Source organism: Fructobacillus sp. EFB-N1 (genome assembly GCF_001038455.1).
GTDB classification, from domain to species: domain Bacteria; phylum Bacillota; class Bacilli; order Lactobacillales; family Lactobacillaceae; genus Fructobacillus; species Fructobacillus cardui.
On the sequence record NZ_LDUY01000005.1, the window covers coordinates 1 to 57,671 of the forward strand.

Consider the following 57,671-nt stretch of genomic DNA (forward strand, 5'->3'; position numbering starts at 1 on the left):
CAACAATCGACCCATGAAGTTACATAACTACCAGACGCCACTAGAAGTTTTTCGGGGTTGTTCGAATTAAACTTGTAATCTGCCAAATATTAAAAATAAACAGGTATCTGGGCCTTTTTTTTACGAATATCTCGCTTATTTTCGCATCTCAATTCTAAAGAAAAATTATAATTTAGTATAAAAGCCCCAACGCAAGCTGCGCTGGGGCTGATTTTTAATTATTTTAGTGAAAGTAAGGCATTAAAAACGGCTTGCGGTAATTCAATATCAGACTGAGCCGCCTGACGCTTGTTCGCACTTTGACGGCGGAGCAGCGCCTGCTTCTTGGAGATACTTTTAGCCTGACCATTGACCGCAGCATTTTTACGCAGAGGTGGCACATCAACCCGGGCAACTACCCGCCCCTCCACCAACGCCTGAACCGGCATCGGATAAAGGCGCCTTGGAATCGTCATTTTCAATTCGTGGACCAATTGTTGCGTTTGTTCGGCCACCCGTGAGCGATGGGTCACAAAAGCCAATGCATCGACCTGGACATAGTTAACCTGCAAGTCGACCTTGACCAAATCAGCTTCCTGATAACCAATGGCTTCCGTACTAAACGAAGCGTAGCCGTGCGACAATGATTTTAATTGGTTAAAGAAATCGTAGGCAATTTCGGATAAAGGCATTTGATAGACCAAGCGGACATAATCACCCTGGTTGCCCATATCCATAAACACACCACGATAATCATCCGCTAATTTCATTAACTGGTTAACCGAATCACTTGGCGTCATGATGGTCGCCTTGACCACCAGCTCCTCGACCGCTAAAATTTGATCAAAATCAGGAAACTTGGTTGGATTGGTCACTGTCACCGTCTGAATGTCCTGGCCCTTTTGTGCCACCTGTACCCGGTAAGAAACGTTTGGGGCTGTCACCACAACCTGGATTCCAAACTCGGTTTCAAGGCGTTCTTTAATGATTTGCAGGTGAAAAATCCCCAAGAAACCTGCTCGAAAGCCTGGTCCCATCGCTTCGGATTGCTCATTCGTTAATACAAGGGAGGTATCATTCAAAGCTAATTTTTGCAATGCTTCCTGCAAAACATTGTAGTCGTCGACTGGGTAAATGCCGGCATAAACAACCGGCTGACTCTGCTGGTAACCAGGCAAAGCCGTTTCAGTTGGCTGGCTTTGGCTCGTCAACGTATCCCCAACTGTTACCTGCTTGGGATTTTTAATCCCGGTCACGACATAGCCGACTTCACCAACGGTCAATTCGTTGACAGGCACTCGGTTTGGTTGGTAAATACCAACTTCTTTGGTTAGCAGTTTTTGCCCATTAGCCATTAATTGAAGTGCGGTGCCCTTTTTTAGGGTGCCATCGATTACCCGAATTTGGGCAATCACCCCTTGAAAGGCATCATATTCAGAATCAAAGACGAGGGCCTTGAGAGGACTGCTTTCATCACCGACCGGGGCCGGCAATTCATGAACAATCGCCTCCAAAAGGTCCGCTATTCCCAAGCCAGTCTTGGCTGAAATGTGATAAATCTGACGATTAGCCAAGGTCGGGTCCAGTTGTCTAATTTGTTCTTCTCTCTCGTCAATCTGAGCACTCGCGGCATCAATTTTATTTAAAACCGGTAAAATCGGCAGCCCCAATTCATGGGCTAACCGCCAATTCGCAACCGTTTGTGCTTGCACACCCTGGGTCGCATCAACCAAAAGGATGACGCCATCGGTTGCTGAAAGGCTTTTCGTAACTTCATAGTTAAAGTCAACGTGACCCGGTGTATCAATCAGATTTAACTGATAGTCTTGGCCGTCATTTGCCCGATAAGTATTTTGCACCGTCCGTGACTTGACTGTCACGCCGTGTGCTTGCTCCACCCCCATGCTGTCTAACAACTGGGGTGTCATTTCCCGGTCAGAAACCGTCTTGGTTTCCTCCATGAGTCGGTCTGATAGTGTTGACTTACCATGATCAATGTGGGAAATAATTGCAAAATTACGAATTGATTTAAGGTTCATTGTTCAGTTTCTCCATTCGAATGCAGTGCGCGTTGAATGGGGCTGAAAAAGACTTCAATCCCATTCTGTTATCAGAATGAGAAGCCAACAAGTTGAATTGTCATAGTGCTTTTCTCCTTTTACTTTGATTAATAGCTATTCATTAGCCAAACGGTAATAAACATTCATATCGTGATATGTGCCCGCCCGATATGAGTAATCCGGATGAGATATCAGATAAGTAAAGCCAGCAGCACGAATCACACCGTTTGATCCAGGATTCTCAACGTCGGCCAAAACAATAATTTGGTGCAGACCCGCCACCCGAAAAGCATAGTCGCAAAGCGCTTTAGCTGCCGCCGTCATAATTCCCTGCTTTGTATAAGCCTTGGTCAGCCAATAGCCCATCTCAGCCCGCCGGTCCATTGCTGAATAGTGATGCAACTCAATCATTCCAATGATTTTACCATCTTTTTGAATAGTAAAAATCAGCTCCTTACCCGGTTCGCTGATTTTTAATTGTGACTCAAGATAGGTCAGCGTATCTTGGACAGCCTCCGTTTGATCAACAAAAGGTAAAAACTGGCCAATATGCTCGCGGTCTTGGTCCACAACCGTATAAATTTCTTCCGCCATCTCAACTCGAGCGGAAACCAATGTCACCCCAGGGTGTTTTTGCAGCTGAATCTCTGTCATGGTGCCCCCCCTTTCAGTTAAGTTAAGATAGAAGGCATTTTTCTTATTGGTATTTTAACACAGTCACGCTGCCTTTGTCGGGATTGACTGGAGGAAAATCGTTGAAAGAACAAACAGGCCGCCAAGAACTTGAATAGCCGTCAAGCTCGTCCCCAAGAAAGCAACTGCTAAGAACGTCGCTGTCAGGGGCTCAAAGGAACTTAACATCCCGGTTGTGGCTGGCTGAAGGTCCTGAAGGCTATTAATATAGAACAAATAAGCCAACATAGTTCCAAAAATAACGATAAAAGTAATCTGCCCACCACCGACTAGCGAAATTGACTTCAACGAATGGCTGAACAAAATTGGAAAAAATGGAATCGAGCCGAGCGTCATCGCCCAGCCAACGACCAGACGACCATCAAAGTTTACTAAGAGTTCTTTGGGCAACAGTGTGTAAGAAGCCTGACTCAAGCCAGCTGCCAAACCCCAAAATAGGGCTAGCGGTGCCAGTGAAAGTTTAATCAGGTTACCACTCGTTACTAGTAAGAAGGTTCCAACCAAGGCAACGATGACCGAAATCAAATCCAACCGCCGTGGCAAGGCATGGCTACAAACCGTGAGATACAAAATAATAAAAATTGGCCCCAAAAATTGTAAGACTGTCGCCGTTGGTGCATTGCCATAATGAATAGCCATAAAATAAGACAATTGCGATGGCAACATTCCTAAGAAGGCAAAGAGCAAAAGAAAGGTCGCTGATCGCTGATTTTTCCAAATGGAAAACAAAGATTGCTTACTTGCCAAGCCATACCACGCTAGCAATAAAAGGCCAGCCAACAACAAACGAACACCTACTAACCATAATGGCGAAATTTGGCTGTTAGCAAAGAGGGCTTGTGCCGCCGTGCCGGACGCTCCCCAGAAAACACTACCGGTAACCGCATACAAAATTCCCCGTCCTGCTTTCTTCTCCGCCATGGCAAACCCTTCTCTTTCTAAATTAGTAAAATTAGTTTGATTATACATGAAAAAAGGTAAATCAAACAGATTTACCTTCTACCAAGATTAATTAAGCGTTTTTGTTAAGTGCACTTATAAGTGAACATTATTTGTAATTAATTGATAAAAATACTTTTATCTATCACCTTCTTTCTGATGACCAGCATCAATACTCACTCATCCAGGCACGGCCACCCCAGTTAAATTGATGAAAATTTTGGTGCCAAGCATGGATTGATTGCGAAAATAGATACTTTTTCCAGTTTTTCCAACCTCTGTTTTGGTTAAAATTACCCCAGCCCATCTTTGGTCCAAAGCCATCCCAACAATGGTGGCTCATACCACCAGAAGAAAAATAAGGTGAATGGTGGCTCCGATAATGATTTCGTTGGTCTTGGAACCTGTGGCGGATAGAGGCCGGCCACGAAACTTTATTAATTAGCCTTGACGGTTGATGACTGGCAACCGCTATTTGTTCCTTTTGAGCTGGTGAAAACTCATGCACAGCCACTGTCACCACCTGCGACTGATTCCCATACGCATCGACCGTTTTGAACTGAACCGTTTTATTTTCTCGAATTGACAGATCACCCTGATATTTTTGCCATTGCTGACCTTGATTCAAAGAATACATAACCGTCAATTCGTTATCGCTCGGGTTGTCCGCCGGCAGATTCGCTTTTGCTGTTAGTAACAGTGGAAAGCGCTGAATAACGCCGCTACCATCTTTTGTAACGGTTAGTGCTGGCAAATTTGTTTGATAATAGCGGACATTTAATTTCTTTTTAGTCTGATTACCAACAGCATCACGAATAACTAAAATCGACCGATTATCCCCTTTAGTTAGGTAAAGAGGCACCGAAAACTTCGTCAACCCACCCGTAGTTTTTTGGTTAAAAATCAGACTAAACGGCTTAGTGGCAACCATATCGCCATTAATCGTTAGTTGATAACCATCATAGTTATCGCCTGCTTGCCCGCTAAGTTGGTAGGTCTCCTGATTGGTTTTAACCTGGTAAGTCCCATCATCTAGTCGCGCCAGCGTGCTTTCGTTAAAAAGATTTAACTCCGGTAAACTGGTATCAACGTAGAATTTCAAGCCACCATCAACTAAGGTCCGCCCACCAGCATTAATTTGAATTGGAACTGCCGTCTTCGCATTGGCTTTGGCCTCGACAACAGTTGAAAAAGCCAACGTCTTTGGATTGACCTTCACCGCTAGGCGCTTTCCCTGCTTTTCACCAATCAAAAGCTGGTCAACCGGTTTTCGCAAGTGCCCGCTAATCGTGAGCTTTTGTGCCTGCTGGTCATAATACCGTGTTTGCGCCGTCACCATATTGAACTCAAAATTTACGTCATGATCGAAAGTGATGATTGGCTTCTTAACGCCATCCAGTAATCCTTCTGCGGCAGATTCCTTTTTACCTGTCCCAGTCAGCGCTTGACCAACTGGACTAAGACCAACCTCGCCCACTTCCGGCTGACCCGCTGTTGTTCCCTTTGCTTGATAATTCAATTGAGACGAAGATTTGTTTGTTGTAGCAGCCGCATCCAAACCAGCCAACGTAAAGGATTGACTCGTCAGGTTTCCAGCATTATCATCCGCATGGAACGCCTGGATTTGGTCAGATCTTAATGGCAGTGATAGGCGTTGATAAACTTGGTGATTTTCTTGCAATGGCTGATTAACAATCGTCAACATACCATTAATAACGAGGCCAACACGGCCGAAAGTGTCAATCCCGCTTAATTCATCCGTCAAATCAGCTGCCAAAACCATTCCTTTTTCTGCTTTCGCTGACTGATTTTTTATTTGGAAATGGGGATTGGCAACCAGCGGGCCATGGCCATCGACTTTAAGCGGCAAGACTAAGCGTTGGCGAACAACTTGACCATCAATTCCATCATTCAGTCGACCACTAGCCGCCTCTGCTGATAGCTGGTAATAATATTGACCATCCAAAACCGCCTCGTTGCGCCCCATTTTGGTATTCCAAATATCACCACGCCAGCCTTGCCCACCGGCGTCATAGGACGTAAATTGGTCCTTGCCCCGTTGATAATAGGACTTCAATATGTCTTTATCAATGCTAACCGTTCGTAGTGGCTGTTGATTTGCCCACCGAGAATCAGTCGGATTGTGCTGATAAATTTCACCGACAACGTGATGGGCATTGCGCCAAAGGTTAACCAATGGCTGCGCTTGCTTATTAATAGCATCCTGACTCGATGAAATGGCAATATTTTCTGGAATAATCGTCCCTGCTTTGTTCAGGCCCAACGGCACTTTGCTGGGGTCTACAAGGGTCGATTGGCCAAAGTAAGAATCGGGATTCCAGGCTGGCCGGTCAAAAATTTTCTGATTTTGCCAATCACCATAGTAGCCAAGGTATGGCATGACTAACTGCTGACCACCCTTTTTCAGTAAGTGGCCAGCAGAATCGACCGCCTTAAATTGCAAATAGCCTTCAACAAAGCCATTCTTAGCCCGGTCGGGTAAGGTCAAGCCAAAGCGCACGGCCACCCGCTGATGAGCTGGCACCTTAACCACCGTCTTTTCACCATTTGGCGCTTGATCTACTGTATCTGACCCCAATATTGACAAATCAGCGCCTAAAATCCGCTTATCCGCCGCTGGCTTTCCCGGTACCGAACCATCCGTCCAGACTCGGTGGTCAGCCTGGTAACGAAAAGTCTGCTCTTGGTCAGTCTGATTTTCTAAGAAAACCTGCAAGGATTGTTTTGATTCGCCAAAGGAACCTAGCGACAAAGATGCAACGCCTCGAGAAGTCGTTAGAGACGTCCGGCTGTTAATCGCATCTTCAACCTGTGCCAACCCCGCTCCCTGAACACGGGGCGAAACAATCGCTAATGTCTTTTCATCCACTAACGGCCGAGCGGTATTCATTAAAGCCGTCTTCATGTGTTGACTGATTTTTTCAGCCGGTACCCGGCCACCCAATGACTGGGCAAACAGAGCAGCAGAACCAGCCATCACGGGCGTCGCCATCGAAGTGCCCGACTTATAGTCGTACCGGTTACCGTTCAAGCTTGATAATAATCGACCACCAGGAGCTGTGATATCAGGCTTTAGCTGCAAATCGGACGTTGGACCATAGGATGAAAAAGAAGACAGATGACTCAATTTCGCCGGACCGTCGGCTGGAATATCATAGGCCAAGTTGTCTGATGAAGCGACGGTCAACACAGAAGGCGATACACCGGGTGAGTCAATCGTTCCGGTATCGTTTGTTTTGCGTGTATTGATAACGTTGAGACCGGTATTGGAGGTGGACAGACCGGAGTTTCCCGCTGCAACGACCGGGATAGTCCCCTTCTGCGCCGCCAAATTCACGGCCCGCTGTTCCGGACTATCTGGGTCAACGTCCCCACTGATAGAACCCAGAGAAAGGTTAATTACATCGGCCTTGAGCAAAACGGCATCCTCAATTGCTGCAATAATATCATCACTGCTGGCACCGCCACCATTATTCGAAAAAACCTTCATATTTAGCAGCTGCGCATTGGGTGCCGTTCCGATGGCATAAGCCTTTTGATTAAAGCCAGCAAAATTTGGTAAAGACGAATAGCCAGCAGCTAACCCGGCAACATGCATGCCATGCATCGAATTTTTATTTAAATCAAAAACCGTATTGGCCGTCCCATCGGCATAATTATAAGAATATGGAATCTTAGCCGATGAGTAACGGCCATGACCAAGGTGGCTGATAGCTTCTTTTGCCTCTTTTTGGCTAATTTTCTTCTTGGCATTTTTGCCTAGCCGCATAATTTCATGATTAGTATCAATACCGGTATCAACAATCGCGATAACCGTTTTATCTCCCTTCAGACGATGCTGACGCCATACAGTTAAAGCCTGCACAATTTGATCAGCAGCCAAATCTTGGGGTTGATAAATATTGGCGGCCGTCACGCGTTTCACTCCGGCAACGGCCTGAACAGCCTTCAAATCCTTGACCTTCGTCACAATCGACATCGTATTCGTTAGGTAACCAAATTCGTGTTGGGCCTTTTTCTTAGCAATTTTTTCAACCGCTTGCCGGGCAGGACGCTGTTCAGCGAGTACCTGTCGGCTGGCAGCCCGCACTTCCTCGACTTTATTCTCTCCCGCTGCTCGTCGAGAGCGTGAGTGTTGGCTAACTGTCGAACCCGTGGCAATGTTGGCGGCTTGCTCAGCTGCGCCCTCCACCCTCAAGGCTGCTGGTGGTTGATCGAACTCAACCATCAAAGTTACCGGACTTTCGGCCAATGCTTTTTCTGATTTAGGCACTGGTAAACCCTTGGCTTTAAGCTGTTCCTTCACTCGTTTCTTAAAATTCTGGTCAGCTTGCTGACGAATCCGCTCATGGTCCGCTTTCATTTGTTCCTCAGGACTTTTGGTGTCCAAGGAAGTCGCCCGCACAATAGCCGGATCCTTGTTCGCTTTTTTCACGGCTTGCTTTGCGGGCTGGTTTTCTGCTGCCACGGCAGGAAGACCACTTTCAAGTACAGTAGGTGCTAACAAGAATGCCAGCAATACCAAACCCAACCGTTTCTGATGATACATAAGACAACCTTCCTCTCTACCTCTGATGGAGGTGTTGATTTCACTTGTCTTTTTCCTATTTCTGCCGTCATTATAAAAAGAATCAATTTTTGGCACAAATTTTTTGGTTAACGAGGACAAAATCAGGCCGATTATGCCAAATCGCCATCTTGAGTATTCAAGAGACTGTCCAATAGCCAAAAGAATCGCGACGACCCTTGCGCAAATCAAAAAAAAAAGAGTAATGAACTACCCTCAATAGCTCGTTACTCTTAGGACAAAAAGAAATTATAGATGGCCATCCCCGAATGCTACGAGAATGGCCGTCTATATCAGCAATCACGATTGCATATGATTACTGAACTAATGATTATCCGTTTTATTTTTACCTCCACTTACCTTTAGTTGACCAAATTTTAATCCAACTCCAGTCAAACCAATCGAGAGGCTAGCCATCGTTACAGCCAAAAATGTTAACGGCTGGTCTAAGTGTTCGACTTCCCAAGTATCGGGTAGAGCAATTTTTGCAGGGAACAAATTATCCATTAATGTTGCTGGGTTTGTAGTATTCTCAACAGGATTACTCTGTGTCTCCCTTGGTTGAGCGCTCTCTTGTTGGATTTGCTGGTTAATTTGCTTGAGAGAATCCAAGAACTGCTGATAGGCGGTCTGAACATCCCCCACCGTCCGTGCTTGTTGCAAGGCAGCTATGAACTGTCGCTCGGCTGGTTGAATTTTGTTAATCAATTGAGGCTGTTCATCTGCTGGCAATTGCTTTTTTGCATCGTTGATTGCCTGATCTGCCTCTTTCTTAGCTTGCTGTTCGACCTGGTCTTGGGCCTTTGCCTGTTGCTGAACGTTTGTCAATTTCTTATTGAAATCAGTTACGGCAACATCAACGGCCTTTTGGTCATTTGCTTGTTCAACTTCATCCATTGCCTTTTTCTTGGCTTGGTCAATAGCTGGTTCAAATTGTGGGCCCTGACCCTCTGGCAACGCCTGCTGAGCACTATCAGCAGCATGTTCGATTTGCGCTACCGCTTGGTTTTTGGTTGCTGCCAATTCAGCCGCAGCATGGGCCTTCCCCACCGCCTGTTCCTGAAGACTAGCAACTGTCTGCTTAAACTTCTCTAGGGCTTGCTGAATCTCATCTGCATTCTGGGCCCGATCAAGGTCCTTTTCAGCCGTCTGGCGTGCAGCATCAATAGCCGCCGAAGCAAAGCTGGCTTGCTTACCGGCCGGCAACTTTTGTTTGGCAGCTGTCGTGTTATCATCCACTGTTTGCAGGGTCACTTGTTCTTGGTCTTTCAATGCTTGACCCGGTTGGTGAACATCGTTAATTCCTGGCAAACCATTCTGAAGCGCTTGCTCAGCTGTCCTTGGATCGGCTGCTTTCTCAATAATCGCCTTCAAAGCGTCTGCCTTTTGATTGGCAGTAGCAATTTGCTGTTGCTTATCTTGAGTCGAAAGGGTTGGATCCTGGTTGATTGCCTCAACAACCTGTTTTTTAGCAGCATCAATTTGCTGGTTAAGCGCAGGTAGCTGTCCATTTAAATCAGGCTTTGCCTGATGGGTATCCTGAATCTTTGCCTGACCAGTTGCCAAAGCATCAGCTACTACTGCCTCAGTCTGAGCCGCGGCAATCGCAGCCAGCGCCTGATTGTGCACAGCCTGTGCAGTCTCTATCTGATTTTGCACATCCAAGTCTGATAAAGTACGGTCAGACTGAATTGATGCTAACGTTGCATTCAATAATTGTTGCAATTGCTGGCGAGCATCCGCTTGACTTGCTTGAAGAGCAATTGTTGGTAAGGTAGCCACAAACTGCTGCAAGCTAGTCACAACCTGATTTCCATCAGTAGCCGAAGCAACATCGGCATTGGTCTGTTGTGTCAATTGACTCAACTGCGTCATCAAGCCTGCTTTCTCGTCATCAGTTAAATGCTGATAACCGTCAACGGCCTGAACAGCCGATTGCAAAGTTTGATACAACTTTTTGACCCAATCGGCCTTCATTTGTGCAATTGACGTCTGCTTTGCTTGACCAAAGGTCAAAGCCGTCACATCGTCTTGAACCATCGTTTCGGCCGCTACAACTGTTTGAGCAGACTTCAGTTCATTGACAAACCAGTCTTGCATGCCATCAATTACTCGGACAATAATCTGTTGACCAGCAACCGAAAGGTTTGCCTGCTGCTTTGTTTTAGCAGCCAAAGCCGTTGCAACGGCAACAATCTGCTGGTTAAAGTCAGATAATCGGTCAGCCACGGATTGACCACCATGATAAACGCCATTAATAATTTGCACAGCCGTTTCACTAGTACCAGTCACCTGGGCAGCATTTTGGCTGTCATTGATTGACTTAGTCCAGGTATCCACGACTTCTCGCAAACTCGTTTGTTCGGCAGTCTTCTCTTGCTGACTCAAAGTGCCATCAGCAGTGATAGCCGCATCATCTTGAGACTGTGCAACTCCCAATTGGTGGAAGGCAATGTCCTTAGCCAAAGCTGTTTGACTTTGAGCCAAGGTAGCTTGCCAAGCCGCACTTGCCGTCTGAATTTGATCAGCATTCTCAGCCTGGTTGGCTGCAGACTGTGCCTGAATGTTGGCTGCCTGAAGAGCAGCTGTCAGGGCATCTTTTTGCTCGGTTGTGATCAGACCATTTGTCGTCGCCTGATCAATTTGATCTTGTTCTTGCTGACTGGCAGTCGAAACCTGATTCTTCAACTGGGCTGCTTGTCCTGTTGCACCACTCATGGCCAAACCAGGTTGGTGAACCCCATTTAGGCTGACCAGACCTTGTTGCAGGTCTTCAACATCTTCGCGCAAATCAGCTGCATTGGCCATTGTCTTTTTCAGATCTGACGCCTTCTGGTTAAGCGCCTCAATCTGCTGTTGCTTTTCAGTGGCAGTCAACGTTTGATCTTGATTAATCGTAGTCGTTGCTGTCTTGACGGTATCATCAACCTGCTGGTTCAGCTTTGGTAATTGTTCAATCAAAACAGCTTGTTCTTGATAACTAGCTTCAACGGCTTCCTGGCCCGCCGTTAAGGCACTCGCTACTGCCTGCAAATCACCTGCTTGTTGCACTTGCTTGGTCATAAGCGGCTTGAGCCGTCCGAATCTGATCTTGCACCTCTTGATGAGATAATGATCGGTCAGCCGTAATATCCACCTTGGTTGTTTCGAAGACCGATTGCAACCGATTAACAGCATTCGTTTTGCTTGCGTGCAAGTTCAACTTAGTCAAATCCAGCATCAAATCTTGCAACGATTGCTCCGTTTGATCCAGCGTCTGGCCTTGGCTAATTTGACTGTTGGTTGTTGTCACCAGTGACTGCATTGTTTGCAGTAAGGCTGATTTTTCATCAGCGGACAAAGCTAAATAGCCATTAATCGACTGGTCCGTTGCCTTCAACTCGTTATAAATACGAGCAAACCATTCGCCCTTCCCTTGACCAACTAGACTAGTAGCATTCTGGCCAAAGGCCATCGCATTCAAATCGTCTTGGACCATTGTTTCGGCCTCAACGACGCTTTTAGCGCCCTGCAATTCATGCAAGTACCAGTCCCGATTATTTTGAACCGCTTCCACAATCACTGCCTGACCGGTTGGAGAAAGACTTTTATCCTGGTTGATTTGGGCAACAGCTTGAGATGCGGATGCCTGAATTTTAGCAGTGTAACTCTGCATTCGTTCATCAACCGGCTGACCGCCATGGTGGACCTGGTTGATTGCTGCTACTGTGTCGCTGGTAAATTGGTCCACTTCGTCAACTGTTTTTGCAGCTACCAAACTTTGCTGACCAGTATTCCAACGAACATTAACGATTTCTGCCTGCTCGGCTTTTTCTTGATTACTTAACGTTGGGTCATCATTAATTGCTTGATCAGCACCGTTATAAGCAACTAATAGTTGATAGCTAGCGATATTAATTGCCAAGTTGTATTGGACACTGGTCAAATCATTCGTCAACTTTTGATTAGCTGTCAAAAGTTGATCAGCCGTCGTTAAGGTGTTGTCGGCATCAATACGTGACTGAACCTTTTTCTTTTCAACCGTTAACCGGTCAATATAGTTGCCAACTCGCTGTTGCACCGTTGCACCATCTTGTGGAACCCCAGCAACTGCTTTTATACCATTGTTGACAGCACTAGCTAAACTAGCTAGATTTTGAGCTACCAGTAAGGCCTGTTGGTACTGAGTGAAGAGCAGCATGACTTGAATATTTTGGTTCGCCTTCTCAACATCCGACAAGGTTTGATTATTGGCGATGACCTGGTTAGCATCCAACTGCGCCTGATTCAAGGCATGCAGATTGACATCCTGTTGTGTCATAAACTTGACTTGATCAAGGCCATCCTGAAGCGCCTGCTGGCCAGCCTGCAAATCATCTGCATTCTGAGACTCGTTAGCACTTTGAACGGCTGCATTTTGCAAGGCCGTCACTTGTCCCTTCAAACTTGCTGTTTCGCTGTTAGTTAACGACTTTTCTTGGTCAATCTTGGCTGCTGCCTGGTTAGCTAGCTGTGTAATCAAGTCCAAGAGGTCCTGATGCTGTTGGCTCAGTGTCTTTTCAGCTGGTTGGTGAATAGCAGCGATAATTGTCAAACTTTGGTTCACGAAATTGACACCATCGGCTGCGGTTGTCGCCTTGGCTAATTGTGCTAAAGCCGCATCCTTAGCCTGGGACAACTGGTTCAACTGATCTGCCTTAGCAGCTGTTGTCAATGAAGGATCACCATTAATAGCCATCGTTGCCTGGTTAGTGGCAGTTGTGATTGCTTCGATCAATTGTGAGCGCCGGTCATCGATGCTTTGCCCCTGCACATGGTTTGTAGCAACCGTCTGGTCAAAAGTTGTTTCAGCCGATTGAGCATCCGTTACCGTGGTTGCGGAGGTAATCTGTTGCAGTGCGGCTTGTTGCTGAGCACTAACATTGGCCTGTTGGACCTGCTTTTCATTGTCAGCAAGAGTTGCGTCTTGACTAATAGCCGCCACCACCTGTTGAGCACTTTGGTTGACCGCGTTAGCTGATACGTCCTGTTGCAAGCTCAATTGCACACCGGCCACGTCCTGGTTGAGTTGGTCAATGATGGCATTAATCTGGTCAGCCGTCGTAGCACTAGTCAATGACTGACTTGCCTTTTCTTGAGCCTTGGCCAAGGCTACCGTGAGGGCTGACGCCTGGTCGGCTGTCACCTGTCCTTTATCCTTGGCCGTCGCAATGGCATTCATAACAGCCTTCACCGCATTTTGAGCCTAATCGGCTGCTCCTTGGCGCTGCTGGTCAACTGATTTTGCAGCCTGTTGATGAATCAGCGTGAGGGTTGTCAGTCCAGTATTTTGCAAGGCAGTCAACTGGTTAGCCGCTGTCGCTACATCAATCTGGGCTAAAATACTTGCCCGAGCATCGTTGACCTGCTGGACCTGGCCGTCTTGACCACCTTGCCCAGCCTTTGTCAAGGAAGCATCCTGATTGATGGCTACTACTTGTTGGTCAGCCGTTTGATTAATAGCAAAGCGGACCTGTGCTTGCTGAATCTGCAAGGCCACGCCGGCCAGGATTGAAAGACCATTTGTTTGCACGGATTGTAGGTCATCTGCATTAGCAGCCTGTTCAATTTGACCTTGCAAGCTATCCTTTGTCTGGCGAATTGTTTCCTGCAGAGTCGTTGCGTCGGCTGACGAAACGGCTTGTGCTGCTAGTCGGTCCGTTAAGGCCTGAATTTGGTTAGCCAACCAGGTTTCTTGACTCTGGCGCTGACTATCAACTGCCGTTCCCACCACGTGGGTTGCACTAAGCACCTGGTTAATTGGTTCAATCTGCTGATTCAACTCAGTTGCCCGGGTGCTTTGTTTCAACTTATCGTCGCCTTGCGCCTTAGCATGGTCCAAATCAGCAATTTGCTGGTCCTTTTGGCTACTGGTTAAGGTATTATCTGCGGTAATGGCATCTTTAATTTGACCATACAGCTTATCTAAGTTAGCCACTGCCGTACTTTTCTGGTCTACCAGTGAAACTGAATTTGGTACGTGGATTTGATTCAAATCGCTCAAAGCGGCTTGTAGGTGGTCGGCCAATGCTTGTGCATTCGTTTTGCCGTTCAAATCAGTCTGTGCCTGTTGCAATAATTGCTGGTTAGCGGCCGTTTGCTGGTCAATCTGTGCCTGACTCAATGAATCATCTTGATTAATATTGTTTTGAACGTTCTGTGACTTTTGGTTAACTTGTTGCAAAGCCGCTGTAATCTGTGTTGCCAATGGCTGATCAGTGCTGGCGCCCTGGCCGTCATCCGATTGACGGTCCTTTTGCAATTCTTGCTGGCCAGCCGTCAGCAAGTCTAAAATTGTTTGTCCGGTGGTTTTTGAATCCGCCAGAGCATCGTTCAGTTTATCAGTGCACTTAGATAATGATGATGATAAGAGCAACTCTCGAGCTGATTTACTACGATCAAGGAGGTTTGAATCGTTCATCACTGCTGCCGTCAAGGAATCCTGTAAATCAGTTAGAGTCTTTACAGCATTTTGGACCTGGGCATCCAAAGAAAGGCCAGGAACGTGGCTAGCGTCAATGCCCTTGAGACCTTGCGTCTGAGAGTCCAAGACATCTTGCGCATTGACAGTATTCGTTAACAAGTTATTGGCAGTCGTCAAAGCCTGATCGACAGCTGCTAACTGACTATTGCGGTCTGCGGTAGTCAAAGTCTGATCATCAACAATTTCTTGACGAATTTGGTCATGCTCATCCTGGAAGTTTTGTCGCACTGTTGCCTGCTGAGCCTGCACGCTTGGTTGTAAGACGTGTTGATCTTGAATAGTCATGGTCTGCTGGACCTGAGCATCCAAGATGGACTGGGCATCGGACAAAGCATTAATGGCTGCCTGGGCGCTCGACAAAGCAGTCGTGACAGCTTGTTGCTGGCTCACCCGCTGGGCATTCGTCAAATTGGGATCGTTGGAGATAGCTTGAAGCACCTGATTGGCCGTAATAGCCAAGCTATTATTGGCTTTTTGTTGCTGAGCGCTGATGGCTGCCCCTGCTTGATAAACGTCGTTGACCGCTGCAATGGTCTTATTCTTCAAGTCCAGGATAGCTTGGGCGTTCGAAGCCTTGGCAAGGTCATCGTCAACACCCGTCAAGGTAGCATCAACTGCCTGGTCCTGCTTGGCTTTATCGACTGTATTTAATGTCTTGTCAATATCAATCGCTACCTTAGTGACAACAACCGCATCCTGAATGGCTTCCCTTGCATCATTAATTTGGCCTGAAAGCGCTTGGCCTGGCTGGAATTGTTGACTAATACTTTGCAAACCAGCCGTTGTCACATCCAAAATAGCTTGTGCATCGGTTGCATTGGCCAAATTCGTTTGAACTGTGGCCAAAGTCGCAACAGCGGCCTTCGTCTGCTCAGCTGCTTGTTCCGTTGTCAAAGTGACTTCGGCAGCAATTTGGCCCTTGGTTTGAGCAAGCTGAACAGCCAACTGTTTGTTGGCAGTAACCCGCTGGTCAGCTAGTGTACTCATTACGATATGGGTGACGTCTAGAGCATTGTGGGCTTTTGCAACCAAGTCAGCCAGTGACTGGGTATCCGGCGTCACAATGGCCTTGTCCTGATAGCTAACCAAAGTTGTTGCTAAATCAGCCTTTTGATTGGCTTTTTGAGCATTCGTTAGGGTCTGATCACGGTCAATGGCCAACCAAACACCGGTTTGATTACTATCAGAACCGGCATATTGACCTAAGTCGTTTTTAGCACTCGTTTGCTGGTCGGCCAGTGGCGTTCCAATCTGATGATCTGCAGCAATCTGTGGATCATACTGGTTCTGCAAGCTCTGAATGCTGTCAGCATTCTTGACGGCTTGCAAAGCATTCGCCGCATCCACCAAGCTCTGATCAATCAAGCCACGTTGGCGGGTTCGTTCTACTTCGAGCAAGGTATTATCACTCGTAATATCTTGCTTCGTGTTTTTAGCTGTTTGAGTCAGTTCATCAATGGCCCGCTTTTGTTGTGTGGCCAAGTCAGTCCCACTGGTATGGGCTGCATCAACCGCCTTCAGACCAACATTTAGTCGATCTTGGACCGTTTGCGCATCCATTAAGAAGGACGACACAAAACTAGCCACTGCGCTTTCATGAGCATCCTGCGCAGCTGATTTTTGCGCGGCTTTTTCTGTCGTTAAGAGGGTGGCATCTCCCTCAATCACGCCATTAATCGTTTGAAGCTCCTGATCCAATTGTGACTTAGCGTCGGTAATCCGGTCGGAGATGGATGTCGAACTCTTGTGGGTCACAGCCAAATTCTGGTTGGCCTGTGATAAGGCATCCGCAATGGACTGGGCATCCGGTGTATTTTGAGTAGACAAGGATGTCTGCGCTACCGTAACAGCCTGCGCTAAGTCCTGGGCCTGACTTTGCTTATCGGCATTCGTCAACGTTGGATCGATATTGATCAAGGCCTTAAAGCCTTGTGCTAAGTTTTGCAACTTGTTTAAGGCATTGGCCCGCTGGTTATCAACCGAATTTCCTTCAACGTAAGTTTGATCCATTGCGGACAGGGCATTGGTGACCGCATCTTCAATTTGCTGGGCATTCACGGCCTTCTTCACATTTGTCTGGCCATCTTGGTAAGCAGTTGCCAGGTTCTGCTTTTGCGTCTGCTTCGTGACATTCGTCAGCGTTTTATCGGTATTAATCGCGTAAGTAACGGCCGCATTCGATGCCTGCAGTTGATTCAAGCCATTTTGTACCTGGGTTAGCAAATCAGTCCCAACCACGTGGCTATTGTCAATGGCTGTTACACCATCATTTTTGGCTGTATCGATTTGATCGGCCATTTGCGTATCACTAGCATTGATCTTGGTGATTGCAGCATCTCGAGCAGCCTGTAAAGCAGTAATTTGGTTGTTAATCGTTGCCGTATCCAAAGTTGGATCACTTTGGACAGCCGCTTGAACCTTCTGTGCCTCATCACGCAGGCTCTCAACCGCCGCCTGCTTCTGTAAGGCAATATCATCCCCCGCCTTGTAATCAGCATCAATACTGTTAATACCGTTCACTTGGGCCGTGTTGATATCATCGGCTGTCTGAGCCTTATTAACGGCTGCTTCAGCTAAGTTATAATCATCATCAACCGCTGCCTTTTGCGACGTCCGTTCCGCCTCAGGCAAAGTGCCATCATTCTCAATCAAACCCTTGACCTTCATCACTTCAGCCTGCAAAACAGTAATAGCCGCTGCTTGTTGGTTACTGATTGCCTGACCACGCTGGTGAGCAGCAGTGATGTCTTGAATAGCCTGGTTTTTATCAGCCTCGATTTGAGCTGCTTTGGTACCAACGTTAATTTTACTAATAGCTGCCTGAATAATTTGAGCCACGGCAGCCTTCTGAGCCGCCTTTTCAGCCTCACTCAGCGTTGCATCGCCGTTGATGGCCTGGTTAGTACTATCACCGGCTCCGTTCACAGCAGCATTGGCTGCTTTTTGCTGGCTATTAACCGGCTGACCAGCGGTATGCAAGGCGGACAAAACGCTTTGCACATTCGTAATCGTATTGGCAATCGTTTGGGCATCCGTTGTCGTTGTAATCTTTTTGAGTAACACATTAGCAGCATCAGTCACGGCTCGACTCTGTGTTGCGACTGCTGAAACAGTCAGCGTTTCGTCGTCACTGATTTCAATAATAACGGCTTCGGCAGCTTGATTAACAACACCCGTTGCACCCTTTTGCTGGTCAGCCAGTGACGTTCCCGGCATATAAGCCGCCTGGATGGCTGCTTTACCGGCAGCCACAGCATCTTGAATACTCTGCGCATCAACTGTTTGGTTGACTGCCAAAGAAGCAACCGCCTGGTCATAGGCATTGTTAACATTGGTCGTCTGAGTCTGATTATCAGCCGTCAATAATGTCTTATCGTTGGATAAGGCAGTCAAAGTGGTCGTATACTGCGTCTTAATGGCCGTCTTGGCATCGTCACGTTGGCTATCCAGGTCCTTGCCGACAACGTGCGAGTTATTCAGCTTTTGTGACCACGAGAATTGCATATCCGAAACTAATTGAGCAGAAGTGGCGTTGTTAATCTCCGTCTGACCCAAGCTGTAATTCGAGTCTAAAGTTGTCAATTGGCTAGCCTTAACAGTGTTCGTCAACATAACGTCGCTGTTAATGGCCTTTTGGGTTTCCTGATAAGTTGACTGCAACTGTCCCAAAGCCGTCTTCTTTTGGTCCGGCAGTGGTTGGGCAGCCTGATGAGCATTCGCCACGTCGTTGTTGACCTGTGCTAAGCGGTCGGCCAGTTGTTGAGCCGTTGTTTCGTTATTAAAATCAGTCTGAGCCAAAGCCACCAACTGTGTCACCGCATCTCGCTGCGTCTGGCGAGCGGATTCGGTCAAGGTCACATCGTTGGTAATGGCTTGGTTAATTGACTTGACCACCCCAGTCAAAGTTTGACTGGCATTGGCGATTTGCGTTGGTAAATCGAGACCTGGCTGGTGCAGACGGTCAAGATTCTTTTCTGCCTGAGCTAACGCATCTTGAAGAGCTTGGGCCGAAGTTGACGCAGTAGCTAAATCAATTTTCTTTTGTGCAAGAGCAGCAGTAACCGCTTCAGTCTGTGTGGTTTGTTCAGATGCCAACAGTGTTGGGTCACTTGAAATTTCCCCCTGAAGACCGCTAGCATAGTCACTCAACGCAGTCTGAGCTTGTAGCAACTGCTCAGAGAGACTACTGGCGCTTTGATGGTCAGCATTTAGCTGCTCTTGGTACTGGTTTTGCAAATCAGCAACCGCCTGAGCTGTCTGCGCACCCTGCAGCTTTCCTTGTGCTTCTTGCAGGTCAGTTTGCACCAGGGCGCGCTGACTAGCCTCCTGGCTATCTGTCAATGTCGCATCGAGACTAATAGCAGTGACAATTTGACTGGCCAACTTTGTCAGGGCAGCTATGGCAGCCTGGGCCTGTGTCGAAACAGCCTCACCTACTTGGTGATCCGCTTTAATAGCCGCTAAACCGGTAGCCTTTTGATCTGCCACGGCCTGAGCTGCCGTCGCCTGGTCAATCAGTGTGGCGTAGGTATCGTTTGACTGGTCAAAGCAGCTACGTCATTGCTTTGTTGCTGGTCAAGCGCCACACCGGCCACATGGTCGGACTTTAATTGATCTTTCGCCTGGTTGAACTGGTCTAAAATGGCCTGAGCAGTCGTCAACTTGGCCAAAGAAGCCTGGTCCTTCTTGTAATCACTTTGGACCTGAGCCCACTGACTGGCTTTTTCAACATCCAACAACGTCACGTCGCCTTGAATGTCACTTTCCAAGCCGTCCTGAACGGCCTTCAAATTACTTTGTGCAGTGGCAATTTGGTTGGCAATTATGTCACTGGCTTGGTGGCTGGCTGGCAAATTAGTTGTCTGCTGAGCCAACTGATCAGCGACTGCTTGCGCATTCGTTGCTTGGCGAATCTGGTCTTGGGCGCTTGTATAGGCAGTTGCCAAGGCTGATTTTTGCTGAGTCGAAACTGTATCAGTCAGCGTGACATCCCCTGTAATTGCCGCCAAAACTTGATTATTGGTTTTTTCCAACTGAGCTAAAGCACTGGCTTGCTGCTGGTCGAGCGTTTGACCAGAGGTATGGACAGCATTGATTTGACTGGCAGCCATTACCTGATCGTTTTGAATGACCTGAGCGTTATCGTCGGCCTGAATCGTTGCCTCAGCATTTGCCAGGACTTGGTTGACCTGGCTAACCTGGCTTTGCTGCTGACTAGTCAACAGAGTCGCATCCGTATTAATTGCCGTCACTGCCTGCTTGGCGAAACTTTGCAGAACACTCATCGCGGCCTGTTGTTGGTTTGCCACTGCCTGGCCAACCTGGTGAGTGGCTGCAATATTAGTCAAACCGGTCGCCAAATCATCGGCTAATATTTGGGCATTTGCATCAGCATTAACCGCACTTTGAGCAGTCTGAAAAGCAGTATCGGCGTTGTCAACCTGCAGGGTCTGATCAGCCGTTGTTAAAGTCTTGTCGGCACGAATTGCCTGAATGGTATAAGTATGCTTATCTTGTAAGCTTGAAATGGCCGCCTGTAATTGGCTAGACAAATCAGTTCCCGGAACATGGCTGCCATCAATCTTCTCAATGGCCGCATTCCGTGCATCCAAAATACTTTGTGCGTCTGGGGCTTGATTAGCAGCCAGCGCAACCTGGCCGGCCTGATAAGCTTTGGCCAGATTGCCCTCTTGGTCCTGCTTCTCACTATCCAAAAGCGTAACATCTCTTTGAATGTCACTGAAAACTTGACCATTCTTCGCTTGCAAAGCATCCAAGACGCTTTGGCGCTGGCTAGTAATGTCAGTCTGTGGCTGGTGGGCCTGACTGATGAGCACAAGCGCATTGGCCTTGGCATCCGCAATCCCCTGCGCATCCGTTGCTTGGCTAATTGCGGTTTGTCCATTTTCTTGGGCCATTAAAGCGGCTTGCTGTTGGTCTGATTTTTGGGTATTCAAAAGAGTACCATCATTGCTGATGGCATTCGTCACAGTCTTTTGAGCAGTTGTCAACACATCGCTCGCTTCCCGTTGCTGGTCAGCCAGAGACTGACCGGTCGTATAGTTTGGTGCCAATGAGTTAATGCCAGTTGTCTTGACGTCCAGAATCCCCTGCGCATCCTGGGCCTGGTCCAGGCCGGTTTGTGCCTGGAGATAGGCAGCCTGCAACTGGGCCAATTCGGCTTGTTTTTCACTGTTGAGCAGGGTTTTATCATTGTTAATCAAGCCCTGGACCCGAGTATTTTCCAAATCAAGGGCGGATTGGGCTGTTTTTCTCTGCTGGTCAACACCAACACCAGCCGCGTGAGTACGATCAATGTTCGCTAAGCCAGTCGTCTTCGCATCAAGGATTGCCTGACCATCCTGGGCAGCAGACAGCGCTTGACTGGCTTGCTGATAAGCAGCTGCCAAGTTGTTAGCCTGTGCTGATTTGTCAGCAGTAGTTAAAGAGCCATCCACATTAATCGCCCCGGCTACTTGGTTATTTTCGCCATCAAGCAAAGCCTGAACCGCCTGACGTTGGCTGGTCAAGCTTGAACCACTAACGTGAGCACCAGCAATATTGCTATTCCCTGTGGCTGTTTGGTCAAGGATATCCTGGGCAGCTTTCGCAGCCGCCAAGGCAATCAATGCCTGGTTATAAGCGTCCTGGGCAGTCTTTTGTTGCTGTTGCTTAGTAGCATTCGTCAGGGTCACATCCTGACGAATGGCCGTATTCGTATCAGACAAGTTTTGGTTCAACGTACCAGGGTTTCCGTTAGCGGCGGTCAATTGTGGTATACCCGTCGTCTTGGCAGCCAATGAATCTGACAAACCCAAATCAAGATATGACCTACGGCCAGAACCACTAGTAGTCAAAACTGGCACGTTCAACTTAACCGACAACGTATACAAGCCCGTTGACTTATCATAGGTCAAACTATCGAACTTAAAAGTTGTTCCTGTTGCTGGGTTTTGCAAAGTCTTAATTTCAGAACTTGCGTAACCCCACTTTTGCTGTAATGACAGTGGTACAGTTGAAGCATCCGGTGTATCTGCATAACGCTTATAGTACTCTTGATTTTGACCCATCCAATAGGTTGTGGTTGAGTCCGCCGCATGAGCCGTGATGTTTTGTCCGAAATCAATTGGCGCATGGCCAGTAATGACCTGGGTCGCACCAACCAAAGCAAAAGTCGCCATTCCGGCGACTTTTGCTTGCCAGACTTGTACATCTTGAAATGCGTTCTTTCTTGAAATTTATTTACTCTAATTTCCACGTTTGACACCTCCGGGAAATGTTTGATATTATTTGCAAACATTATTATAATAAAAAATACAAAACATCGCAATAGTATTACACTGTTTTTTAGAATAGATTTTATTAATTTTCTAATTCTCATTATATGTTTATAACTTAGAAGATAATCGGATAATCCCCTTTAAATAGGCATCTTATACCAAAAATTTTCTAATTGCAGAACGTAAAGTATTCGTTATTCTAGACACCTCACAATGATATATCTAATATTTTTCTCAAACTATTCTAAAAAACAGCTCGTTCTGTAATATTAAGGTCACACTTATTTTCGTAACAATGTAATACTTTTTAGAATAAATAATCACGTAACATTTCATTTTTAAAACTGATTTTGCACTGGGGTCCATTGATCGACAAAAAAAGGAAGTAAAACTCGCAGCTAAGAATCCTGCGAAATTTTACTTCCTATATACGGTTAAGATTAATTTTTTAGTCAGTCAAACCAAGGCGCTTGAAGATCGTATCAACTTGGCTCAAGTGATAGTGATAATCGAAGGCGTCGTCGATTTCTGCCTGTGATAAGTGGGCAGTAATCGTCTTGTCCCCTTCAACCAAGTCCTTGAATGAACGACCTTCATCCCATGACTTGGCTGTCAAAGGTTGAACCAAGTCATAGGCCGTTTCACGAGCCATTCCCGTTTCAATCAACTTCAACAACACACGCTGGCTGTAAATCAGACCGTGCGTCAAGTTCATGTTTGACTTCATGCGTTCAGGGAAGACCGTCAGCGTGTCGATGATCTTCATGAAACGGTTTAACATGTAGTCCAACAATGACGTACTGTCTGGCAAAATCATCCGTTCGGCTGATGAATGTGAAATATCACGTTCGTGCCACAAAGGAATGTTTTCGTAAGCAGTCACCATTTGGCCACGAACCACGCGAGCCAAGCCACAGATGTTTTCTGAACCGATTGGGTTACGCTTGTGCGGCATTGCGGAAGAACCCTTTTGGCCCTTAGCAAACTTTTCTTCGACTTCGTGGATTTCAGAACGTTGCAATGAACGAATTTCCACAGCGAAACCTTCCATGCTTGAAGCAATCAAGGCCAAAGTAGCCATATAGTCGGCATGCAAGTCACGTGGCAAAACTTGTGATGAAATTTCCTGAGCGTGCAAACCTAAGCGTTCACAAACATACTGTTCAATTTCAGGTGGAATGTTGGCAAACGTACCCACGGCACCAGAAATCTTACCAGCTTCAACACCACGGGCGGCCTTCTTAAAGCGTTCCAAGTTGCGTTCCATTTCAGAATAGAAACGAGCAATCTTCAAACCAAAGGTCGTTGGTTCGGCTTGAACACCGTGTGTCCGGCCAATCATGACCGTATCCTTATACTCGATTGCCTTCTTCTTCAAAACGGCAATAAAGTTTTCCAAGTCTTCTTCCAAGATGGCGTTAGCTTGCTTCAAACGAACACCATATGAAGTATCGACAACATCTGTACTCGTGATTCCGAAGTGAACCCACTTCTTTTCTTCACCCAATGATTCTGAAACTGTCCGGGTAAAAGCAACAATATCATGGTGTGTGACCGCTTCAATTTCTTCGATGCGCGCAACATCAAAGGTGGCATTCTGACGAATCTTTTCAACATCCTCAGCTGGGATTTCGCCCAACTTTGACCAAGCTTCATCAATGGCAATTTCAACATCCAACCAAGTTTGGTACTGGTTTTGCAGTGACCAAATATCACGCATGGCTGGTCGACTATAACGGTCTAACATTATGACTCTCCTTTTTTATCAAACGTGCAAGAGTATTATAGCAAGAATTTGGGTATAAATACGAACTATTTATTAAATAAATCAGTTTTATGCAGAATCCGAACATTAAAACCGAATCAATCCCTGATTTTCCCTTGATTTTCTGAACGTTTCCCCGTATACTAACCTTTGGTCAAAAATGGCCAATAAATGATAAAAGAGGTAAACCATGTCTTCAATCGTGATTGCCGGCGCCCAATGGGGTGACGAAGGAAAAGGTAAAATTACAGACTTTCTGAGTCAGAAGGCCGACTTCGTTGTCCGCTATGCGGGGGGCGACAACGCTGGCCATACATTGGTCATCGATGGTAAGAAACTCCACGTGCAGTTGATTCCTTCTGGAATCTTCCTGCCACAGGTTACCAACGTGATTGGTACCGGTGTTGTGGTCAACCCAGAAACACTATTTAATGAAATTAACTATTTAAAGGAAAACGGTGTCACCGTTCATAACTTAAAGGTCTCTTCAAGAGCCCAAGTCATTATGCCTTATCATCCCCTTTTTGATGCCTTGCAAGAAGGTTTAAAGAAAGAAAAGATTGGAACGACCCACAAAGGAATTGGACCTGCCTACCAGGACAAGTTGGATCGAATTGGGATTCGCATTGCTGATTTGCTTGAACCAAAGGTTTTGGAAAAGCGTTTAAAGCAGGCCTTGAAAGTGAAGAACCTGTTCTTGACCAAGGTTTTTGACCGCGAACCCCTTGATTTTGATGAAATCTTCAACCAATACAAGGAATATGGCGAAAAGTTGCGTCCCTTTGTGGCCGACACTTCCTATTTAATTAACGAAGCTTTAGACAATGACAAGCGCGTTTTGTTCGAAGGTGCCCAGGGAATCATGTTGGACATCGACCATGGAACTTATCCATTCGTCACATCGTCTAACCCAATTGCCGGTGGCGCTGCCGTCGGTGCTGGAATCGGTCCAAATCGCATTGACCAAGTTGTCGGTGTGGCCAAGGTCTATTGCTCCCGTGTCGGTGAAGGTCCTTTCCCAACCGAATTGTTCGATGAAGTTGGCAATACTATTCGCGACGTCGCCCACGAATACGGCGTTGTCACAGGTCGTCCCCGCCGAATCGGCTGGTTGGACACTGTCGCTTTGCGTCATGCCAAGCGCGTTTCCGGCTTAACACAGCTTTCCTTGAACTGCTTGGATGTCTTGTCTGGCTTTGAAACCGTTAAGGTTGCCACACACTACAAGTTGGATGGCCAGGTCATTGACCACTACCCTGCTTCCGAAGCTGATTTGGAACGCTGCGAACCAGTTTATGAGGAATTACCTGGTTGGTCAGAAGACATCACCAAGGCCAAGTCACTTGAGGCCTTGCCCGAAAACGCCCGCAACTACTTGAAGCGCGTGTGCGAAATCGTTGATTTGCCTTTGGCAACCTTTGCCGTTGGCCCTGACCGCGATGCCACAAACGTCTTAACTGATTTGTGGGAAAACAACTAAAGAACTACTCGGCGACAGTGTCCTGCCGGCCTGACCGGTATGGTCGGACTGCAAGCTCTGTCGCTCTTTTCTTTGCTGATATTGCTTTAATCTAGTCTTGCTAGACTAAAGTACCAGCAGAAACGGAGATTATGTTATGAAAACCTTTGATTACGATGCTATTCGCCTTTTACCTAAAAAATCAGTCTTGAAGTCTCGCCGCGAAGCCGACACTTCTGTGACTTTAGGAAAGCACACTTTCAAGTTGCCTGTTATGCCAGCCAACATGGCCACGGTTATCGATGAAAACTTGGCCGAATGGTTAGCTTCCAATGGCTACTTCTACGTGATGCACCGCTTCCAACCCGAAACACGCTTTGACTTCGTTCAAAACATCCAATCTAAGGGCTTGATTGCTTCCATTAGTCTTGGGATTACGGATGGCGAATACGCCTTGATTGATCAGTTCAAGGAAGCACAACTCACACCAGACTACATCACAATTGATGTTGCCCACGGTCATTCCGACTATGTCATCAAGATGGTGACTTATATTAAGGAAAACTTGCCAGACACCTTCTTGATTGTCGGTAACTTGGGAACACCAGAAGCCATCGTTGAAATCGAGGCTGCTGGTGCCGATGCAACCAAGGTTGGAATCGGACCTGGTAAGGCCTGCATCACCAAGGACAAGACTGGCTTTGGAACTAATGGTTGGCAATTAGCCGCCATCGCCCAATGCGCCCAGGTAGCCACTAAGCCAATCATCGCCGATGGTGGTATTCGCCACAACGGCGACATCGCCAAGTCAATTCGCTTTGGCGCAACAATGGTCATGGTCGGTTCGATGTTTGCCGGTCACAACGAAACGCCTGGTGACTTGATTGAACAGGATGGCAAGACTTACAAGGCCTACTTTGGCTCTGCTTCAGCTTACCAAAAGGGTCACTCTCATAACGTGGAAGGTCGCAAGTTGTTGGTTCCTTACAAGGGTCCTATCCAAAACACTTTGACCGAAATGGAAGAAGACATCCAGTCAGCCATTTCTTATGCCGGTGGTCGGGACTTGAGCAGCCTTAAGACGGTCGACTACGTTGTCTTAACTGACTATTAATCTTTATTTTCCTCGCTCTCTCCCTCGCCTCGCTGGCGCTGAATGTGCCGGCGACCAAGCGACGACATCAAAAAAATGATTGCAGCCTTTATGGCTACAATCATTTTTATTTTGTCTGTTTTAATTTTGCAAGAACTTTAGGATATCTTGATCAACAGTCTGATTTTCATGAAGCTTCGAGTGTTGACCATCCGCCCCTTCAATCAGCGTTTCCTGATAAGTACTTGGCTGACGCACGAAGTACTTCAGGGCCTTGGACGAATTATTATAAACGGTCGTATCGGAAGCGGAACCACCGGTCGAATTACCGTAGATATTCAAGACCTGCGTCGAGTGGTTTTGATAGTAAGCCGTCAGACCCGCTAAGCGGTCAAAGATTTCAGTCTTCGTTTGCGGCTCACCATCAGCACTTAACGGTGAATTTGACTGCGGGTTAGCTAAAATCAGCCCGTTGTATGTCCCTGCAATTGAAATCTGGCGGCCGACCTTCGGTAAGTCGTGGCCATTATCGGCTGCATTCATCAGGTAAAAAGCAATCGCCATATTGCCCATCGAATGACCAATCAGATTAACCGACCGAATTCCCTGCTGACTCAACTTAGTCATGATGGTCGTAACCCACTTAGCAGTCTGGTTAAAGTCTTGGCTTTTATTATCATCAAACTGGACCAAGATAATCGGATTTTTGTCACCAGGGGCAATCGTCTTATCCATGGTGACCGTACCGTCTTTTTCAACTGTCACGTTAATCCGTCGATTGGAATAATCATGATCCACCAAATACTGACTCATTGACTTTTCGGCATTACGGCTGGAGCCGTAGCCGTGGAAGAAGACCGTGGCCTCCTTTGGACGCTGGCCATTTTGCTCGGACAAGGTTGGACTCATTTTTGACCCCACCAGATAAAAGACAATCCCAATCGCCATTAGCGCAACCAGAATCCCCCAAAACAACTTCTTTTTAAACACAGAAACTCCTTCCAAGATTCCTCATTTGATGTCTAAAATTATACCGCTATTATTACCGGAAAGTAAGCCTTTTAAATTAGAACCCCCTTTATTTCACAGCTGATTTTCTTTATAATGATGGGGTAGATTCAATTTTCAACCGAAAAACAAATTGGAGGTTTTTAAATGACAACAAGCGCGATCAAATGGTGGCAAAAGGCCGTCGTTTATCAAATTTACCCTCGTTCCTTTCAGGATTCGAATGGCGATGGGATTGGTGATTTGAAGGGTATTCAGGAACGTCTGAGTTACGTTTCCAAATTAGGAGCGGACGTGATTTGGCTCAACCCCATCTACCAATCACCCAACAAGGATAACGGCTACGATATTTCGGATTATCAAGCCATCAACCCAGAATTTGGGACGATGCAGGACTTCGATGATTTATTGGCTGCTGCACACGCCCGCGATATCAAAATCGTGATGGACTTGGTGGTCAACCATTCATCCGACCAGCACAAATGGTTTATCGAAAGTCGGTCTAACAAGGATAATGACAAGCGCGACTTTTACATTTGGCGCGACCCCGTTGATGGTCATGAACCAAACAACTGGTCCTCTTTCTTCTCGGGTTCAGCCTGGAAGTTTGACGAGAAAAGTGGTCAATACTACCTCCACCTCTTTGCTGAGGGCCAACCTGATTTAAACTGGAAAAATGATGAACTCCGCGACCAAGTTTATCAAATGATGAACTGGTGGATCGACAAGGGAATCGATGGCTTCCGGATGGACGTGATTTCGATGATTTCAAAGCCAGATGGATTGCCGGATGCACCATTGCCCGCCGGTAATACCTATGCTAATCCGGTTTCATTGACCACCAACGGTCCTCACGTGCACGAATACTTGCGGGAAATGCGACAAAAGGTGTTGAACAATGCTGATTTGATGACCGTTGGTGAAACTTCTGGCGTCGATATTGAGCATGCCCAAAAGTATGCTGGCATCGACGGCAGCGAGCTGAACATGGTCTTCCAGTTTGAACACATGGGTCTGGACGACAACCCCAACCCAGCACTTGGTAAATGGGATAACCAACCAGTTTCATTGCTCAAGCTCAAGGACAACTTGAGCAAGTGGCAAACGGAACTTGAGGGCAATAGCTGGAATTCCCTTTACTGGGATAATCACGACCAACCTCGTATCGTTAGCCGCTTTGGAAACGATTCTGCCGAATACCGGGAGGTTTCAGCCAAGATGCTCGCCACCCTCTTGCACTTTATGCAGGGAACACCTTACATCTACCAGGGCGAGGAGTTGGGGATGACTAATGCCTACAACCTGGGTTGGGATGATTTCGATGATATCGAAATCATCAACGGTCGGAAGTTCATTGTCGACAAGGAAAAATTAGTGGACAACGACACCATGCTCGATTACGTTCACTATAAGGGGCGTGATAACGCCCGGACACCAATGCAGTGGACAGCTGGAAAAAACGCCGGCTTCACCGACGGTACTCCTTGGCTGAAGTTGAATGACAACTTCGAGACCATCAATGCGACCGCCGCTTTGGCCGACGATAATTCCGTCTTTTACCACTATCAAAAGTTGATTAAGCTCCGCCATGACCTTGACCTAATTACCACTGGTCACTACGAATTGATTGACCCGGCCGATGACCATGTTTATACGTACAAGCGAATTGGGGATGACCAAGAACTCTTGATTATTAACAACTTCACTGACCAAAATCTGGAACGTGACTACCCCGTTCCCGCCGATGCCCAGTTGCTCATCAGCAATTACCAAGATGATTTGGGTCTAAAATTGCGACCATACGAAGCTAAGGCCTACTTGTATAACCGCTAAGGACTGATTTGTTTTAAATCAAAGAGCCCCCGCCTACATGAAACAAACAAAAAGAACCAAAGATACGACAAATTGTCGATCTTTGGTTCTTTTGCTGTAGTAATGATTTGCTAGTCAGTCGAGGAAAGCTCACCCCCTAGCAAATCAGTTTCCTTATTTCATTGAGACTTCCAAGAGGTTGCGAACGTCTGCCACAGTCATTTTCACAAAGGCATTGTGGTCCAAATGGTTAACTTGAACCGCGCTCTTGGCCATGGCCTCAAAATCCTGGTCCGTTTCAATGCCAACACCAGGCAATGTGGTTGGCACTTCAAGACTTGCCAACCATTCCCGGGTCTTGGCGATTGTCTGGGTGGCAACGGCATCGTCATCCCCCGCCAAATCCCAAACATTCCGTCCCAAGGAAACGAAATAAGGCTTGGTGTCTGCTGAATAGATAAAGTCCAGCCAGTGTGGCGTCAAAATACCAAGGCCAACACCGTGAGTAATATCATAATAGGCTGATAATTCGTGTTCGATTGGGTGCACCGACCATGAATTGACATTCCCTGTCCGTGGCAAGCCATTCAAGGCCATCGTTGACGCCCACATCAAATTAGCTCGGGCATCGTAGTTATCGGGTTCACGCAAGGCAACCGGCGCCCACTTAATCACGGTCCGCATAATCCCTTCAATCAAGCCATTGCGAACATCGTTTTCATAACCCTTTTTGTCAAAGTATTGTTCTGTCAAGTGACTAAAGATATCAATTGATCCAGCTGCCGTTTGCCACTTTGAAACCGAGAAGGTCAAGCTTGGGTCAAGGAAGGAAACGGATGGTGTATTCGGGCCACCGGTTCCCAACTTTTGTTTCGTCTCCGGATTAGAAATCACGGAACCGGTGTTCATCTCAGTTCCAGTAGCCGCTAACGTTAAAATGTCAACAACGGGCAACTGGTCAATGGCAAAGCGCTTCTTGGAATCCAAAACCAAGTCCCAAGGGTCGCCGTCATAGAACTTAGCAGAAGCAATCACCTTTGAAGCATCGATAACAGATCCACCACCAACGGCTAAAATGACATCGATGTCGTTGTCTTTCACTAATTTTTGCCCCGCTCGTACTGAGGCAATCTTTGGATTGGGCTCTATCCCAAACAATTCTGTCACATCCAAACCCGCCAACGCCTGAATCACACGCTCGTACAGACCTGATTTTTTAATTGAACCACCACCGTAGGTTACGAGCACCTTTGGACCAAATTGAGCAATCGCAGCCTGCAATTCGGTCTCCAAGCGATCTTTCCCGAAACGAATATCGGTTGTGTTCTTAAATGTAAAATTTTCCATTTTTGACAGAACTCCTTTTTAAACATACAAGCAGACCATTTGTGATTTAAATGGCCTATTCGCTCGACTTAAACCCTCTGAAGGGTTTGTGCATCCATTTTAGAGGAACAAAACCCATCTGTCAATTTTCCATAGACCACTTTTGATCATCACGGCAGCGACGGGCAATTGATCAGTCGCTAACAATAGCTGATTGTAACAAAAAGGCCCGCTAACACTTAGTGCTAGCGAGCTAATTTTATTAAAGGTCACCGTTTAAGAAATGATTCTTTCCCTCACCAAATGACCAGTCTTCAGCATGGTTGCTGATAAAGGAGATAATGACATCTTCCTGACGAACGCCGGCCTTGTCAGCCAAGGCCGCCACCAATGACTGCGTGAATTCCTTCTTGGCCTTCACTGGACGTGGCGTTGACAATACCGTAAAGAACAAAACCTTGTCTGAACGGTCATAGCCAAGACCAACATCTTGAAAATTAATTTCATAGTCTTCATGTTGCGTCACGATTTGGAAACGGTCACGGTCTGGTAGTGACAACGTTTCCTTGGCAACGTCAAAAGACAGTTGCATGATATTCTTAATTTCTGCGGGTTCGTACTGACCCTTAATCAAGTCAATTTTCATTAATGGCATGCGCATTTCTCCTCATGTAGCTTTGCTAATAGAGTAATCCTAGCATAAAAACCTGATAGGCACAATCACGAGTGTTATGAACACTGACAAAGCGCGCTGGGCACCCACAAGCAATTTCGAGTGAGCTATTGGCCCGGCGATATCACTTAACCTGGTGCAGATGGATTTGCCCTTGAAGCTTTGCATCCGTCAAGTTGCCCAACTGGTCGAGCATCTTGTTCAAGAAATCAGCAGGACCGGCAACACCTTCAGCCACCGCCAATTCGCCAGCAACTGGTAGAGCAGCGGTCGCATAGGCTAAATCAGCCAAATCCATACTTTGACTTGCAAAGGCGCCCAACAAACCATCCAGGGCGTCACCCATCCCAACATTGGTTGCCAATTGGCTAGCCGAGTTAGCAATCTGGTAGACCGTCTGGCCGTCTGAAACCAAGTCCTGAACACCAGTTGCGACCACAATGGCACCAAGCTTTTGAGCCGCCTTCTGGGCAATTTCAACTGGGTCAGCGGTGCCACTACCAGCATCGATTCCGTGGCTTTCCCATTCCACTTCAGCCAAAGTCGCTACCTCACCGAGGTTACCGCGGACGATGCTCACCTTGACTGATTTCAAGAGTTCCTTGGCCCGCTTTGACCGCAGTGGCGTTGCACCAACGGCAACGGGATCAAAGATAACAGGAAGGCCCAATTCGTTGGCCGTCTTCCCACTATTAATCATCACCTTTTGTGAATTTTCAGAAGTTGAACCCAAATTCAAGGTCACGGCATTGGCAATTTTCGTCAAATCAGCAGCATCTAGCGGATCTTCGAGCATAATTGGAGAAGCGCCGATATAGGCAATCGCATTTGCTACCAATTGGGGGGTAACGCTATTGGCCACGTTCAAGACGATGGGCTGGTTCTGGCGAACGGCAGTTAAGATTGTTTGACTCATTTTGTCACTCCTCGTAATTTCTGAACACTTCGTTGAATATCATCGCTGGCGGTAATGGCCGAAATCACGGCAACACCCTCAATCGGCAACTCTACCAATTCCTGGCAGTTTTCTTCATGGATGCCACCAATGGCCACAACCGGTAGTGAGCTCTTTGACGCAACCGCCAAGACGCCTTCCGTCCCAATAGCCTCCTTGACCTTTTCCTTACTGGTCGTTGCAAAGGCCGGACCAACGCCCAAGTAATCGACGACTGCCAAATCAGCTTCACTGGCAGCTAACTCTTTTAAATCATGGACGGATAAACCAAGTAACAAATCAGGGGCGACCTCATGAATTGCTCGCACCGGCGTATCGCCCTGGCCAACATGCAGACCATCCGCTTGAATGGCCAGTGCCAAAGGCAGGTCGTCATCGACATACAAAGGCACATTAACCGCTTTCGTAATGCTCCTGATTTTTTGGCCCAATTCCACCTTTTCCGCTTGGTTCAACTTCGAGTGGTCCTTTTCACGGTACTGTACAGCCGTTACGCCGGCGTCACAGGCCTCTTGAACCACGCGAATCACTTCGTTTGGGTCGTCATTGACGTTTTGGCTCCCCACAACGAGATAAACCGTTAATGATGCAGGATCAAAATTCATTATCTTTTCCCTCTTAATCTTCTGGATTCGACCATTGACCATGATTCAAAGGACCGTGACCATGACCGATAACTAGCGGATGCCCGATAATGGCATTCATATAGCGATGGCCCTTTTCGATTGCTTCTCGCAGAGAATCACCTTGGGCCAAAAAGGACGTAATCGCAGCCGAGAGGGTGTCCCCCGTCCCGTGCTTGCTTGACGTTTCAACCTTTTGTCCTTCAAGCCAGAATCCTTCTTCGTTCTCCAGCAAAACATAATCATAAATGATTGGGCCTTCACCATGGCCACCCTTGACGATAACGTTTGGAACCCCTAGGGCCTGAATTTTTTGACCGGCGGTAACCATGCCGTCACGGTTACTAATTTTCATATCGGCTAAGAGTTCGGCTTCGGGAAGGTTTGGTGTTACCAGCGTAGCAAGTGGCAGCAAATGGTTCTTCAAGGCCGCAATGCCAGCTTGGTCAAGCAAGGCCGCTCCGCCCTTGGCAACCATCACGGGATCGACCACGAAGTTCTTTTGTCGGTAGTGACGAATGTTTTTCGCCACCTGAAGAACACGGGCTTCATCGAAGAGTGCCCCTGTTTTTGCTGCACGAACATCAAAGTCAGCCATCACCGAGGCAAATTGTTGGTCAATCACGGCCAAATCAGTTGGATAAGCACCCTGCACACCCAGTGTGTTTTGTGCGGTTAACCCGGCCACTATGACCGTTGAGTAGGCCTTGCAGGCCTGCATGGTCTTGATATCGGCCTGCATACCGGCACCACCACCGGAATCAGAACCAGCAATGGTCAATGCTGTCGGATATTGGTTGGGATCAATCATTTTGTTGCCTCCATTCCCTGCAGGAAGAATTGATTTTCATACTTTGTTGATTGGATAAAAGCAGCTAAGGCTTCCTCTTGCACTTCAGGACTCACTTGTTCGGCCGTCTGATTGACTAGAGCCAACATTGGTCGCGTCAAACCCTTATCAATCCCCCGGTAGTACCCCACCCATGGCATAAATGGGTTGTCTGGCTTAATGAGACCATCCCGAATCAACAAATCAGCTAAGTAGGCATAGTCGTAAGGGCAGGCAGCCAAGGCAACCAAGCCGATAAACGAATCCTTTTGAACTGATTTAGCCATGTGGTTAACGTACTGGTCCGTAACCGTTGCATTTGGATACTTGCCTTCCTGGATGCTCTTATCATCGGTTTGAGCCAAATCCAGTAATATCTTGTGCGCGGCGTATTCCCGGTCATCATCGGCCACTTCGGCATCAATTGTTTGTCCGGTTAATGTCTGGCAAACCTGTTCATACAGTGGCAAATAGTGACCCAGGTAACGGTAATCTTGTTGTACGTAGTAGAGCAGCGCCTCAGGATTAACTTCCCCAGCAATCATTACTTGGATAAAGGGATTGGCATAAAAATCAGCCTTGTGTTCCTCCATCACTTGCATAAAGCGGTCGGAAAACGGCAGCATCTTCGTCATTTTTTCTCCTCAATCATCAACTTTATTTTGGCAGACTATGGGGTTAGTCGCCATTTAGACAAAATAAAAAGCCCTCAGCCTGAGCTGAGGACTTATGGCCTACTGACGATTACCGAACATGGACAATGTCTTTAGGATTTAAATCCGCTTTTCGAAGTTTCCTGCGACCGTGCTAGCGGCATCAGGTTCAATGGGTATATTCTCAGCTCAGGGCACCCCAACTTTATTTATCACACAAGCAGTATAGCACGGAAATTAGAACCCGTGTGAAAAAACTTCTCAGTGAGCGCTTGCCACACACTGTGAAATCAGTTATATTATAAGTATACTTACAGATTAATTCTAACACTATGGAGGTTCCCATGAGCCCTGTCAAAACCGCTTCCCTTTCTCGCTACATGGATTCGACCAATCAGAAATTTTTCAACTTGTATACTGACTGGTTCCGCCAAATGAAATACCGTCTCCGCGAGCTTGACTTAACCCACCCCCAATTCCAAATTTTGGCCACTGTTCATGGCCTGAGTTTACAAAATACCGAGATTACTCAAATTATGGTGGCTAAGGCAGCGGATGTCGATGCCATGACGGCTTCGGCCATTATCACCAAACTGAGCCGTGAAGATCTTTTGGACCGCTATCCTGGCAAGAAGAATCCGCGCTCAAAAGCTCTCTCATTAACCCAAGCTGGTGAGGAAAAATTACAACAGGCCTTAGACATCGTCAATCAATTTGACCAAGACCTCTGGAGCCAATTTGATGCCTCCTTGCCAGAAAGTATTGACCAGGCTCAAGCAGTCGTCAAAACCCACCACTTCTAAGATTGCCGAAGCATCACATCACAAATTGAAAAGAGCCGAGCATACATAATTGTATCCTCGACTCTTTTTTCTTTGGCCCAAAAATCAGCGCTGCGTTTTCTTTTCACACAAGTAAATACCCGTAGCTCAGCCGCTTGCAAGCAAGTATGATGTTTCAAAGCACTTTTTATACACTGATTTCAGCAACGAATGTGCTTGTTAGCCAAGTAATTGGTACCAATCAAAGATGGCTTTGACCTCCTCCATTGGCAAGTAACGAGCAGTCAAAACCTTCGTACTGGCATCAGTTCGGACCACCACGGCAAGGTGGGCTCGCTGATTACGACGAGCTAGCCACCAACTCTGCTTAATGGACAACGATTGAATCTTATCCCAGGCAATATAGGTGGTGATGGTTTCGTAGTTCTTCGCCGTTTTTAAAACAAGAACCTGGCCGTTAACCACTTGGGCGGTTGTCGCCTTCCCTTTATACCAGCCAGCACCGACAACGAAGGACAACACAAGCAAAACCAGTAAAACAACGAGCGGCAACCGTTGGAAAACATAAATCAGGACGGCGGCGAGGGGTAAGGTCCAAAAAAGGCCGTTACGGATCATTGTCAAAATCTGGTAGGTTGAGCTACTGGTCTTTTTGATTGGCTTGCTTGGAAAATTAAGCAACCACTGTGACAAGTAGTGGTCAACAGCTCCTGATTTTACCATTGGAATCAAGGTCGGTACGTTTTTAGAAACCTTGTCTTCGCCATTTTCGTCGGTAATTAACCGCGTCTTGACGGTCGCCAAGCCCAGTGCCTGCCGAAAAATATTTTGGCGGACCTCAACCGTTTGCATCCGGTTAATCGACAGATGCATCGTTTGTCGTTTGAAAAGTCCCCGAGCAATCGTTAAATGACCGGCATCATGGTGAACTTCAAAGCCAAAATACAAGATCACCGTTCGCAAAACGTTAAAAGCAATCACGATTAAGACAAACAGAACCACCAGCAAGACAATCACCAGTGTGCCCAATCCCAGAACATGATTGGTAAATTCCTGCTCAAGCCAACGACTGACTACCTTTTGCTGGTCTAAGTGAACGAACCAACCCAAAAATATAAAAAATTGAAAGATGACTTCCGGCGTCGTCACGGCGTAGATAATCAAAGACAGAGCAGAAGCCCGATAGGAATCAGCAGAAAGTCTGCTAGGACCATTGGACCGCAACGAGCTTGTTCGAGTGGCGGTTTTCGGGTCACTCTCAACATCAAACGGCTGCCCCTGCGGGTCTTTCTTGTCCACTAACTCATCTTGTTCCTGTGTCGCTGGTCCTTCATTTTGCGCCTGAACTTTTGCGCGTTCAATCAAGGTAACCAGACTAGTCGTTTCATCCTGTCGCTTTTGCTCAAGAACAAGCGCCACCCAAGTTGGTACAACGGAGAGGGAAATCTGATTTTGCTTGGCTCCCTTCCCCCCAGAATCAACGGCGATCTCCTCCAAATGAAATGGTTGTAGGAAAAACCATTGCTTCCGGTGGGTATTTTGAATTTTGTGGTAAGGCAAGTGGCGAACTTGTCGTTCCAACACGCCTGACCGATAAATCAGTTCGCTCTCCGTGATTTCATAGGTCTTCATCCAGAAGCTTAAAATGGACCAGATCAACAGTGCTAGGAAAAGCAAGACCCATTCCCACCAAGTAAAATGGAAAAAGAACAATATGGCCAAGCCTAAAGCCACCATATTTTTTAATTGTTCGTAAAAATTCAAAATAAAAGCAAGGGGATGTAAGTGCTTAGCCTTCATGGCGAGCCTCCCTAGCCAACGTCACGACCCTGTCCTTAAATTGTTCAGCTTCGACCTCCGTTAAGGCTTCAATTTCATGACCAGATCCACCCGTCAAAATATGCACCTGTTGTAATTTAAACAACCGTAGAATCGGTCCCTGGTCCAAATCGACGTTCTGCACCCGGGCAATTGGAATCGCAGTATGAGTCCGGAAAAAGAACCCCTTTTTGATTTCAACATCCGTTTCATTCACCATAAAGTGGTAAAAAGCATAACGGTAACGGACCAATAAAATTCCAACGACAAACCAGAGCACAATGGCCAAAAAGAGCCCCCCAGATTGCCCAAATGGGTAGATAAAACTTCAAAAAATGTTGTAGTGCCCAATTCCCCGCGAAGTAAATGGCTAAAATCACAATGGCGCCAATGACTTCCATGATGTACCAGACCTTTTTAATCGTTGCTGGTAATGCTTGCATCGTTCTCTCCCTCTCTCATAAAAAAAATGGGGCTAAGAAGTAGTTTTGCTTCTTGGTCCCAAGTTATCGTTCACTCATTGAAAACGTCTGAGCTTTTAATCTTAATCGCCGGCTGCTGCTAAGATAGCGGCGTGCACTGCTCCACGGAAACCGTGCTGGTCCAAGGCTAAGACGCCCTTGATCGTTGTGCCCCCAGGTGATGTAATCTGGCCCTTCAAGTCCCCAGCGGACAAGTCAGACTGTTGCGCCAATTGCGCCGTCCCAGCGACCACTGAAGCGATCATCTGGCCCGCTTGCTTTCGGTCCATGCCCTTGGCAATAGCCGCATCTTCCATGGCGTCCATCAAAACATCGATAAAAGCTGGTGAACAACCGCCAATGGTCCCGGCGATGGCTAATTGGTCTTCCTTCACAACCAAGACATCCCCCAATGATTCCAAGACATCATGGACCACCTGATCGTTTTGGCCAGTCACGGATTCATCGGCTGCCAAAGCAATCGTCCCGGCCTGAACCGCAACCGGAATATTTGGAATAAAGGTTGTGACCGGGTTCTTTGGGGCTGCCGCCCGTAAATCAGCGTTTTGCACGCTGGCAGCTGCAGAAAGAACAATGACCTTTTCAGAAAGACCAGCGGCGACGATTTTTGCCAAAACTGCCGTCACCAGCTTAGCTGGCACCGTCAACATCATCACATCAAAGTCTGCCTTCACCAGGTCCTCATATGTGCTCACCGCTGAGATCTGCAAAACTTCCGCCTTTTTGGCATTTGATGAATACCCCAAGACTGTGTGTCCACCTAATTTTAGTCCTTGAACAAGGGCTGTTCCCATGTGTCCAAGACCGACAACTGCAATTTTCATAAATCCTACTCCTTTAATCACGCTTGCCCCCATTTTATCACAGTTCTAACCCCGCCTCCTGACAAATCAATTGGCCCCTAGCCAATCAAAAAATGCCCCGTCCCTGTTGACACAAGGACGAGGCACAAACTGATTTTGATAGTTTAGCTTAATTTTTCTTAAACTTGAAAAAAGCGATAACGGTCAAGAGCACCATCCACAGGGCGGCTAACAAAGTTGTTACCGTCGTGGCCGGTGCGACCAACAGGATGACGAAGATTAGAGCCAGGAAGGCAATCGTCAAGTAGTTACTAAAGGGTGCCAGTGGTAATTGGAAGCCATGGCTCTTCTGCCCCTTCGTTGCCTTGCGGAATCGCAAGTGCGTCACCATCAAGGCCATGTAGATCAGCAAGAATGCGGCTGAAGCCATTGATGAAATCAAAGTAAAGGCATCCGTTGGGAACAAGTAGTTAACCACTACGGCCAGGCCGACAATCAACGTTGATAGGTTGATAGCGGATTTGGGGATGGCATTCTTGTTTAACTTCTTAAAGCGTGACTTTTCGCCAACCAATGAATACAACATTCGGCCCGTTGTAAAGAAGGCGGAGTTAATGGCGGAAGCCGCTGCCGTCAAAACAACGAAGTTAATCACGGCCGCTGCCGATTGAACCCCGATACCAGAGAACACCTGGACGAATGGTGATTCACCAGCCCGGTAGTTGGTCCATGGTTGAATAATCATAATCGCCGACAAGGCACCGATATAAAAAATCAGAATTCGAATCACAATCGAATTAACGGCCCGCGGAATCGTTTCCAATGGATCCTTCGTTTCGGCTGCGGTAATGCCGACGAATTCAACACCCAAAAAGGCGAAGAAGGCCATCTGGAAGGTCGACAACAAGCCCTTACCGTGATTAGCCACTAAGCCATGCGACCATAGCGTTGAAAACTGGGTAACACCCATTGAGGTCTTTACGTGTCCCAAAGCCAAAATCAGGCCGGTAATAATCATCGCCACAATGGCGACAATCTTAATCATGGCAAACCAGAATTCGGTTTCCCCAAAAATCTTAACCGCAATCGTATTAACAAAGTACAACACGATGAGAAAGGCTAATTCCCATGGCCATACCGGCCAATCAGGGAACCAATAGTGCATGTATGTTCCAATCGCCGTGAGCTCGGTCATGGCAATCACGACCCAACCAATCCAGTAGGTCCAGCCTAGCACGAAGCCGGCTCGTTCACCCAAGTACTGAGTCATAAAATCGATAAACACTGATTTTGAATCATCTGATACTAACAATTCACCTAGGGCGCGCATCATCGCGAAGACAAACAACCCCGTGATAATATAAACCAGCAAAATGGCTGGCCCGGCCTTATGAATCGAAGAACCGGCTCCCAAGAAAAGCCCGGTTCCAATCGTCCCACCCAGGGCAATCATGGCCACGTGGCGGTGAGACAGGGTGCGGGCGAAGCCCGTTTGGTCATTATTCATGAATAATACTCCTTTGCAATCTTACCCTAATAGTCTATACTTGGTGCTATAACAAGTAAAACTAAACTTTTTCAATTTAGAGTTAAAAACATTCATCAAGGAAATCATCATGAAAACTTTTACTTACCAGATTTTTGCTACAGTTGCCGACCGCGGTTCCTTTCGCAAGGCTGCCGATGACTTAAACATCACCCCTTCGGCTGTCTCCCATTCCATTTCGCACCTCGAAGCACAGTTGGGCATCCCCCTTTTAATTCGCAACCGGTCTGAGATGCAGGTAACCCGTAATGGCCAAATCCTTTTACCAATGGTGGAACGTCTACTCAACGAGGAGCGACAACTGCTTTCAGCCGCTGCGAAAATTCAAGGATTGCAAGGCGGGCAAATCAGAATTGGTGCTATTTCATCGGTCTGCATTGCCTGGCTCCCAACCATCATCCGGCGCTTTTCTAAAAAGTACCCCCAGGTTGAAATCACCTTGATTCAGGGATCCTTCGCCGAAATCGAACAGGCTCTATCATTAGGAAAAATCGATCTTGGCTTCTCGGCCCTGCCAACCATTAGCCGTTTGGATGCGCTGCCCCTCATCGATGATGAAATCAAGTGCATTACCCCGGCTGATTTCACTCCGAAAAATGGTGTTTCAATTAGCCAAGACGACCTAGAAGACCGCCACTTTATCTTGCAACGGTCCGATTATGATTCCGATACCAAGGCTGCCCTGGATGAACTTCAAGTTAAGCCCCAGGCCATCAACTATTCGATTGACGACCAGTCCATTCTGGCCATGGTCGAGGCCGGCTTAGGCTGGGGCATCCTGCCTGACTTAGCACTCACAAAACTTTCCGGCGAAGTCGAAGCCTATCCCTTCGAACATCCCTATTACCGCCACCTTGGCCTCGTGATTAACCCCTCCTCGGCTAAGGACCCCTTTGTGAAGGCCATGCAAAAAGAAATCCTCTCTTATTTGAAAAAAAGTTAGAAAAAACCGGCAAATTCGTCAATAAAACGAATTTGCCGGTTTTTTAATAATCAGCTTATCACTTTTCTGGTTAATAACGAGAAAAGAACAAGATTACTTGCAGGGCAATCAAAATCAAAACAATCAATACCCAGCCTGATTTTGCCATTGGATAATCCCGGTAGGCTGAACGTGAGGCCCCTTCCTGAAAACCGTGTGAAGTCATGGCCATGGCTAGGTTCTTCGACCACTTAATGGCATGGACCAAAGCTTTAAAGTACAGCGTTGGCTGCCACCACCGTAACACTTCACCACGCATCATCCCCGCCGCTTGAATCGACGAGAAAGCCTGCTTAAACCGCGGCATAAAGTTTAGTGCGCCCAAAATCCCATAGGTAAAGGTTGCCGACATCTTTAGGTTTTGGCGTAGTGAGGCCAAGAGGACATAAGGTGTCATGCCCATCGTCAGCCAGGCGCCAATAAAGATAAAGACGAGAACTCGACTCCCCATCACCAAACCGAAATGCAGGTTTTCTGCCGCTGTTCCCTGACCATACAGGTAAAAGGACCAGAACGAGCCCAAAACCGGAATGATAGCGATGGCCACGTAAAGGCCAATCTTCTTAAGGGGTTGGCGCCTGATCAGCAATAACAAAAAGGCAACCGAAAAGAGGACAACGTTTAGCGTTACTGATTTGGTCAAGGAAATTTCCAACGAAATCGCCAAGGCCAAAATCATGCGTTGTGTGGCGTTCATCATACGAGCACCTCCTCTTGGTAGGCCATCGCCGTTTGTTCATAGCGCAAGTGACGGTCAACAATGTTGACCAGGTCCCTTGTTTGGTGGGAAACAACCAAAATGGTCAATCCGAGCGCCTGTTGGCAGGTTTGAATCAGATTCAAAACAACCGCCACCGACTGTTCATCCAAACCCGCCAGCGGTTCATCTAAGAACAGCACTTGTGGTGCCATAATCAACATCAACAGCAGTTGCAGTTTCTTCTGCTGGCCACCCGAAAGCGTGTAGACCGACTGGTCACCCAAACCTGTTAGATGCAGGTCGGACAACCACTGGTCCAAGATCTCTTTGGTCCAAAAATCAGCATGGTGGCTTTTGGCCATCACCTGGTCCAGCTCTTCATCAACTGTGATGTTTAAGAATTGATCGGAGGCTGACTGGAACAACAGACCAACCTGGCCAAAGTAGAGACGCGGTTTCCAGGCATGGACTTCTTGCTCCTGGTAGGTCAAAGAACCCTCATAACGATGAAGTCGTGCCAGTGTCTTCAGAACGGAAGACTTGCCGACACCATTTGGACCGGTCAGCAAGGTAATCCCCGCAGCAAAAATTTGCAAGATATCCTGGTCTAAGACCAGGCGCTCCCCGTTTTGAATCCGCAGGTTATCAAAGCGATAGGCAGTATCTTGTGCTTGGTCACTTTCGGCAGCCGGTTTTAACACTACAGTCTGCTTTTGATAGTCATATTGGCTCCAATCATTTTCAGGAACCAGCACCAAGGCCTTCTCTTTGAGCTGATAAAACTGGCTGATTTTATCGAAGTACCCGGCCGGATCATGGTCGGAAACGAGAATGCCGTAGCCTTCCTGGCTCAGCTGTTGAAGCAACACCTGGAGATCTTCTCGCGATTGGCTATCGACAGCAGCAAACGGTTCATCAAGCAACAGATAGTCGGCCCCCAGGGCCAACACTTCCGCCAAGGCAACCTTTTGCATTTCCCCACCGGATAAGGTGACGAAGGACCGGTCAATAAAATCAGTCAGGCCAACCTTTTCCAATGCCCAGGCAGTCTTTTGATCAATTTCGTCCTTATCTAATTCGAGATTTTCCAGTGCGAAAATAAATTCTTCTCGCACCGTTGGCATGGCAAACTGATCATCAGGATTTTGAAAGAGCAAAGCCACTCGCTTAGCCCTTTCATTCGCTTTCAGTGTGGCAATCGCCGTTTGATCAATTTCGATTTTGCCACTGACCTGACCGCCATATTGAGGATAAAGACCCGCTAAAGCCTTTAGCAGTGTTGATTTTCCCGATCCGGAAGGCCCCATTAACAGGGTCAGGGTCTTTTTTTCAAGAGTTAAATTTAAATCATCAATGATGGCTTGATCACGATAAGCCACCGTGAGGTTTCTGGCAGTTATTGCCATTTTTTGTCCTCCTTATTCGTGGGACAACAACTTTGATCGATCCAACAACTTGGCAATCAAGTGTACCAAGACACCTGAGAAGAAGAAGATTGATAGGTAACGAACTATGAACAAAGCAACTAACAAGCCCAGCTTGTAGTGGATGTAACCTGACTTAAAGAGGTCCCAACCAAAGCTAACGACTGTTCCAGTCAAAGTTGACAACCAAAGACCAGCAAACCAGTTCTTATAACCCGTCAAGGCGAAACCAAGTTCAGAACCGATTCCTTGGATAAAGCCTGACAAGAGCGTTCCAACCCCATAAGAACCACCCAAGAACATTTCACCGGCAGCCCCGAGCATTTCCCCAATAAAGCCTGCACCGATTTTCTTTAGGATATAAGAAGCCAATGGTCCGGCCATCATCCATACACCAAGCGTGATTTCATTCGTAAAGGCTTGCAATCCAATCACGGCCAAGCCACTGTTAACGATTTGGTAGACCGGATCCATGATCCAGTAAATGACCGAGAAGATAACCCCAATCAAAGCCAGCAAAATCACGTTTTGTAGCGTCCACTTTTGTTTCATTATTCTCTCCTTTGCGTCCAGGGGAACAAAAAGGCATTAAAAAACCACTCGCCTGGGCAGAGTCCAACACGGGTGGTCATAAAAAAAACTTGTGTGGATCTTCCTTCGTCGGTCTTAGCCTAACAGGTTCAATGGGTTTAATTCTCAACCAAAATGGTACCCCAGATCGCTATATTCAAATTTACTACTCTACTAGCTTACACTGTCTCCAACCTTTATGCAAGGGCTTTCAAATAAAAAAGTACCCGGACGCTGTGTCCGAGTACTTGAAATGAAGCTAATTTTTACTTGTTTGCCTTGGCAACGGCAGCCATAGCAACTGATGAAACATAGTTGACTGGTTGACCGAAGTTTGGCTGGAAGAAGAAGTCTGTCATTGACAATTGATCAATTGTCATGCCGTTTTCAATCGCCAATGAAACCACGTTGGCAGCTTGTGAAATGTCATGCTTTGACAAGAAGGCAGCACCAACAATGCGGCGAGTACCCTTTTCCCAAGTCAATGAAGCCTTAACAGGCGTGGTTGACAACATGAAATCAGGACGGTAATCTTCTGAAATTGTCACAGAATCTGCTTCAACACCCTTACGTGCTGCTGATTGAACAGTCAAACCAGTTGCAGCGTAGGCCATTTCGTACAATTCAACGGCTGATGTTGCCTGTGTACCTTGGTAAGCCATCGTTGGTTCAGCAATGTTCTTACCAACCAAGATTCCTTGACGAACAGCATTGGTTGCCAATGGAATATAGTCATCCTTTTGTGTTGGGTTGTAGAAGACGGTTGCTGAATCACCGGCAGCAAAGACATCCTTCACAGAAGTTTCCATGAACTTGTTAACCTTGATAGCACCGTTTGGCAACATATCAACTTGGTCACGGAACAAAGCAGTGTTTGGCAAGAAGCCAATACCCAAGATAGCAATGTCAGCTTCGTAAGTACCCTTATCAGTTGTGACCTTGATACCATCGGTAGTGTCTTCGAATCCTGATACCATTTGGCCAAGAGCTAATTTAACACCGTGGTCTTCATAGGCCTTTTGGAAAACAGATGAGAATTCAGGCGCTGTGTTGTTGGCCAACACACGGTCCAAACCATCAATCAAAGTCACTTCCTTATCGTTGACTGACAATTGTTCTGCTAATTCGGCACCGATATAACCAGCACCAATAACAATCACGCGCTTAACCTTTTCAGTTACTTCCTTCAAGGCGTTGGCGTTATCCCAAGTCTTTGAATCAAAGACCTTGTCAGAATCGATTCCTGGGATACGAGGCTTGATAGCGCGTGAACCAGTAGTAATGACAATCTTATCGAAAGCTTCTTCTGACTGGGCACCAGAAACCAAGTCCTTGATGTTCAAAGTCTTTGCTTCCAAGTCTGCAGCTTCAACAAGCGTTTGCATGTGCATTGAAATGCCCTGCTTAGCCATTGAATCTGGCGTTTCGTAAAACATCTTGTCAGTTGATGAAACATTGTCACCAATCCAAAGGGCGATTCCACATGACAAGAAAGAAACTGTTTGATTCTTTTCAAACACGTGTACCTCAGCGTCTGGGTGGTCTGCCTTAATCTGCTTAGCGGCAAACACGCCGGCGTGCGTTGAACCAATTACTGCAACTTTCATTAAAAGTGCCTCCTAATATATAGCTATGTGAAAATTGTAATTAAATTTTACCAATAAAACAAGGTTCTGTCAATCATTTATCCAACAGTTTTCAAGAAAGTATCAAATAAAACAGAAAGACAGATAGAGTCGTTCTAAATTGTTGAAATTCATCTTTTCGCGCCAAATCAGTCATGCCCAAAGCCATCAGACGAATCAAACGCCCTATTCTAAACGATTCTCCGCCTGGCGCATGTGGCTTTCATAATGGTCAATCTTATACAGCAAATGATCATGAGCAGCCTGCATTTCATTAATTCGTTCCTGCATCTCTTCTGCTTGTTCGAGCAACAGCGCTTTACGCGCGGGAATTGTTCGGTCATCATCCTCCAGCACCATGCCAATATATTCACGCAGTCGTTCGATGGAAACACCCGCATGGCGCATTGTTTTGGCAAATTTCAATTGATTAATGTTACGCTCGGTGAAATCGCGCAACTGATTTTCCTTGCGGGGCACCGGCATAATTAATCCAATCCGTTCGTAATAGCGAATCGTATCGTTTGTCAATCCAGTCGCCTTCGCAGCTTCTTTAATGTTCATTTTTGCACCTTTCGTACTACAAAAGCGGCCACAACCACAAAAGCCATTCCCGTAAAGAAAGCCATTGTTGCTACTTGGCCACGGTAGTTTCCCGCCGTTGCCACAATCAAAGAAAGACCGATTGGGCCACCAATTTGATGGGCCGTATTCGTCAACCCTGAGGCAATCCCAGCCAGTTCGTCAGGGGCCTGGTATAAGCCGGCCGACGTGACTGGCGCCAGAACCAAACCTTGCCCAATTCCAATCACCACCATTGGCAAGGCAAAAGCCAACCAATAACCTGAAGCAACCGCTGACAGAGCCGTCCACAGCAAACCAAGAAACAGCAATCCCTCCCCGACTAGCAGGATTAACTGATTGCCAAAACGATTAGTCAACCTTCCTAGGGACAACGATACCACAAACTGAACGAATGTTAAGGGGAGAAAGGCTAAACCAGATTGTAACGCCGTCAAATGGTAACTCGCCTGCCAGACCTGGGGTAAAAAGAACCAATACGGCAGCATCGCCATCATAAAGAGCATGCGGGCCACGTAGGCACCTGCACGAACTCGATTATGAAACAAAATCAAGGGCAACATTGGCTGTTTTTGCCGGCTTTCAAAGACGATAAAGCAGGCTAAAACAATAACGGCCAATAAAATCAGTAGCCACTGGTTACTGGTTAACCCATCAATCAAGGCCGCTAATCCGATGACCGACAGAATGGCACCAATACAATCAATTTTTGTCTTTAATCCTGCTTTATTTGGGACAAAGCGAATCGTCAAACAGAACAGTAATGCCGTCAGCGGCACGTTAATCAAAAAACCGGCTTGCCAAGAAAATAACGTTGTCAGGCCACCACCAATTAATAGTCCCAGGCTAGCACCAATTAATAGTCCCAGGCTAGCACCAATCCCGGCTGTAACACCATAGTAAGCGATTGCCCGTGCACGCATTTGTCCCTGGTAATTATCCATCATCAAGGCCAAGGTGGTTGGCGCAATAATTGAAGAACCAAGCCCCTGGATAGCCCTCAGTGCAATCACGAAGGCAGCATTATCCGACAAGCCAATCAGCAATGAACTGAGTCCAAAGATTGTGAGCCCGATTAAGAAAATTCGTTTGCGCCCCAGTAAATCCGAGAGCCGGCTCGATAATAGCAAAAAGCCGCCAAAGGTCAATGTATAGGCGTTTGAAATCCACGACAAGGTGGAAGAAGAGAGGTCTAGGCTTTGACCAATCTCAGTTGCGCTGGTAAAAATAATGGAATTATCCATCAAAATTAAAAAGTAAGCGAGTAAGGTGATCGGCAAGACCATCCCAAATCGTTGTTTTGTCATTCTTATCTCCTTTAGCCTGGTTTCTTTTCAAAACCAAGCACTGTGTTTTCGGGTCAGTGATTATTAAACACCCTGGAGTGAACTTCAAGTCAAGAAAAAAACAGCCTTTTTAAAAGACTGTTTTTTCGCATCAACTGTGCTGCTATTCCGTTAAGAACTGCTTGAGGACCTTGTTGACATCCTGATTTTCATGCAGCTTTGAATGTTGCGCATTTTTACCAGTAAATAACTTCTCCTGATAGGTACTTGGCTTACGGACAAAGTACTTCAGTGACTTCGACGCGTTATTCGTGATGGTCGAGTCTGACTCCTCCTTACCCATGCTATTGCCATAGATATTCAACACTTTGGTCTGATTATTCTCGTAATATTGCTCCAAACCAGCTAATGCGACCTTTTTAAAATCAGTTTCAGATTGGCTGGCAGGATCTGCTAAGTTCAAATTTGATTTTGGCCTTGGACTATCCTTCAAAAAGTTAAAGGGACCAGCAATCGCAATCTGTCGCTTCACAACTGGCAATTGATCGCTTTGCTGCACATGATTTTTCAAGTAAAAAGCGATGGCCAAATTTCCCATTGAATGGCCAATCAGGTTCACAGACTGAATCCCCTGATTATGCAAATCTTCCATAATCTTCGTGACCCACTGATTTGTCTTAGTAAAGTTAGTATTTCGATTATCGTTAAATTGCACCAGAATCAGTGGGTTCTGGTCCTCCTTCTTCACGGTACCACTAAAACTAACCTGGCCGCTTTTGCCAACCGTCGCATTAATTCTGCGGTTTGAATACCCTTGCTGGATTAAATACCGACTCATCGTCTGCTCGGCATTCCGGGAAGAGCCATAACCATGGAAGAAAACCGTTGCTTCGGTTGGCTTCGTATTGGAAATCGGCTTGGCTGGTTGGGTTAGCCAAACGGTTAGCCCAACTGCTAGTAGCACAAGAATGACCGTTGAGGCACCCGCAATCGCTATCATTTTTTTATTCTTTTTCATCTTACTCCTTTACGGCTAACCGATTGGCCAGGGGCTTTATGTCGGCGATTTAAAATCTAAAAAACAATCAGAGACTTAATCGCTTCGCGCTGATCCATGGCTGCATAAGCCTGTTGAATATCTTTCAGCGCAAATTGCTTGGTAAAAACCTGACCAGGATTGATTTTGCCATCAAGGACCGCCTGCAATAACAATTCACGGTCATAGGTGGTAACCGCGGCAATTCCTCCGCGCAAGCCGATATTCTTCCAGAATAGGTTATTCGTATTCATCATTGGGTCTTGAGGAATCCCCACACGGCCAACGACGGCACCTGGACGGCCAAGTTGAACCGCAGTTGCCACAGCCTGCTCTGAGCCAACACATTCAAGAATAGCATCCGCACCGGCACCCGTTAGCGCCATCACCTGGTCAATCCCAGCTTGGTCACGATCGGCCACAATATCGGTAGCACCAAACGCCTTACCCAGCTCTTGTCGGTCTTCGTGGCGCGACATCAAAATAATCCGCTTGGCACCACGCAGCTTGGCTGCAATCACCCCTGAGAGGCCCACAGCGCCATCGCCCATGACAACCGCCGTATCCCCCTCTTTGACTTCAGCAGTAGCCGCAGCGTGGTAACCGGTTGCCATCACATCCGACAAGGTCATCAAGGATTTCAACTGGTCATCGCTGTAGTTTGCTGGCTGACTTGGAATCTTAACCAGCGCCCAATCGGCATTCTTAAAGCCGATGTATTCCGCCTGATAACCGGTTGAGCCACCTTTATCAGGATCGAGGCAATCACCATCAAACCCTGCTAAGCAGGCCTGACAGTGACCACAACCATGAGTAAACGGTGCAATAACAAAATCACCCGGCTGAACGTTGGAAACTTCACTACCGACCTCTTCAACGATTCCGATGGCTTCATGGCCAACCTGGCTGCCACCATCACGCTTGGAAATACCCCGGTAGAACCAAAGGTCAGAACCACAAACTGATGCCCGAACTGTCTTGATGACGGCATCCTTCGGTCCCTGAATTGTTGGCTTATCAACCTCTTGCATCTCAACTTGCCCTGGTTTTACAAAAATCGCTGCTTTCATGTTTTAATACTCCTTTTTGCTGATTATGAACTTGTCTGTTTTAAAAGTAAAATTAGACGTAGTATGGATAAATTCATTTTGACAAAACAATGGATGCTGTAATCATTGTTCATCATCCCTTGATGCATTTATCTGTCACTAACAACACTATCTTATGCCCTGAAGTCGACTCTAAGTCAAGAACGCTTTTCTATTTTATAGCAATAAAAAGTAAAATTGTCTACCCTGCGATGGCAAACGTGTCAAATTTTGATTTTTTCAACTACCCAGTTCTCATTCCTGCCACAGCCAACCATCAAGCGCAAACAAAAAAGCACACTCAGCTGAGTGTGCTTAAATATGAAAAGGTTCGCTTACTTAACGGCGTCCTTCAATGCCTTACCAGGCTTGAATGCAGGAACCTTTGATGCAGGAATTTGGATTTCTTCCTTAGTTTGTGGGTTACGACCCTTACGAGCTGCACGTTCACGAACTTCAAAGTTACCAAAACCAATCAATTGAACCTTTTCGCCCTTCTTCAAAGCGTCTTCAATTGATGACAAGACAGCGGCAACTGCCTTGTCTGCGTCCTTCTTTGTTAAGCCAGTCTTCATTGCGACTGAATCGATCAATTCTTGCTTGTTTGCCATTCCTTTTCTCCTCGCTAATAATTAATTTAGAATATCCGCTAACGTGACAATCGTTAGCAGCTTGGGAACGCTACCGTGGCAACTTCCATAAAGATAGGATAGCACATGTAAATTAAAATGTGTAGGCATAAAGCCCAATTTCATGCGGTAATTGCGGTTTTCCGCACATTTGCAAGTGAATCCTCACAGTACTGAAACTTTCAACGATAAAACGTTACTTTCGCTGACGAATAATCAGCTTGATCGGCGTTCCAGAGAAGTCAAACGCGGCTCGAATTTGGTTCTCTAGGAAACGCTGGTATGAAAAATGCATCAGTTCAACGTCGTTGACAAAGACAACAATCGTTGGTGGTTCGATTGCCACTTGAGTGGCGTAATAAACACGCAAACGGCGACCGTTATCAGATGGTGCCGGATTAGTAGCCAAAGCATCCATCAAGACATCATTCAATGTTGATGATGAAACCCGCTTCTGATGGTTGTCATTTACGGCCAAAATTAAATCAGGCAGGCGGTCTAAGCGCTGACCAGTCTTCGCTGAAACAAAGACAATTGGTGCATAGTCCAAAAACTTAAATTCGTCGCGAATCAAGTTTTCAAAATCAGTCATGGTATGCGTGTCTTTTTCGATGGCATCCCACTTATTGATAACAATCACCAAGGCCTTCCCGGCCTCATGCGCATACCCCGCAACGTGCTTATCTTGCTCACGAATACCGGTTTCAGCATCCAAGACCATCAAGACCACTTGTGATTCATCAATGGCCTTCATGGCCCGCATGACCGAATAACGTTCCGTATTTTCGTAAACCTTACCACGCTTACGAATTCCGGCCGTATCAACCATCACAAATTCATCACCCTCAGAGGTAATAAAACGCGTGTCAATCGCATCACGGGTCGTGCCTTCAATATTTGAGACAATCATCCGATCTTCGCCCAGGATGGCGTTAACGATTGATGATTTTCCGACGTTTGGGCGCCCAATAATCGAGAACCGAACGGCGTCATCGTCTTGTTCTGCGGCTTCATCTGGGAAATGCTTGACGATTTCATCCAAAACATCACCCAAACCAATTCCGTGTAATCCAGATACGGGATAAGGGTCGCCCATTCCTAATGAATAGAAGTCATAAATATCTGCCCGCATTTCAGGATTATCGACCTTATTGACCGCCAAAACAACTGGCTTATCAGTACCATAAAGCAAATTAGCCACGGCTTGGTCATCGGCTGTCAGGCCTTCTCGACCAGAAACAACCATCAAAATGACGTCAGCTTCATCAATGGCTAATTCAACCTGGGCACGAATTTCCGTTAAAAATGGGGCATTTCCCATTTCCAACCCTCCGGTATCAATCATCCGGAAGTCATAATTTAGCCATTCTGCCCGTGCGTACAAACGGTCACGAGTAACCCCTGGCATATCCTCGACAATGGCGATTCGATCGCCAACAATGCGGTTAAATAGCGTGGACTTTCCAACATTTGGACGACCCACTACGGCTACAATCGGTGCTGCCATATTCCCGCTCCTTTCCAATAAAAAAAGACTGGATAACCAGCCTTTCCATTTTTAAATCTTACAACTTGTCGCCGAAGATGTCGCCCAAAGTAGCGGCACCTTCATCGTCTTGTTGGAAGGCTGCCATGTCAGCACGTGAAGCGCCACGGTTGTCATCGCGGTCTTCACGTTGGTTGGCTGGCTTTTCTTCCAAAGCCTTCATTGACAATGAGATACGTTCTTCGGCTGGCTTAACATCCAACACTTGAACCTTTACCTTGTCACCAGACTTCAAAACGTCGGCTGGGTTTTCAACACGCTTGTGTGAAATTTGTGAAACGTGAACCAATCCTTCAATACCAGGGAAGATTTCAACGAATGCACCAAAGTCCTTTACGCGCTTAACTGTTCCTTCCAGAACAGTACCAGCTGGGGCCTTTTCTGCAACTTCATCCCAAGGACCTGGCTGGGTTGCCTTGATTGAAAGTGAGATACGTCCACGATCAGTGTCCAAGGCCAAAATCTTAACGTTAACCTTTTCACCCTTTGACAAAACATCTGATGGGTTCTTAACACGGTCATGTGAGATTTCAGAAACGTGAACCAATCCGTCCACGCCGCCCAAGTCAACGAAAGCACCGAAGTCAGTCAAACGAGCAACAGTTCCTTCAACAACTTCGCCAACAGTCAAACGGCTGAATGCTTCAGCCAACTTTTCGGCACGTTCTTGGGCTGCAACAGCCTTACGTGACAAAATCAAACGGGCCTTGGCTGGGTCGATTTCGATTACTTCTGCCTTGATGTCTTGTCCCTTGAATTGGTTCAAGTCTGAAACAAAGCGTTCTGCAACCATTGATGCAGGTACGAAACCACGGATACCAGCAACATCAACAATCAAACCACCACGAACAGCGTTGATAACCTTCGCATCAACAACATCACCTTCGTTAAATGACAATGATTCCCAAGCCTTACGGGCTTCCAATCGCTTCTTTGACAACAAGTAGGCAACGCCTTCCTTGTCACTCGTTACGTTCGAAACAACAACAGTTTCGATGGTGTCACCGACCTTCAAATCGTCGGCCAAATTGACGCTACGATCGTCAGAGTACTCACGCGCTGGCACAACTCCTTCTTCTCCGGTGTGAAGACCGATAACTGCTTGGTTATCGTTGTCGATTGCTAGCACTTCGCCAGTTACGACGTCCCCTACCTTAATTTGGTCAGCACTTTCCAGAGCTGCTAATAATTCGCTGTTAGTATCACTCATGACGTCAAACGTCCTCCTACAATTTACACTTATAAGGGTATTTTATCAGAGAGTAGCTGATTTTCCTAGTCTAATTTTAAAAAAATTAGGACTAGACCAACTACTTCGTCTAAATGTTTCGTAAAAACACGAACCGTTTTCCCTATTGCTTTCTATTTTAACAGATTTTTCTAAAATAAAAAGACCACCTTACTGGTGATCTTTGATAATTTGCTTGATTGTGGCCACGACCTGGTCAATACTTTGGCCAGTAGTGTCGACCGTTAGCGCATCTTCGGCCTTTGTCAGCGGTGAAATGGAACGATGGGAATCCTTATAATCCCGCTCCTCAATTTCCTTTTTCAGGGTTTCAAAATCAGGGTTCATCCCTTTGGCCTGATTTTCCTTGAAACGACGCTCAGCGCGTTCATCGACTGAAGCCACCAAGAAAATTTTCACTTGAGCATCTGGCAAAACGGTTGTGCCAATATCACGGCCATCCATGATTACTGGTTGCTGATCAGTCAAAGCGCGCTGACGGTCAACTAAATTAGCTCGAACCGCCTGATAGGAAGAAACCAAAGAAACGTTGTTCGTAATTTCAGTTGAACGAATTTCTTCCGTTACTTCTTGCCCATTCAACAAAACATGTTGCAGTGGTTCGCCCGGTAAAAAAGCAATTTCAATTTTTGGTAGCAAGGCAACAATCCCCGCCTCATCTTCGTATGCAAGTCCCGCCTGTTTGGCCGCCAAGGTAATGGCGCGATACATCGCACCAGTGTCAACGTAAACATACTTTAAATCGGTCGCTAAAATTTTAGCAATCGTTGATTTTCCAGCTGATGCTGGTCCATCAATTGCAACTTGAAAATGAGCAGGTTGAGTCATAGGGATTAAAATTTCCTCTTACTTAATTCTCAAAGCTTGTCCAGCAAACTTTGAATAGTTTTGAGCAGTAACACCAGGATTCAAAGCATAAATCTGGTCAGTGGTTGTACCATGAGTTACCGCAAAGTTATAGAGCGTTTGGTTAGCACCCAAGGTCGCTGTATTGGCAGCCGCCGCAGAAGCTGCTGCTTGGTCATCACTTGACTGGGCTGCCTGGCTTTGACTTGACTGCGCAGCAGACTCCGATTGACTAGCTGATGTAGCTGATTGACTAGTTGAAGACTGAGCAGCGCTGGTTGCATCAGACGATTGTGAACTAGCAGAAGACGTTGCCGACTGGCTAGTTTTTTTGGAACTATTAGAACTAGATGTTGTCTTCACCATTTTTGGTGAATTTTTCACCAATCCATAAACAGGCGCCGACGCTAATAAGACTAACGACAGCAAAACCAAAAGCACGACGAGTCCGCCGTGGCTTTTTGGCCGTGGTTCTTTTTTAGGATGCTCCTGATTTTCATGCTGGCGATCAAAACGTTGCCGGCGCGATAATGTTGGTGCTGTTTGGTCGTTCATTTTCAAGACCTCCTATGAGTTCGTTCTTAAGTCAAGTCTAACACGGAAGGTTGCTTAAAAATGATAACCTTTTCTTAAGAACGAAAGCTTTTCTTAAAGGGTGCCAAGATTGCAACAACCATCACAGAAACGATAAACCAAATCAAACCTTCCAAAAGATTGAATGGGACAACCATCCCCCACAAGTAAACTTTGATGCCAATAAACTTAGCAATATCGAAGTTTGCAAAGCGGGCATAGAGTGGAATGGCCCAAACAATGTTGACAAGGTACGCCATCACGGTCATGGCAACAGCGGCAACAATCGCACTAACAGACTGCCATAACCACTTTGGCCAGCGAACTTCAACTTTGACCATGACTGCCAAAACCAACAAGAATGTCAAAGCAATCACAAAGTTAACCGGCATTCCAATATAGGTATTGGCGCCTTCGTTAAACAAAATCAGTTTCAACAGCGTCCGAATAACTAGCACCCAAACGGCTGAACCTAACCCTAACCAGGAAAAGGCTAGGAAAGCGGGCACAATTGAAAAATCAATTTTCAAAAATGATGCGCCAGGAATGATCGCAATTTGTGGAAAAATCATCAATGCAAAGGAAATTGCACTGAAAACGGCGACCAGGGTGAGTTTCTTAGTAGTGTTTCTTGTCATTTTCTACTCCTTTGGGCCTAAAAAAGGCCCTACTTCACCCGGGGTAAAATAAAGGCCAGCAAAAAATAGACTGTACTTTAAACTTCTTTATACCCGACTGTACGGTCGGCTCTGGATTAAAACCAGATCAGCTGCCTTTCGACAGGTCGCGGGCTTGTCAGCTATTGCTGCTTCACCGCCGGTTGGGACTTTCACCCGACCCCGAAGTTTTATTTATATTTGAAACAAGAGTAGTATAGCACAACGCAGAAAACTTGCCAAGAAAAAAAGACATTTTTACCGTCATAAAAAGCCCTTAACATGGGCTAAGGGCTTGATATTATCAATACAAATCGGTGTCTGTCGAAAACTTCAAAAAACGAATTTTATTTTCAGGGGTTACGCCATAACTAATTTTTCAGCAAATTTTTCTTACTTGCGGCGCAAGAACCGGTAATCACCAGCCTTCAAGCGCTTGACTTCATCATGTTTTAAGTCACGGAATTCGCCTGGCTGTAAACCAATCAAGTCCAAGAAAGCGTAGCGGTCACGGCGCAACTTTTCAACCGGCAGACCAACGGCGGCCAACATATCCTTGACTTGGTGGTTACGACCTTCGTGAATTGTAATCGTGACGAAGGAAACCTTCTTATCCTTATCAGCCTTTTCAATGGCAACCTTGGCAGGAGCCGTCTTCTTGCCTTTCAGGACAATTCCTCGCTTTAACGGTGCCAATTGTTCCATGGTTGCCAATCCCTTGACCTTGGCCGTGTAGACCTTATCAACCCGACCCTTAGGATGCATCAACTGGTTGGCCAAATCACCATCATTGGTAAGCAAGAGCGCACCGGTCGTATCGTAATCCAACCGACCAACCGGATAAACCCGGGCAGTCACATCATCTAAAATATCTAAGACCGTTTGCCGGCCCTTATCGTCATGGCTAGTAGTCACAACGCCACGGGGCTTATTTAGCAAGTAATAAACATGCTTCTCCTGTCCATCAATTGGCACACCATCGACCTTCACTTCATCTTGGCGGGTCACTTTCGTACCCAATTGGCTCACGATTTGACCATTAACCTCCACTCGGCCTTCTAAAATCATGGTTTCGGCGGCCCGTCGGGAAGCAATTCCCGCCTGAGCAATCACCTTTTGTAGTCGTTGACTTTCTTCAGGCATTTTCGCCCTCCTTTTTTGCTGCAACCACCTGTTCATCAGTTGGTGTATCCATTGTCGTATCGTGTTCTTCTTGCGTGGCTGTTGTGCCTTCTGCCTTCAGCGACAATCGGCCCTCATCAGTTGGGCTTTCAAGAATAGTATCCCCCTGATCATCAATTTGGTCAAAGAGCGCCACCTCAGCCTGCCCTTCTTCATCAAGGGTGACCTCATTAATATCTGGTAATTCCGGCAAATCAGCTAGTGATTCCAAACCGAAGTAGTCCAGAAAATCAGCGGTCGTGCCGTACAAAATCGGCCGACCAATTTCTTCTTTCCGGCCAACCGATTCGATTAACTGGTGCAACAGCAGCTTTTGAATTGTTCCAGCCGAACGAACACCACGAATCTGATCAATTTCAACACGGGTAATTGGCTGCTGGTAGGCAACAATCACCAAGGTTTCAAGTTGCGCCTGGGTCAACTTGGTATTAACTGGTAAGTCGAAATAGGCAGAAACTAATTTACCAAATTCAGGACGAGTAACCATGACATAGCGCCCATCAGAGGTCCGCAGCATCAATGGTGAATCGATTTGGATCAGATGGGTTGCCAGTTCATCAAGCAAAGTGGGTAACGCTCCCTTATCAAAGCCTGTTACCTTCGCTAATTCCGGGACTGATAAACCATCCTCACCAGCAACAAACAATAACGCTTCAATTTGACTAATTTTCTGATCCATGATCCACCGCTTTAATTAAAATTTCATCTGTCAAGGCTGCCTGCCACAGCGTCACTTCGCCAGCCTTAGTGATTTCAAGTAACCCCAAAAAGGTCATTACTAACCGGTCAGGTGCAAAAACATCATCAAAAAGGGCCGTAAAAGGCAAAGATTTTTCTTTCGGCAGGGCTTGTAATTTCTGACGAATGGAAACAATGCCATCCCCAATCGTATACGAATCCGATTCAACTTGGCGCACCTTTGGGGCCAAGTCTCGTTGCCGAGCAATCACGCTATCAAAAGCCAACTGCAAATCAACCATTGTCAGACCGGGCGCAAGTGTTACCGGCTGATCAATTTTTGCCTTTTCATCTTCAATCGCCGGACGAACAAAGGAATGCATGCCGGCCTCTTGCCGTTCATCAAAGAAGCTGGTTGCCTGTTGAAAACGTTGGTAAACCAACAACCGGGCAATCAGCTCCTCTTTTGGATCAAGTTCTTCAAAGTTATCTTCAAAATCATCCTCAATCGGTGGTTTGGGTAACAAATCCGTCGATTTGAGATGAATTAACTTGGCAGCCATCACTAAGTACTCCGCCGCCACGTCCAATTGCATCGCCTGTTGGTCATGAATGAAACTCAAATATTGTTTCGTCACTTCAGCAATCGGCAATTGAAAAATATCCATCTCGTGCTTTCGAATCAGATGCAAAAGCAAATCGAGCGGGCCCTCGAAGTCAGTAATCTTAATTGTGAGACTTGGGTTTTGAATAATGCTTTCTCCACTTATCAATATAAGTTTGGGTGCTTAAGGTGCCCATCACCGTATAATCAGGATTCAGTTCCTGCAAATCCGTCAGCATTTGCGCATGAGTGGCCTTCTTCGGGGCACCCGGTGTCAAAATCAGGTGACGAACAACTAGGACATTGTCCTTATAACGCTCAAAACCAAGCAAACCGTTGATTGAATCTTGTTGATCGGGTTGCCAAAAGAAGAGTTCCATCTCGGGTTGCTGGTATAAATTTAAGACCAACTTCATATGGTCTAAGTTCTTATATTCTGGCAAAAGAGAAAAGAGGCCCATGACCGTCTTTTCATCGTCTGGTCTTGTCGAAATTAACATGGCTGACTCCTTTACAAAATACTCAGGCACGCGGATGAAATTGGTCATATACCTGGCTCAACCGCTTTTTTGAAATATGCGTATAGATTTGCGTGGTTGAAATATCGGCGTGACCCAATAACTCCTGGACAATCCGCAGGTCTGCCCCATTTTCCAGAATGTGGGTGGCAAAAGAGTGGCGAAGCGTATGCGGCGAGACATCTTTTTTAATGCCAGCCTGAGCCACTAATTTTTTGATCAATTGCCA

Annotated in this window: 44 protein-coding genes, 1 pseudogene and 3 riboswitches (1 of these 48 running past the window's edge); of the genes and pseudogenes, 5 read left to right on the top strand and 40 right to left on the bottom strand. The window is 46.6% G+C overall.

Translation table 11 applies throughout. The features are described 5' to 3' along the window. Positions 1 to 218 precede the first annotated feature (218 nt). The 10 genes and pseudogenes from lepA to purB all read right to left on the bottom strand — a co-directional run bounded on the left by lepA (position 219) and on the right by purB (position 23,788). Positions 219 to 2,018, bottom strand: a complete 1,800-nt coding sequence (gene lepA / locus FEFB_RS01490; protein ID WP_047974492.1) for a translation elongation factor 4 — start codon at positions 2,016 to 2,018, stop codon at positions 219 to 221. 135 nt (positions 2,019 to 2,153) lie between these two features. Then, positions 2,154 to 2,693 (bottom strand): GNAT family N-acetyltransferase, encoded by a 540-nt coding sequence (locus FEFB_RS01495; RefSeq protein WP_053068908.1) that lies wholly within the window; start codon positions 2,691 to 2,693, stop codon positions 2,154 to 2,156. Positions 2,694 to 2,756: 63 nt separating this feature from the next. Continuing rightward, complete coding sequence (locus FEFB_RS01500; RefSeq protein WP_047974493.1) at positions 2,757 to 3,653, bottom strand: DMT family transporter; 897 nt, start codon at positions 3,651 to 3,653, stop codon at positions 2,757 to 2,759. A 187-nt stretch (positions 3,654 to 3,840) separates the two neighbouring features. Then, entirely contained in the window at positions 3,841 to 8,241 is a 4,401-nt protein-coding gene (locus tag FEFB_RS01505) for a S8 family serine peptidase (protein WP_047974494.1), read from the bottom strand. A 342-nt stretch (positions 8,242 to 8,583) separates the two neighbouring features. Continuing rightward, the gene (locus tag FEFB_RS01510) at positions 8,584 to 11,322 is read right to left on the bottom strand and encodes a DUF1542 domain-containing protein (RefSeq protein ID WP_047974495.1); all 2,739 of its coding nucleotides are present in this window, start codon (positions 11,320 to 11,322) and stop codon (positions 8,584 to 8,586) included. Continuing rightward, positions 11,294 to 13,459: a DUF1542 domain-containing protein gene (locus tag FEFB_RS01515; protein ID WP_047974496.1), complete on the bottom strand. Its 2,166-nt coding sequence runs from the start codon at positions 13,457 to 13,459 to the stop codon at positions 11,294 to 11,296. Before FEFB_RS01515 ends, FEFB_RS01510 begins: the two co-directional genes overlap by 29 nt. Before the next feature lie 24 nt (positions 13,460 to 13,483). Further along, positions 13,484 to 19,249, bottom strand: a complete 5,766-nt coding sequence (locus FEFB_RS01520) for a DUF1542 domain-containing protein (RefSeq protein WP_047974497.1) — start codon at positions 19,247 to 19,249, stop codon at positions 13,484 to 13,486. 26 nt (positions 19,250 to 19,275) lie between these two features. Beyond that, positions 19,276 to 21,942 (bottom strand): DUF1542 domain-containing protein, encoded by a 2,667-nt coding sequence (locus FEFB_RS01525; protein ID WP_047974498.1) that lies wholly within the window; start codon positions 21,940 to 21,942, stop codon positions 19,276 to 19,278. Between the two features lie 11 nt (positions 21,943 to 21,953). Beyond that, positions 21,954 to 22,142, bottom strand: a pseudogene (locus FEFB_RS09130) (KxYKxGKxW signal peptide domain-containing protein); the annotation flags it as partial. Between the two features lie 347 nt (positions 22,143 to 22,489). Then, the gene (gene purB, locus FEFB_RS01530) at positions 22,490 to 23,788 is read right to left on the bottom strand and encodes an adenylosuccinate lyase (RefSeq protein WP_047974499.1); all 1,299 of its coding nucleotides are present in this window, start codon (positions 23,786 to 23,788) and stop codon (positions 22,490 to 22,492) included. A 208-nt stretch (positions 23,789 to 23,996) separates the two neighbouring features. Here purB and FEFB_RS01535 point away from each other — a divergent pair, with 208 nt between their 5' ends. Together FEFB_RS01535 and FEFB_RS01540 are read left to right on the top strand one after the other, a co-directional pair. Continuing rightward, entirely contained in the window at positions 23,997 to 25,286 is a 1,290-nt protein-coding gene (locus FEFB_RS01535) for an adenylosuccinate synthase (RefSeq protein ID WP_047974500.1), read from the top strand. Positions 25,287 to 25,422: 136 nt separating this feature from the next. After that, positions 25,423 to 26,379 (top strand): GMP reductase, encoded by a 957-nt coding sequence (locus tag FEFB_RS01540; RefSeq protein ID WP_047974501.1) that lies wholly within the window; start codon positions 25,423 to 25,425, stop codon positions 26,377 to 26,379. A gap of 120 nt (positions 26,380 to 26,499) precedes the next feature. Here the strand turns inward: FEFB_RS01540 and FEFB_RS01545 are convergent, their stop codons facing one another. Continuing rightward, on the bottom strand, positions 26,500 to 27,348 hold the full coding sequence (locus FEFB_RS01545; protein WP_047974502.1) for an alpha/beta hydrolase: 849 nt from the start codon (positions 27,346 to 27,348) through the stop codon (positions 26,500 to 26,502). Between the two features lie 165 nt (positions 27,349 to 27,513). Here FEFB_RS01545 and FEFB_RS01550 point away from each other — a divergent pair, with 165 nt between their 5' ends. Beyond that, entirely contained in the window at positions 27,514 to 29,199 is a 1,686-nt protein-coding gene (locus FEFB_RS01550; RefSeq protein ID WP_047974503.1) for an alpha-glucosidase, read from the top strand. A 153-nt stretch (positions 29,200 to 29,352) separates the two neighbouring features. Here FEFB_RS01550 and FEFB_RS01555 read toward each other — a convergent pair whose 3' ends face one another. The 6 genes from FEFB_RS01555 to FEFB_RS01580 all read right to left on the bottom strand — a co-directional run bounded on the left by FEFB_RS01555 (position 29,353) and on the right by FEFB_RS01580 (position 34,219). Continuing rightward, on the bottom strand, positions 29,353 to 30,525 hold the full coding sequence (locus FEFB_RS01555) for an iron-containing alcohol dehydrogenase (RefSeq protein ID WP_047974504.1): 1,173 nt from the start codon (positions 30,523 to 30,525) through the stop codon (positions 29,353 to 29,355). A gap of 241 nt (positions 30,526 to 30,766) precedes the next feature. After that, the gene (locus tag FEFB_RS01560; RefSeq protein ID WP_047974505.1) at positions 30,767 to 31,159 is read right to left on the bottom strand and encodes a tautomerase family protein; all 393 of its coding nucleotides are present in this window, start codon (positions 31,157 to 31,159) and stop codon (positions 30,767 to 30,769) included. A gap of 142 nt (positions 31,160 to 31,301) precedes the next feature. After that, complete coding sequence (gene thiM, locus FEFB_RS01565; protein WP_047974506.1) at positions 31,302 to 32,093, bottom strand: hydroxyethylthiazole kinase; 792 nt, start codon at positions 32,091 to 32,093, stop codon at positions 31,302 to 31,304. Continuing rightward, a complete protein-coding gene (gene thiE, locus FEFB_RS01570; RefSeq protein WP_047974507.1) occupies positions 32,090 to 32,737 on the bottom strand; it encodes a thiamine phosphate synthase in 648 nt (215 codons plus the stop codon). Before thiE ends, thiM begins: the two co-directional genes overlap by 4 nt. A 13-nt stretch (positions 32,738 to 32,750) precedes the next feature. Next, on the bottom strand, positions 32,751 to 33,566 hold the full coding sequence (thiD, locus tag FEFB_RS01575; protein WP_047974508.1) for a bifunctional hydroxymethylpyrimidine kinase/phosphomethylpyrimidine kinase: 816 nt from the start codon (positions 33,564 to 33,566) through the stop codon (positions 32,751 to 32,753). Then, on the bottom strand, positions 33,563 to 34,219 hold the full coding sequence (locus FEFB_RS01580; protein ID WP_047974509.1) for a TenA family protein: 657 nt from the start codon (positions 34,217 to 34,219) through the stop codon (positions 33,563 to 33,565). The genes thiD and FEFB_RS01580 overlap by 4 nt, the downstream gene beginning before the upstream one ends. Before the next feature lie 141 nt (positions 34,220 to 34,360). Continuing rightward, positions 34,361 to 34,449, bottom strand: a riboswitch (TPP riboswitch). A 132-nt stretch (positions 34,450 to 34,581) separates the two neighbouring features. Between FEFB_RS01580 and FEFB_RS01585 the strand changes: the two genes are divergently transcribed. Next, positions 34,582 to 35,040: a MarR family winged helix-turn-helix transcriptional regulator gene (locus FEFB_RS01585; protein ID WP_053068909.1), complete on the top strand. Its 459-nt coding sequence runs from the start codon at positions 34,582 to 34,584 to the stop codon at positions 35,038 to 35,040. A 198-nt stretch (positions 35,041 to 35,238) separates the two neighbouring features. Here FEFB_RS01585 and FEFB_RS01590 read toward each other — a convergent pair whose 3' ends face one another. From FEFB_RS01590 to FEFB_RS01605, 4 genes are all read right to left on the bottom strand, one after another. After that, entirely contained in the window at positions 35,239 to 36,819 is a 1,581-nt protein-coding gene (locus FEFB_RS01590) for a PH domain-containing protein (protein ID WP_047974510.1), read from the bottom strand. Next, positions 36,809 to 37,117, bottom strand: coding sequence for a PH domain-containing protein (locus FEFB_RS01595; RefSeq protein WP_235271947.1), 309 nt, complete (start codon positions 37,115 to 37,117; stop codon positions 36,809 to 36,811). Before FEFB_RS01595 ends, FEFB_RS01590 begins: the two co-directional genes overlap by 11 nt. A 264-nt stretch (positions 37,118 to 37,381) precedes the next feature. After that, the gene (locus tag FEFB_RS01600; protein ID WP_047974511.1) at positions 37,382 to 38,143 is read right to left on the bottom strand and encodes a pyrroline-5-carboxylate reductase; all 762 of its coding nucleotides are present in this window, start codon (positions 38,141 to 38,143) and stop codon (positions 37,382 to 37,384) included. Between the two features lie 148 nt (positions 38,144 to 38,291). Continuing rightward, positions 38,292 to 39,629 (bottom strand): amino acid permease, encoded by a 1,338-nt coding sequence (locus FEFB_RS01605; RefSeq protein ID WP_047974512.1) that lies wholly within the window; start codon positions 39,627 to 39,629, stop codon positions 38,292 to 38,294. 109 nt (positions 39,630 to 39,738) lie between these two features. On the opposite strand from FEFB_RS01605, the gene FEFB_RS01610 reads away from it, so the two are divergent. Next, positions 39,739 to 40,611 (top strand): LysR family transcriptional regulator, encoded by an 873-nt coding sequence (locus tag FEFB_RS01610; protein WP_047974513.1) that lies wholly within the window; start codon positions 39,739 to 39,741, stop codon positions 40,609 to 40,611. A 70-nt stretch (positions 40,612 to 40,681) separates the two neighbouring features. On the opposite strand, the gene FEFB_RS01615 is transcribed toward FEFB_RS01610, so the two are convergent. The 19 genes from FEFB_RS01615 to xerD form a co-directional block, all read right to left on the bottom strand. Beyond that, positions 40,682 to 41,350, bottom strand: coding sequence for an energy-coupling factor transporter transmembrane protein EcfT (locus FEFB_RS01615; protein ID WP_235271945.1), 669 nt, complete (start codon positions 41,348 to 41,350; stop codon positions 40,682 to 40,684). Continuing rightward, positions 41,347 to 42,756 carry an ATP-binding cassette domain-containing protein gene (locus tag FEFB_RS01620; RefSeq protein ID WP_047974514.1) on the bottom strand — a complete coding sequence of 470 codons (1,410 nt, stop codon included), beginning with the start codon at positions 42,754 to 42,756 and terminating at the stop codon, positions 41,347 to 41,349. The genes FEFB_RS01615 and FEFB_RS01620 overlap by 4 nt, the downstream gene beginning before the upstream one ends. A gap of 12 nt (positions 42,757 to 42,768) precedes the next feature. After that, positions 42,769 to 43,326 carry an ECF transporter S component gene (locus FEFB_RS01625; RefSeq protein WP_047974515.1) on the bottom strand — a complete coding sequence of 186 codons (558 nt, stop codon included), beginning with the start codon at positions 43,324 to 43,326 and terminating at the stop codon, positions 42,769 to 42,771. Between the two features lie 83 nt (positions 43,327 to 43,409). After that, a riboswitch (TPP riboswitch) is annotated at positions 43,410 to 43,500 on the bottom strand. A 110-nt stretch (positions 43,501 to 43,610) separates the two neighbouring features. Beyond that, a complete protein-coding gene (locus FEFB_RS01630; RefSeq protein WP_047974516.1) occupies positions 43,611 to 44,951 on the bottom strand; it encodes an FAD-dependent oxidoreductase in 1,341 nt (446 codons plus the stop codon). A 204-nt stretch (positions 44,952 to 45,155) separates the two neighbouring features. After that, positions 45,156 to 45,533 carry a MerR family transcriptional regulator gene (locus FEFB_RS01635; protein ID WP_047974517.1) on the bottom strand — a complete coding sequence of 126 codons (378 nt, stop codon included), beginning with the start codon at positions 45,531 to 45,533 and terminating at the stop codon, positions 45,156 to 45,158. Then, entirely contained in the window at positions 45,530 to 46,858 is a 1,329-nt protein-coding gene (locus tag FEFB_RS01640) for an MFS transporter (RefSeq protein ID WP_047974518.1), read from the bottom strand. The genes FEFB_RS01635 and FEFB_RS01640 overlap by 4 nt, the downstream gene beginning before the upstream one ends. Positions 46,859 to 47,000: 142 nt before the next feature. After that, positions 47,001 to 47,855, bottom strand: coding sequence for an alpha/beta hydrolase (locus tag FEFB_RS01645; RefSeq protein ID WP_047974519.1), 855 nt, complete (start codon positions 47,853 to 47,855; stop codon positions 47,001 to 47,003). Between the two features lie 56 nt (positions 47,856 to 47,911). Then, on the bottom strand, positions 47,912 to 48,943 hold the full coding sequence (locus FEFB_RS01650; protein WP_047974520.1) for a Zn-dependent alcohol dehydrogenase: 1,032 nt from the start codon (positions 48,941 to 48,943) through the stop codon (positions 47,912 to 47,914). A gap of 353 nt (positions 48,944 to 49,296) precedes the next feature. After that, entirely contained in the window at positions 49,297 to 49,572 is a 276-nt protein-coding gene (locus FEFB_RS01655; RefSeq protein WP_047974521.1) for an HU family DNA-binding protein, read from the bottom strand. Positions 49,573 to 49,786: 214 nt separating this feature from the next. Then, positions 49,787 to 51,097 (bottom strand): ribosome biogenesis GTPase Der, encoded by a 1,311-nt coding sequence (gene der, locus FEFB_RS01660; RefSeq protein WP_047974522.1) that lies wholly within the window; start codon positions 51,095 to 51,097, stop codon positions 49,787 to 49,789. A gap of 58 nt (positions 51,098 to 51,155) precedes the next feature. Beyond that, positions 51,156 to 52,346: a 30S ribosomal protein S1 gene (rpsA, locus tag FEFB_RS01665; protein ID WP_047974523.1), complete on the bottom strand. Its 1,191-nt coding sequence runs from the start codon at positions 52,344 to 52,346 to the stop codon at positions 51,156 to 51,158. 189 nt (positions 52,347 to 52,535) lie between these two features. Next, positions 52,536 to 53,213, bottom strand: coding sequence for a (d)CMP kinase (gene cmk, locus FEFB_RS01670; RefSeq protein WP_047974524.1), 678 nt, complete (start codon positions 53,211 to 53,213; stop codon positions 52,536 to 52,538). Between the two features lie 18 nt (positions 53,214 to 53,231). Then, positions 53,232 to 53,786: a LysM domain-containing protein gene (locus tag FEFB_RS01675; protein WP_047974525.1), complete on the bottom strand. Its 555-nt coding sequence runs from the start codon at positions 53,784 to 53,786 to the stop codon at positions 53,232 to 53,234. 74 nt (positions 53,787 to 53,860) lie between these two features. After that, complete coding sequence (locus FEFB_RS01680; RefSeq protein WP_047974526.1) at positions 53,861 to 54,442, bottom strand: ECF transporter S component; 582 nt, start codon at positions 54,440 to 54,442, stop codon at positions 53,861 to 53,863. Positions 54,443 to 54,518: 76 nt separating this feature from the next. After that, a riboswitch (FMN riboswitch) is annotated at positions 54,519 to 54,655 on the bottom strand. 198 nt (positions 54,656 to 54,853) lie between these two features. Then, positions 54,854 to 55,603 carry a pseudouridine synthase gene (locus FEFB_RS01685; protein ID WP_047974527.1) on the bottom strand — a complete coding sequence of 250 codons (750 nt, stop codon included), beginning with the start codon at positions 55,601 to 55,603 and terminating at the stop codon, positions 54,854 to 54,856. Next, positions 55,596 to 56,321 carry an SMC-Scp complex subunit ScpB gene (gene scpB / locus FEFB_RS01690; RefSeq protein WP_082131880.1) on the bottom strand — a complete coding sequence of 242 codons (726 nt, stop codon included), beginning with the start codon at positions 56,319 to 56,321 and terminating at the stop codon, positions 55,596 to 55,598. Before scpB ends, FEFB_RS01685 begins: the two co-directional genes overlap by 8 nt. Further along, positions 56,305 to 57,093, bottom strand: a complete 789-nt coding sequence (locus FEFB_RS01695) for a segregation/condensation protein A (protein ID WP_338345443.1) — start codon at positions 57,091 to 57,093, stop codon at positions 56,305 to 56,307. The genes scpB and FEFB_RS01695 overlap by 17 nt, the downstream gene beginning before the upstream one ends. Further along, positions 57,047 to 57,424: a hypothetical protein gene (locus FEFB_RS01700; protein ID WP_047974528.1), complete on the bottom strand. Its 378-nt coding sequence runs from the start codon at positions 57,422 to 57,424 to the stop codon at positions 57,047 to 57,049. Before FEFB_RS01700 ends, FEFB_RS01695 begins: the two co-directional genes overlap by 47 nt. 22 nt (positions 57,425 to 57,446) lie before the next feature. After that, positions 57,447 to 57,671: the 3' end of a site-specific tyrosine recombinase XerD gene (xerD, locus tag FEFB_RS01705; protein ID WP_047974529.1), read on the bottom strand. It continues 663 nt past the right edge of the window; only the last 225 of its 888 coding nucleotides appear in the window; the start codon falls outside the window, past its right edge — the gene reads right to left on this strand; its stop codon occupies positions 57,447 to 57,449.

Coding starts and splice junctions, on each gene's coding strand:
- lepA (WP_047974492.1), bottom strand. CDS start 2,018: ATGAACCTTAAATCAATTCGTAATTTTGCAATTATTTCCCACATTGAT.
- FEFB_RS01495 (WP_053068908.1), bottom strand. CDS start 2,693: ATGACAGAGATTCAGCTGCAAAAACACCCTGGGGTGACATTGGTTTCC.
- FEFB_RS01500 (WP_047974493.1), bottom strand. CDS start 3,653: ATGGCGGAGAAGAAAGCAGGACGGGGAATTTTGTATGCGGTTACCGGT.
- FEFB_RS01505 (WP_047974494.1), bottom strand. CDS start 8,241: ATGTATCATCAGAAACGGTTGGGTTTGGTATTGCTGGCATTCTTGTTA.
- FEFB_RS01510 (WP_047974495.1), bottom strand. CDS start 11,322: ATGACCAAGCAAGTGCAACAAGCAGGTGATTTGCAGGCAGTAGCGAGT.
- FEFB_RS01515 (WP_047974496.1), bottom strand. CDS start 13,459: ATGAATGCCATTGCGACGGCCAAGGATAAAGGACAGGTGACAGCCGAC.
- FEFB_RS01525 (WP_047974498.1), bottom strand. CDS start 21,942: ATGGCGACTTTTGCTTTGGTTGGTGCGACCCAGGTCATTACTGGCCAT.
- purB (WP_047974499.1), bottom strand. CDS start 23,788: ATGTTAGACCGTTATAGTCGACCAGCCATGCGTGATATTTGGTCACTG.
- FEFB_RS01535 (WP_047974500.1), top strand. CDS start 23,997: ATGTCTTCAATCGTGATTGCCGGCGCCCAATGGGGTGACGAAGGAAAA.
- FEFB_RS01540 (WP_047974501.1), top strand. CDS start 25,423: ATGAAAACCTTTGATTACGATGCTATTCGCCTTTTACCTAAAAAATCA.
- FEFB_RS01550 (WP_047974503.1), top strand. CDS start 27,514: ATGACAACAAGCGCGATCAAATGGTGGCAAAAGGCCGTCGTTTATCAA.
- FEFB_RS01555 (WP_047974504.1), bottom strand. CDS start 30,525: ATGGAAAATTTTACATTTAAGAACACAACCGATATTCGTTTCGGGAAA.
- FEFB_RS01560 (WP_047974505.1), bottom strand. CDS start 31,159: ATGCCATTAATGAAAATTGACTTGATTAAGGGTCAGTACGAACCCGCA.
- thiM (WP_047974506.1), bottom strand. CDS start 32,093: ATGAGTCAAACAATCTTAACTGCCGTTCGCCAGAACCAGCCCATCGTC.
- thiE (WP_047974507.1), bottom strand. CDS start 32,737: ATGAATTTTGATCCTGCATCATTAACGGTTTATCTCGTTGTGGGGAGC.
- thiD (WP_047974508.1), bottom strand. CDS start 33,566: ATGATTGATCCCAACCAATATCCGACAGCATTGACCATTGCTGGTTCT.
- FEFB_RS01580 (WP_047974509.1), bottom strand. CDS start 34,219: ATGACGAAGATGCTGCCGTTTTCCGACCGCTTTATGCAAGTGATGGAG.
- FEFB_RS01585 (WP_053068909.1), top strand. CDS start 34,582: ATGAGCCCTGTCAAAACCGCTTCCCTTTCTCGCTACATGGATTCGACC.
- FEFB_RS01590 (WP_047974510.1), bottom strand. CDS start 36,819: ATGAAGGCTAAGCACTTACATCCCCTTGCTTTTATTTTGAATTTTTAC.
- FEFB_RS01600 (WP_047974511.1), bottom strand. CDS start 38,143: ATGAAAATTGCAGTTGTCGGTCTTGGACACATGGGAACAGCCCTTGTT.
- FEFB_RS01605 (WP_047974512.1), bottom strand. CDS start 39,629: ATGAATAATGACCAAACGGGCTTCGCCCGCACCCTGTCTCACCGCCAC.
- FEFB_RS01610 (WP_047974513.1), top strand. CDS start 39,739: ATGAAAACTTTTACTTACCAGATTTTTGCTACAGTTGCCGACCGCGGT.
- FEFB_RS01615 (WP_235271945.1), bottom strand. CDS start 41,350: ATGATGAACGCCACACAACGCATGATTTTGGCCTTGGCGATTTCGTTG.
- FEFB_RS01620 (WP_047974514.1), bottom strand. CDS start 42,756: ATGGCAATAACTGCCAGAAACCTCACGGTGGCTTATCGTGATCAAGCC.
- FEFB_RS01625 (WP_047974515.1), bottom strand. CDS start 43,326: ATGAAACAAAAGTGGACGCTACAAAACGTGATTTTGCTGGCTTTGATT.
- FEFB_RS01630 (WP_047974516.1), bottom strand. CDS start 44,951: ATGAAAGTTGCAGTAATTGGTTCAACGCACGCCGGCGTGTTTGCCGCT.
- FEFB_RS01635 (WP_047974517.1), bottom strand. CDS start 45,533: ATGAACATTAAAGAAGCTGCGAAGGCGACTGGATTGACAAACGATACG.
- FEFB_RS01640 (WP_047974518.1), bottom strand. CDS start 46,858: ATGACAAAACAACGATTTGGGATGGTCTTGCCGATCACCTTACTCGCT.
- FEFB_RS01645 (WP_047974519.1), bottom strand. CDS start 47,855: ATGAAAAAGAATAAAAAAATGATAGCGATTGCGGGTGCCTCAACGGTC.
- FEFB_RS01650 (WP_047974520.1), bottom strand. CDS start 48,943: ATGAAAGCAGCGATTTTTGTAAAACCAGGGCAAGTTGAGATGCAAGAG.
- FEFB_RS01655 (WP_047974521.1), bottom strand. CDS start 49,572: ATGGCAAACAAGCAAGAATTGATCGATTCAGTCGCAATGAAGACTGGC.
- der (WP_047974522.1), bottom strand. CDS start 51,097: ATGGCAGCACCGATTGTAGCCGTAGTGGGTCGTCCAAATGTTGGAAAG.
- rpsA (WP_047974523.1), bottom strand. CDS start 52,346: ATGAGTGATACTAACAGCGAATTATTAGCAGCTCTGGAAAGTGCTGAC.
- cmk (WP_047974524.1), bottom strand. CDS start 53,213: ATGACTCAACCTGCTCATTTTCAAGTTGCAATTGATGGACCAGCATCA.
- FEFB_RS01675 (WP_047974525.1), bottom strand. CDS start 53,786: ATGAACGACCAAACAGCACCAACATTATCGCGCCGGCAACGTTTTGAT.
- FEFB_RS01680 (WP_047974526.1), bottom strand. CDS start 54,442: ATGACAAGAAACACTACTAAGAAACTCACCCTGGTCGCCGTTTTCAGT.
- FEFB_RS01685 (WP_047974527.1), bottom strand. CDS start 55,603: ATGCCTGAAGAAAGTCAACGACTACAAAAGGTGATTGCTCAGGCGGGA.
- scpB (WP_082131880.1), bottom strand. CDS start 56,321: ATGGATCAGAAAATTAGTCAAATTGAAGCGTTATTGTTTGTTGCTGGT.
- FEFB_RS01700 (WP_047974528.1), bottom strand. CDS start 57,424: ATGTTAATTTCGACAAGACCAGACGATGAAAAGACGGTCATGGGCCTC.